The sequence below is a fragment of the Enterovirga sp. genome (genome assembly GCF_035325185.1).
Lineage (GTDB): Bacteria > Pseudomonadota > Alphaproteobacteria > Rhizobiales > Beijerinckiaceae > Enterovirga.
Genome location: NZ_DAOLAJ010000002.1, coordinates 1 through 47,858 on the forward strand (window position 1 = coordinate 1; position 47,858 = coordinate 47,858).

The 47,858-nt window shown below is 64.6% G+C and carries 40 protein-coding genes and 3 pseudogenes; 28 read left to right on the forward strand and 15 right to left on the reverse strand.

The window, feature by feature from the left end:
- Positions 1-54: 54 nt before the first annotated feature.
- The 3 genes and pseudogenes from PKD06_RS00470 to PKD06_RS00480 form a co-directional block, all read right to left on the reverse strand.
- Positions 55-228: pseudogene (locus tag PKD06_RS00470) on the reverse strand (IS481 family transposase); the annotation flags it as partial.
- A 71-nt stretch (positions 229-299) separates the two neighbouring features.
- Positions 300-1,385 carry an AraC family transcriptional regulator gene (locus tag PKD06_RS00475; RefSeq protein WP_324376647.1) on the reverse strand — a complete coding sequence of 362 codons (1,086 nt, stop codon included), beginning with the start codon at positions 1,383-1,385 and terminating at the stop codon, positions 300-302.
- A 263-nt stretch (positions 1,386-1,648) separates the two neighbouring features.
- The gene (locus PKD06_RS00480) at positions 1,649-1,945 is read right to left on the reverse strand and encodes a hypothetical protein (protein ID WP_324376649.1); all 297 of its coding nucleotides are present in this window, start codon (positions 1,943-1,945) and stop codon (positions 1,649-1,651) included.
- On the opposite strand from PKD06_RS00480, the gene PKD06_RS00485 reads away from it, so the two are divergent.
- From PKD06_RS00485 to sulP, 8 genes are all read left to right on the forward strand, one after another.
- Positions 1,944-3,044 carry an efflux RND transporter periplasmic adaptor subunit gene (locus PKD06_RS00485; RefSeq protein WP_324376651.1) on the forward strand — a complete coding sequence of 367 codons (1,101 nt, stop codon included), beginning with the start codon at positions 1,944-1,946 and terminating at the stop codon, positions 3,042-3,044. The two genes, PKD06_RS00480 and PKD06_RS00485, sit on opposite strands and share 2 nt — an antisense overlap.
- 3 nt (positions 3,045-3,047) lie before the next feature.
- Positions 3,048-6,218, forward strand: a complete 3,171-nt coding sequence (locus PKD06_RS00490) for a multidrug efflux RND transporter permease subunit (RefSeq protein WP_324376653.1) — start codon at positions 3,048-3,050, stop codon at positions 6,216-6,218.
- Positions 6,219-6,331: 113 nt separating this feature from the next.
- Entirely contained in the window at positions 6,332-6,817 is a 486-nt protein-coding gene (locus PKD06_RS00495) for a hypothetical protein (protein WP_324376655.1), read from the forward strand.
- A 28-nt stretch (positions 6,818-6,845) separates the two neighbouring features.
- Entirely contained in the window at positions 6,846-7,655 is an 810-nt protein-coding gene (ppk2, locus tag PKD06_RS00500) for a polyphosphate kinase 2 (protein ID WP_324376657.1), read from the forward strand.
- Positions 7,656-7,810: 155 nt separating this feature from the next.
- Entirely contained in the window at positions 7,811-10,039 is a 2,229-nt protein-coding gene (locus tag PKD06_RS00505; protein WP_324376659.1) for a DUF3141 domain-containing protein, read from the forward strand.
- Between the two features lie 138 nt (positions 10,040-10,177).
- Positions 10,178-10,966 carry an enoyl-ACP reductase FabI gene (gene fabI / locus PKD06_RS00510; protein ID WP_324376660.1) on the forward strand — a complete coding sequence of 263 codons (789 nt, stop codon included), beginning with the start codon at positions 10,178-10,180 and terminating at the stop codon, positions 10,964-10,966.
- Between the two features lie 22 nt (positions 10,967-10,988).
- Complete coding sequence (locus tag PKD06_RS00515; protein WP_324376662.1) at positions 10,989-11,516, forward strand: hypothetical protein; 528 nt, start codon at positions 10,989-10,991, stop codon at positions 11,514-11,516.
- Positions 11,517-11,720: 204 nt separating this feature from the next.
- Positions 11,721-13,400 carry a sulfate permease gene (sulP, locus tag PKD06_RS00520; protein WP_324376664.1) on the forward strand — a complete coding sequence of 560 codons (1,680 nt, stop codon included), beginning with the start codon at positions 11,721-11,723 and terminating at the stop codon, positions 13,398-13,400.
- 65 nt (positions 13,401-13,465) lie between these two features.
- Here sulP and PKD06_RS00525 read toward each other — a convergent pair whose 3' ends face one another.
- Positions 13,466-14,065 carry an XRE family transcriptional regulator gene (locus PKD06_RS00525; RefSeq protein WP_324376667.1) on the reverse strand — a complete coding sequence of 200 codons (600 nt, stop codon included), beginning with the start codon at positions 14,063-14,065 and terminating at the stop codon, positions 13,466-13,468.
- 141 nt (positions 14,066-14,206) lie between these two features.
- Between PKD06_RS00525 and PKD06_RS00530 the strand changes: the two genes are divergently transcribed.
- The 9 genes from PKD06_RS00530 to PKD06_RS00570 all read left to right on the forward strand — a co-directional run bounded on the left by PKD06_RS00530 (position 14,207) and on the right by PKD06_RS00570 (position 25,105).
- Complete coding sequence (locus PKD06_RS00530; RefSeq protein WP_324376669.1) at positions 14,207-16,219, forward strand: hydantoinase/oxoprolinase family protein; 2,013 nt, start codon at positions 14,207-14,209, stop codon at positions 16,217-16,219.
- 3 nt (positions 16,220-16,222) lie between these two features.
- A complete protein-coding gene (locus PKD06_RS00535) occupies positions 16,223-17,911 on the forward strand; it encodes a hydantoinase B/oxoprolinase family protein (RefSeq protein WP_324376671.1) in 1,689 nt (562 codons plus the stop codon).
- On the forward strand, positions 17,911-19,203 hold the full coding sequence (locus tag PKD06_RS00540; RefSeq protein ID WP_324376673.1) for an FAD-binding oxidoreductase: 1,293 nt from the start codon (positions 17,911-17,913) through the stop codon (positions 19,201-19,203). Before PKD06_RS00535 ends, PKD06_RS00540 begins: the two co-directional genes overlap by 1 nt.
- Positions 19,200-20,342, forward strand: coding sequence for an NADH:flavin oxidoreductase/NADH oxidase (locus PKD06_RS00545; protein ID WP_324376675.1), 1,143 nt, complete (start codon positions 19,200-19,202; stop codon positions 20,340-20,342). The genes PKD06_RS00540 and PKD06_RS00545 overlap by 4 nt, the downstream gene beginning before the upstream one ends.
- Positions 20,343-20,371: 29 nt before the next feature.
- Positions 20,372-21,583 (forward strand): ABC transporter substrate-binding protein, encoded by a 1,212-nt coding sequence (locus PKD06_RS00550; protein ID WP_324376677.1) that lies wholly within the window; start codon positions 20,372-20,374, stop codon positions 21,581-21,583.
- Positions 21,584-21,822: 239 nt separating this feature from the next.
- Positions 21,823-22,686: a branched-chain amino acid ABC transporter permease gene (locus tag PKD06_RS00555; protein WP_324376679.1), complete on the forward strand. Its 864-nt coding sequence runs from the start codon at positions 21,823-21,825 to the stop codon at positions 22,684-22,686.
- 1 nt (position 22,687) lies between these two features.
- Positions 22,688-23,653, forward strand: coding sequence for a branched-chain amino acid ABC transporter permease (locus PKD06_RS00560; RefSeq protein ID WP_324376681.1), 966 nt, complete (start codon positions 22,688-22,690; stop codon positions 23,651-23,653).
- Positions 23,646-24,398 carry an ABC transporter ATP-binding protein gene (locus tag PKD06_RS00565; RefSeq protein WP_324376683.1) on the forward strand — a complete coding sequence of 251 codons (753 nt, stop codon included), beginning with the start codon at positions 23,646-23,648 and terminating at the stop codon, positions 24,396-24,398. Before PKD06_RS00560 ends, PKD06_RS00565 begins: the two co-directional genes overlap by 8 nt.
- Positions 24,395-25,105, forward strand: coding sequence for an ABC transporter ATP-binding protein (locus PKD06_RS00570; RefSeq protein WP_324376685.1), 711 nt, complete (start codon positions 24,395-24,397; stop codon positions 25,103-25,105). The genes PKD06_RS00565 and PKD06_RS00570 overlap by 4 nt, the downstream gene beginning before the upstream one ends.
- A gap of 185 nt (positions 25,106-25,290) precedes the next feature.
- Here PKD06_RS00570 and PKD06_RS00575 read toward each other — a convergent pair whose 3' ends face one another.
- Positions 25,291-26,139 (reverse strand): IclR family transcriptional regulator, encoded by an 849-nt coding sequence (locus PKD06_RS00575; protein WP_324376687.1) that lies wholly within the window; start codon positions 26,137-26,139, stop codon positions 25,291-25,293.
- A 372-nt stretch (positions 26,140-26,511) separates the two neighbouring features.
- On the opposite strand from PKD06_RS00575, the gene PKD06_RS00580 reads away from it, so the two are divergent.
- The 10 genes from PKD06_RS00580 (at position 26,512) to dld (ending at position 37,336) form a co-directional block, all read left to right on the forward strand.
- Positions 26,512-27,240 carry a GntR family transcriptional regulator gene (locus PKD06_RS00580; protein ID WP_324376689.1) on the forward strand — a complete coding sequence of 243 codons (729 nt, stop codon included), beginning with the start codon at positions 26,512-26,514 and terminating at the stop codon, positions 27,238-27,240.
- Between the two features lie 160 nt (positions 27,241-27,400).
- Positions 27,401-28,420: a TRAP transporter substrate-binding protein gene (locus tag PKD06_RS00585; RefSeq protein WP_324376691.1), complete on the forward strand. Its 1,020-nt coding sequence runs from the start codon at positions 27,401-27,403 to the stop codon at positions 28,418-28,420.
- A gap of 5 nt (positions 28,421-28,425) precedes the next feature.
- The gene (locus tag PKD06_RS00590; RefSeq protein ID WP_324376693.1) at positions 28,426-30,309 is read left to right on the forward strand and encodes a TRAP transporter large permease subunit; all 1,884 of its coding nucleotides are present in this window, start codon (positions 28,426-28,428) and stop codon (positions 30,307-30,309) included.
- Positions 30,310-30,385: 76 nt separating this feature from the next.
- Positions 30,386-31,555, forward strand: coding sequence for an acetyl-CoA acetyltransferase (locus PKD06_RS00595; protein WP_324376695.1), 1,170 nt, complete (start codon positions 30,386-30,388; stop codon positions 31,553-31,555).
- Positions 31,552-33,186 (forward strand): acyl-CoA synthetase, encoded by a 1,635-nt coding sequence (locus tag PKD06_RS00600; protein WP_324376697.1) that lies wholly within the window; start codon positions 31,552-31,554, stop codon positions 33,184-33,186. Before PKD06_RS00595 ends, PKD06_RS00600 begins: the two co-directional genes overlap by 4 nt.
- Before the next feature lie 63 nt (positions 33,187-33,249).
- Complete coding sequence (locus PKD06_RS00605) at positions 33,250-34,023, forward strand: SDR family NAD(P)-dependent oxidoreductase (protein ID WP_324376838.1); 774 nt, start codon at positions 33,250-33,252, stop codon at positions 34,021-34,023.
- Positions 34,020-34,559 carry a gamma carbonic anhydrase family protein gene (locus tag PKD06_RS00610; RefSeq protein WP_324376699.1) on the forward strand — a complete coding sequence of 180 codons (540 nt, stop codon included), beginning with the start codon at positions 34,020-34,022 and terminating at the stop codon, positions 34,557-34,559. Before PKD06_RS00605 ends, PKD06_RS00610 begins: the two co-directional genes overlap by 4 nt.
- Before the next feature lies 1 nt (position 34,560).
- On the forward strand, positions 34,561-35,115 hold the full coding sequence (locus PKD06_RS00615) for a DUF296 domain-containing protein (protein ID WP_324376701.1): 555 nt from the start codon (positions 34,561-34,563) through the stop codon (positions 35,113-35,115).
- A gap of 25 nt (positions 35,116-35,140) precedes the next feature.
- Positions 35,141-35,497, forward strand: a complete 357-nt coding sequence (locus tag PKD06_RS00620) for a PPC domain-containing DNA-binding protein (RefSeq protein WP_324376840.1) — start codon at positions 35,141-35,143, stop codon at positions 35,495-35,497.
- A gap of 87 nt (positions 35,498-35,584) precedes the next feature.
- Positions 35,585-37,336 (forward strand): D-lactate dehydrogenase, encoded by a 1,752-nt coding sequence (gene dld, locus PKD06_RS00625; RefSeq protein WP_324376704.1) that lies wholly within the window; start codon positions 35,585-35,587, stop codon positions 37,334-37,336.
- Positions 37,337-37,487: 151 nt separating this feature from the next.
- On the opposite strand, the gene PKD06_RS00630 is transcribed toward dld, so the two are convergent.
- The 8 genes from PKD06_RS00630 to PKD06_RS00665 form a co-directional block, all read right to left on the reverse strand.
- Complete coding sequence (locus tag PKD06_RS00630; protein WP_324376706.1) at positions 37,488-38,150, reverse strand: aspartate/glutamate racemase family protein; 663 nt, start codon at positions 38,148-38,150, stop codon at positions 37,488-37,490.
- Positions 38,151-38,170: 20 nt separating this feature from the next.
- Positions 38,171-39,475, reverse strand: a complete 1,305-nt coding sequence (locus tag PKD06_RS00635) for a Zn-dependent hydrolase (RefSeq protein ID WP_324376707.1) — start codon at positions 39,473-39,475, stop codon at positions 38,171-38,173.
- A 153-nt stretch (positions 39,476-39,628) separates the two neighbouring features.
- Positions 39,629-41,044 (reverse strand): dihydropyrimidinase, encoded by a 1,416-nt coding sequence (hydA, locus tag PKD06_RS00640; protein WP_324376710.1) that lies wholly within the window; start codon positions 41,042-41,044, stop codon positions 39,629-39,631.
- 51 nt (positions 41,045-41,095) lie between these two features.
- Complete coding sequence (locus PKD06_RS00645; protein ID WP_324376712.1) at positions 41,096-42,601, reverse strand: amidohydrolase; 1,506 nt, start codon at positions 42,599-42,601, stop codon at positions 41,096-41,098.
- Between the two features lie 11 nt (positions 42,602-42,612).
- Positions 42,613-43,536, reverse strand: coding sequence for a LysR family transcriptional regulator (locus PKD06_RS00650; protein WP_324376714.1), 924 nt, complete (start codon positions 43,534-43,536; stop codon positions 42,613-42,615).
- A 171-nt stretch (positions 43,537-43,707) separates the two neighbouring features.
- Positions 43,708-44,547, reverse strand: coding sequence for an ABC transporter permease (locus tag PKD06_RS00655; RefSeq protein WP_324376716.1), 840 nt, complete (start codon positions 44,545-44,547; stop codon positions 43,708-43,710).
- Positions 44,505-45,263 carry an ABC transporter ATP-binding protein gene (locus tag PKD06_RS00660; RefSeq protein ID WP_324376717.1) on the reverse strand — a complete coding sequence of 253 codons (759 nt, stop codon included), beginning with the start codon at positions 45,261-45,263 and terminating at the stop codon, positions 44,505-44,507. Before PKD06_RS00660 ends, PKD06_RS00655 begins: the two co-directional genes overlap by 43 nt.
- Before the next feature lie 36 nt (positions 45,264-45,299).
- Positions 45,300-46,328, reverse strand: a complete 1,029-nt coding sequence (locus PKD06_RS00665) for an ABC transporter substrate-binding protein (protein WP_324376719.1) — start codon at positions 46,326-46,328, stop codon at positions 45,300-45,302.
- Between the two features lie 244 nt (positions 46,329-46,572).
- Between PKD06_RS00665 and PKD06_RS00670 the strand changes: the two genes are divergently transcribed.
- Positions 46,573-46,962, forward strand: coding sequence for a hypothetical protein (locus tag PKD06_RS00670; protein WP_324376721.1), 390 nt, complete (start codon positions 46,573-46,575; stop codon positions 46,960-46,962).
- A gap of 108 nt (positions 46,963-47,070) precedes the next feature.
- Here PKD06_RS00670 and PKD06_RS00675 read toward each other — a convergent pair.
- A pseudogene (locus PKD06_RS00675) lies at positions 47,071-47,201 on the reverse strand (IS3 family transposase); the annotation flags it as partial.
- Between the two features lie 115 nt (positions 47,202-47,316).
- A pseudogene (locus PKD06_RS00680) lies at positions 47,317-47,858 on the reverse strand (hypothetical protein); the annotation flags it as partial.

Sequence of the window (47,858 nt, forward strand, 5' to 3'; positions counted from 1 at the left end):
GGAACATCAACGTTCAACTCCATCCGCGAAAGGTGTGGTCAAGGCTCCGCTTACGATGAACCCGTGGGGCGTGAGACTTCTGAGCGTGTTCAGTCTGCGCCCGTATCTGTACGCGCTGACGAAGCTCGCGAAGTGGGTTTCGAATTGATGGTGGGTGTCGTAGTGGAAGCGCTTGACGGTGGCTTCCTCGATGGTCCGGCTCATCCGCCCGACCTGACCGCTGGTCCATCCGCGCAGAAGCTGCTCGGCGTCTCGCGCCGTCTTGCCGAGCTTGGTCAAAAGCTCCAGGAACTCGGCTGTCAACCCTCCGATACCTGGGCCGCGACATGAGCACGCCAGTTGCTGGGCGTCGTACCCGACCAGCGGCGGAATGCGCGCGTAAATGCCGCCGGCTCCGAGAAGTGGAGTGCCGCCGCGATTTCGACCAGCCGCAGGTCGGTATCTTCCAATAGCTGACACGCGATTCCGAAGCGGATTTCATCTGCGACGCTCTTGAAGGTGGTCCCTTCGGCTTTCAGGCGACGATTGAGGGTCCGCCGATGCACCGACAGGAGTTCTGCCATCTCGGAGGAGGAGCTTCTGGCATTGAGGAACTCAGCTCGCAGGAGCCGTCGCATTTCGTCCTTCAAATCCGCCGGACAGCTATGCTCCCATTCTGCAATCTGGAACTCCAATGCACGACGGATCACCGGGTCGGCGCCTTCGACGGAATGCTTCAAATATTCGGCAGGAAAGACGAGCGCTGCGACCTCCTGGTTGAACCGAACAGGCGCGCGAAAAAGCTGGCGATACGGTTCCGGATCGATCGGCGGTCTGCGCGGAAGCAGCACTTCGGTGATCTCGAGTCGGGGTCCGCCAAGCTCCCGCAAGATCTGACAAGCCGTCGCAAGCGCTCCGTCGAGGATCTGGATCGCGCCGGTGCAAGTGGGATGGTAAAGCAAGTAGCTGAGGAGAGCCACGTCACCGTCGACATCCAGCTGTGTCACCGCGGTGCGGTTCTGCACGCGCAGATGGGAATTCATGTTCCGCAACGCATCGCCGATCGTTTCGGAATGCCGCATGAGCGCTCCCACCGCCCTCAGCGATTTGAGCGTCGATCGCCGTCCGACGAGCAGGCCGAGATGCGAGCAGTGCGTCCGCTCGACGCCGAGGCGAAGCAGCTTTCCAAGGGCACTCAGTGAAACGAGACTATCCGCGTGATCGAAAAGACTTGGATCCAACTCCGCTCCTTCGATCACACGTTCCGGGTCACAGCCGAGTTCCGATAGAATCGGACAGATCTCCCTGGCAACTCCAAGATGAATGAAGCCCGAAGGAGCAGCCCGCTCGACGGTCGCGTCCCCGGCAAGTCCGGGCGAAGGCGCGGGCTGGGTGCGCACTTCCACGACATCCTCCAGCCCTACTCCCGGCCGAAGCCAATCTGCGCCTGCGTCAGGAGGGTATCAAGAGCGGATTTCGTCTCATGAACGAAGCGCAAGCGGTCGCTTTCCCAGGGCGATCGGGTGAAGCGCCTTGCCGGACGGCTTTCGATCCGTGTCGCGTTCGGTCAAGCATGGCCTGCCGCAGACGCGAGACACCCTGTTCATGCAGTCGCCTCGCGCCGAATCGCACGGCCATGATCGCTCGTCGCCAGGACGATGGTCCGTCATCACGGGAGTTGCGTGATGTCGTCGACGAAATTATTCAGGAAGCTGCGATCAGGCCCCTCGCTCGGGTGGCTCGCGCTTTGGAGGCGGTCGTGGAACGATGCAAGGCGGCGGGCCACGATCCGGGGAGCCCAATCGACATGGCGGCCGCTCGCCTGCGGAGCGCGCCCGGACTCGAATAGACTCGGGCGCAGACAATAAGCTGCAAGCATTGTTTCGAAGCTTGCTTGCCGGATTTTATGTTCAAGCAACGGGCGGGCTCGTCGTTCTCGCTGCTTGCATACGAAATGAAGACGCATGATACGCTCGTTGATCCTCGGCGCGCTCCTTCTGGGCCTGCCTTTCGCGGCCGCCGCGCAGGCCCCTGCCGGGCCTGTCCCGGTGGGAACCGTCCTGGCACGGCGGGAGGCGATCGGAAAAACCGCTGATTTCGTCGGCCGCGTGGAAGCGGTCCAGCGGGTCGACGTCCGCGCCAGGGTCAGCGGCTGGCTGGAGGCGATCCTGTTCAAGGACGGCCAGAAGGTCGCGAAGGGAACGCCGCTCTACAAGATCGAGCGCGGGCAGTTCCAGGCGGCGCTCGGCCAGGCGCAGGGCGCCCTGCTGCGCGCGAAGGCCGCGCGGGAACTGACGATCATCCAGCTGGACCGCGCGGAAGAGCTGTATCGCCGGCAGGCGGGAACGGCCGTCGCGCGCGACCAGGCCAAGGCGGCGGACGAGCAGGCCCAGGGGCAGATCCTGTCGGATCAGTCGGCCCTGCAAACGGCGCAGATCAATCTCGACTATACGACGATCTCCTCCCCGATCGACGGGCAGGTCGGCCGCACGCTCGTCACGGTCGGCAACGTCGTCGGTCCCGACAGCGGCGTGCTGACCACGATCGTCAGCATCGATCCGATGTATGTCAGCTTTCCGGTCAGCCAGCGCGATTTCCTCCAGGCCCAGCGAAGCGGCGAGGGGGACGCCTCCAAGATCAAGATCAGGCTCCGCTTCGTCGACGGAACCGAATATCCCGAACTGGGGCAGGTCGATTTCGTGAACGTCAATGTCGACCGGGCGACCGACACCATTCTCGTGCGCGGAACGGTTCCGAACAAAAAGGGCCAGCTGGTCGACGGGCAGTTCGCCCGCGTGCAATTGCTGATCGGGGAGCCTCAGCAGAAGGTCGTCATCCCGCAGAGCGCGCTGCTCGCCGACCAGGGCGGCGTCTATGTGTTCGTCGTCGAGGACGGCAAGGCGGTCGTGCGCCGCGTCAAGCCGGGCGGCGAGCACGGCACCGACGTGATCATCGACAGCGGCCTCGAAGGCGGCGAGCAGGTGATCGTCGAGGGCCTCCAGGCGCTGCGGCCGGGCGCTCCGGTCACCGCGCGGCCCGTGGCCGGCTCGCTCGAGCGGAGATAGCGCATGCTTTCCTCGCTCTTCGTCGACCGGCCGCGCCTTGCGATCGTCATCGCCGTCGTCACCTCGATCGCCGGCCTCCTGGCGCTCCTGGCCCTCCCCATCGCGCAATACCCGGACATCGTCCCGCCGCAGGTCTCGGTGACGACCTTCTATCCCGGCGCGAATTCCGGGGTCGTCGAGGCGACCGTCGCGCAGCCGATCGAGGCGCAGGTCGTCGGCGTCGACAAGATGATCTACATGAAGAGCGTGAGCGGCGACGACGGCAGCTATACGCTGACGGCCTCTTTCGAGCTGGGCACCGATCCCGATCTCAACGCCGTCAACGTGAACAACAGGGTCCAGGTGGCCCTGGCGAGCCTGCCGAACGAGGTGCAGCGCCAGGGCGTCACGGTGAAGAAGAAGTCCTCCGCGCTGCTCGGCGTCGTGGTCCTCTCCTCGCCGAAGCAGACGCACGATCCGCTGTTCCTGTCGAACTACGTCACGATCAACCTCCTCGATGCCGTCAAGAGCACGCCGGGCGTCGGCGACGCCTCGCTCTGGGGGCCGCAGGACTACGCCATCCGCGCCTGGGTCGAGACGGACCGCCTGACGGGGCTCAACCTCACGACCGGGGACGTCATTTCCGCCATCCAGGGCCAGAACGTCCAGGCGGCGGTCGGCCGGATCGGCGCGAGGCCGAGCGCCGACGACACGCAGTTGCAGCTCAACATCCAGACCAAGGGACGCCTGACCTCGCCGGAGGAGTTCGGCCAGATCATCCTGAGGACCAATACGGACGGCTCGATCCTGCGCCTGAAGGACGTCGCGCGGCTGGAGCTCGGCGCGGCCAATCTCGACCGGGTGACGCGCCTCAACGGCAGCCCGGCCGCGGCCCTCGCGATCTACCAGTCTCCCGGCGCGAACGCGATCTCGACGCTCAACGCCATCCGGGCCAAGCTCCAGGAGATCGAGAAGCGCTTCCCGGAAGACCTGACCTGGAAGATCACCTACGATCCGACCACCTTCGTCACCTCGACCATCCACGAGGTCCAGAAGACCCTCGTCGAAGCCTTCGTGCTCGTCGTGATCGTCGTCTTCCTGTTCCTGGGCAGCCTGCGCGCCAGCCTGATTCCGATGCTGGCGGTTCCCGTCAGCCTGATCGGCAGCTTCATCGCGCTCAAGGCCGTCGGCTATTCCGCCAACACGGTGTCGCTGCTCGCGCTCGTCCTGTCGATCGGCATCGTCGTCGACGACGCCATCGTCGTGGTCGAGAACGTCGAGCGGGTCATGGAGGAGAATCCCGAGATGTCGCCCGCCGAGGCGACGAAGCACGCGATGCGCGAGATCACCGCGCCCGTCATCGCGATCACGCTGGTCCTGCTCTCCGTCTTCGTGCCGATCGGCTTCATTCCGGGCATCTCGGGCGAATTGTTCCGGCAATTCGCCGTGACCGTCTCGGTCGCCATGCTGTTTTCGGCGGTCAACGCCCTCACTCTCTCTCCGGCGCTCTGCGCCATCCTCCTGCGGCGCCACGCCGGGCCCAAGCACGGCATCATGGCCCGCGTCTCGGGGGGCATCGACTGGGTCCGCGACCAGTACGGAGCGGGCGTCGCGCGCCTCGTCCGCCTCTCGATCGTCGGCCTCGTCCTGGTGGCGGCCTCAGGAGCCGGAACGGCCCTCCTGGCGCGCCAGACGCCGACCGGCTTTCTGCCGGAAGACGACCAGGGAGCGCTGTTCGTCCTCCTGAACCTGCCCGGGGGTGCCTCCGTCAACCGCACGGAGGAGCTGGTCCGCAAGGCGGAGGAGGTTCTGAGAGGCGACCCGGCGGTGGAGGATTTCACGAGCGTCGTCGGCCTGAACTTCATCGACAGCTATTCCCAGCCCAACGCCGCCTTCGTCGTCGTCACGCTGAAGCCCTTCGAGGAGCGCCGGGCCGCTCATCTGGGGGCCCGCGAGACGATGGCGCGCCTCGGCGCGCAGTTCCGCCAGATCCCCGGAGGGCAGGTGATCCCCTTCGCGCCTCCCCCGATCATCGGCCTCGGGACGGGCGGCGGCTTCACCTACGTTCTCCAGGACCTGCGCGGAGGCGACCCGAAGGTCATGGCGCAGGCCCTGCGCGGCCTCATCGTCGCGGCCAACCAGGAGCCCAGGCTCCGCAGCGTGTTCAGCACCTTCTCCGCGACCAATCCGTCGATCTATCTCGACATCGATCGCGACAAGGTGCAGATCCTCGACGTTCCGCTTTCCTCCGTCTTCCAGGCGTTGCAGGCTTCGCTCGGCGGCTATTTCGTCAACAACACGAACCTCTACGGACGCACCTGGCAGGTGCAGGTCCAGGCCGAGGCGCGCGACCGGGCCAGCATCGACGACATCTACCGCATCAACGTCCGCAACACGCGCGGCGAGATGGTGCCCATGCGCAGCCTCGCGGAAGCGCGCGTCGTCGTCGGGCCGCCCGCCCTCATCCGCTACAACAACCTGCGCGCCGTGACGGTGCAGGGCAATCCCGCGCCCGGCGTGTCGTCGGGACAGGCGCTGCAGGCCATGGAGGAGGTCGCGGCCAAGGCCCTGCCGGCCGGGTTCAAGGGAGAATGGACCGACACGGCCTTCCAGGAGAAGCGCGCGGAAGGCAAGACGGCGATCATCCTCGGCTTCGCCGTCCTCTTCGCCTATCTGTTCCTGGTCGCGCTCTACGAGAGCTGGACGATTCCGGTCCCGGTGCTGCTGTCGGTCGCGGTCGGGGTCCTGGGCGCGTTCATCGGGATGCTGCTCGGCGGGCTGACGCTCGACCTCTACGCGCAGATCGGCATGGTGGTCCTGATCGGCCTTGCGGCGAAGAACGGCATCCTGATCGTCGAGTTCGCCAAGGAGCAGCGCGAGAAGGGCGTGCCGCTTCTCGAGGCGGCGATCGAAGGCGCGCGGCTGCGCTTCCGGCCGGTCATGATGACGTCCTTCGCCTTCATCCTGGGCCTGTTTCCGCTCGTCCGGGCATCGGGGGCTTCCGAGTTGGCGCGCCGCAACGTCGGCACGCCGGTCTTCGGCGGCATGATCCTGGCATCGGTCCTCGGGATCTTTGTGATCCCGCCGCTTTACGTGACGTTCCAAGCCCTCCGGGAGCGCCTGCGGCCCTCCCTCGTCAAGGGGCCGCGGCAAATGCCGGACGAGCCCGGCCGCCACGGCGAGCAGTCGGCATGACCTTCGCCGAGGCGGTGCTCTCGTCTTATGAAATAGTATAAATCGTCTTTAGCTATCGATGCTGGCAGCTTCGGATTTCTTCCTGTAGAAACGTCCAGTGCAGGAGTGCAAACATGAGCGGAAAGACCATGACTTCGGCTGAAAGCCTCGATGACAGCTTCATGTCCGTCAGCGATCTCAAGGCTTATCTGACGGAGCGGGATGCGGCGAAAGCGAGCCAGGCGGTCGACGCGCTGTCGCGGGTGGACAAGGCGCGTCAGGAATACATCAAGCGCCTTTCGCAAAGGATCGATATCACGGACGAGCGAATTCATCGCCTGCTCCGCAACGCCAAGGCAGCGGCGGAGCGCGGGGAGCGTGAAGTCCTGATCGGGCGCTTCCCGGTCGATCTCTGCACGGATCGCGGACGGGCGATCAACAACGCCGAGCCCGACTGGCCGAAGACGCTGACAGGTCTGCCGGAGCAGGTCTACGAAGTCTGGAAGGAAAAGCTTCAACCGCTCGGCTATCGCCTCAAGGCCCTCATCGTCGAATGGCCGCAGGGTCTGCCGGGCGAGGCGGGCATGTTTCTCACCTGGCCGGACCTGCGGGATCAATAGCCTGCCGTTCCGAGCGCGCGAGGGTTTCATGGGCAAGGCACATACCGGCGATGGCGGGGCCGGCGAATGCATGAAACGCAAAGCCTACGAGCGCGAGCTCGCGAAGCTCCATTGCGAGCTCGTCAAGCTTCAGGACTGGGTTCGTCACGAAGGCAAGAAAGTCTGCATCGTCTTCGAAGGCCGCGACGGGGCGGGAAAGGGCGGTGCGATCAAGGCGATCACCGAACGGGTCAGCCCGCGGACGTTTCGCGTGATCGCCTTGCCGACGCCGAGCGATCGCGAGAAATCGCAGATGTTCCTGCAACGCTACGTGCCGCACCTTCCGGCGGCGTCGGAAGTCGTGATCTTCGATCGAAGCTGGTACAATCGAGCTGGCGTCGAGCGTGTGATGGGCTTTTGCACCGAGAGGCAGGCCGAGAACTTTCTCCTGGCGATCCCCGAGGTCGAAAAGTCGATGGTCGACTCGGGCATCATTCTCCTGAAGTACTGGCTGGAGGTGAGCCAGGAGGAGCAGACACGCCGGCTCGAAGCGCGGCTGGTCGATCCACGGAAGACGTGGAAGCTGTCGCCGATGGACCTGAAATCCTATTCCCGGTGGTATGATTACTCGCGCGCCCGCGACGAGATGTTCCAGCGAACCGACACGAGCTGGGCGCCCTGGCGCATCGTGAGGTCCGACGACAAGCGGCGGGCACGGCTCAATATCATTAGCGACCTTCTGTCGCGCATTCCATACGAGCAGGTTCCGCGCAAGGATATTCAACTGCCCAAGCGCGATAAAAAGCACGGCTACGAGGAGCCGGACTATCGCCTCAAGTACATCCCCGATATTTTCTAAGGCAATTCATGGACATGATGAATGAAACGCAATACCGCTAGAAATCTTTCATCCGAACTTGTCGTGACCGCCTAAGCGCGATAAGAAACATGGCTGCGAGGCGCCGGGCTATTGCCTTGAATGCATCCCTGAGATTTCTAGGATAACGCACGATTATGTCGAGTGAAAACACGATGCCGCTGGGCGGCCCCTTGTCCGGGCTTGTCGCGGCGGCGACCGAATACATGATCGATGCAGGGCAGCGGAGCGTGCTGTTCCTGGACGTCCTGCGCCGGCGCGGCGACCAGTACCGGGAGCATGTCGCCCAGACCGCGCCGCATGTTCTCCAATATTCCGCCGAGCTGGTGATGGACGGGCGCAAGCTGGACGAGCCGGTCAATTACGTATTGGTGCGAATTATTCCGCCCGAGGGTGTCGAAATCGACCCCGCGCGGCGTCCGTTCGTCGTGGTCGATCCGCGCGCGGGCCACGGTCCGGGCATCGGCGGCTTCAAGGCCGACAGCGAGATCGGCGTGGCGATGAATGCGGGCCATCCCTGCTATTTCGTCGGCTTTCTCCCGGAGCCCATGCCCGGGCAGACCATCGAGCGCATCGCCCGCGCCGAGGCCCGGTTCATCGAGGAGGTGATCGCCCGCCATCCGCAGGCGGACGGCAAGCCCTGCGTCATCGGAAACTGCCAGGCCGGCTGGGCGATCATGATCCTGGCCTCCCTGCGCCCGGAACTGTTCGGGCCGCTCATCATCGCCGGCGCCCCTCTCGCCTATTGGGCCGGTGTCCACGGCAAGAATCCGATGCGCTATTCCGGCGGCCTGCTGGGGGGAAGCTGGCTGACCGCCCTCGCCAGCGACCTCGGAGCCGGCAAGTTCGACGGCGCCTGGCTCGTGCAGAACTTCGAGGGCCAGAACCCGTCGAACACGCTCTGGACCAAGCAATACAATGTCTATTCGAACGTCGACACCGAGGCGAACCGCTATCTCGAATTCGAGCGCTGGTGGGGCGGCCATGTCAATTTGAACGCCGAGGAAATCCAGTTCATCGTCGACGAACTGTTCGTCGGCAACAATCTCGCCGCCGGAACGATCAAAATGTCCGACGGGCAGGCGGTCGATTTGCGCCACATCAGGTCGCCGATCGTGGTGTTCTGCTCCGAAGGAGACAACATCACGCCGCCGCAGCAGGCGCTGGATTGGATCCTCGACCTCTACGCCGATATCGACGAAATCAGGGCCTACGGACAGACGATCGTCTATACGATTCACCCGAGCGTCGGCCATCTCGGGATCTTCGTCTCGGGCGGCGTGGCCAGGAAGGAGCATGCGGAGCTTTCCAGCAATATCGACCTGATCGACGTGCTGCCGCCGGGCCTCTACGAAGCCACCTTCGAAAAGAAGGGCGGCGACACCAGAAACTCCGATCTCGTCGCCGGCCAGTGGGTGATGCGGTGCGAGGCCCGGACGCTGGACGATATCCGAGCCCTCGGCGGCAATTCGCCCGAGGACGAGCGGCGTTTCGCCACCGCCAAGCGCGTGTCGGAGAAGAACCTCGCCGCCTATCAGAGATACGTTCAGCCCTGGATCAAGGGCCTGGTTGCGCCGCAAATGGCCGCGTGGATGCATCAGATGCATCCGCTTCGCCTTCAGTACGAGGCCATCAGCAGTCAAAATCCATGGATGTCGGCAGTGAGGTCGGCCGCGGAGCAGATCAAGGAGAACCGCAAGCCGGTTTCGCAGGACAATCCCTTCCTGGCCTTCCAGGAGCAGGTTTCCAAGCAGGTCGTGCACGCGCTGGATAGCTGGCGCGACGCGCAGGAAGCGTTGAGCGAGACGGTTTTTCTCAACGTCTACGGCTCGCCGGCCCTTCAGGCCGCCGTCGGGATCGATCCGAATTCCGAGCCGTCGCGCCGGCGGGAGATGTCGGCCGAGCACCGGGCCTTGCTCGAAAAACGGATCGCCGAATTGAAGGCCAAGACGGGCGAGGGCGGTCTTCGGGAGGCGGCCCTGCGGGCCTTGCTTTACGTCGGATCGGCGAGGGGAATGGTCGACGAGCGCAGCGTCGAGGCGTTGCGCGAAGTTTACCGCAAGCTCAGCGGGCCGCGATTGACGCTGCCGGAGTTCAAGATGCTGGCGCGCGAGCAGTTCTTCATGCTCCTGCTCGACCGGGACGGGGCTTTGGCCGCCATCCCGAAGCTGTTGCCGGACGATGCCGATCAGCGCCGCGCCGCCTTCGATGCCGTGCGCCACGTGCTCTCCGCGAGCGCCGAGATCACGGGCGAGCCCGCCCGGCGTTTCCGGCGCGTGGCCGAGCTGTTCGGTGTCGATGCGCCTGACGAAGAGAGGAAGGCGGCCGACCCCGCCCGTCCTGCTCGTGGGGCGAAAGTCTCGTAGAGCCGGCTGGAGGAAGCAGCGCGATGTCGGTCGATGCCGTCGAACCTCGATCTTCGAGCAAATAGGATCGCCTGATCGCACAGCATATTCTGTCACCGATCAGGTCCGAGACATAACCTCCAGATGAACGCGGGTGCCATGATTCCTGTATTTCCGGATATTCAAACCGCCCTCAAGGGAAAGAAAGGTCTGGTTGTCGGCATCGCCAACGACCAATCCATCGCCTGGGGCTGCGCAAGGGCGTTTCGCGCGCTCGGCGCCGACCTCGCGGTCACCTACCTCAACGACCGTGCCAAAAAGCATGTCGAGCCGCTGGCGCAGGAGCTGGAGGCGCCGATCTTCATGCCGCTCGACGTCATGACGGAGGGGCAGACGGAGCAGGTCTTCGAGCGGATCGCCCAGGAATGGGGTCAGCTCGACTTCCTGCTGCACTCGATCGCCTTCTCTCCGAAGGAAGCGCTGCACGGCCGCGTGGTGGATGTCGGCCGCGAGGGTTTCCTCAAGACGATGGACGTCTCCTGCTGGTCGTTCATCCGGATGGCCCATTTGGCCGAGCCGCTGATGAAGAACGGCGGAACGATGTTCACAATGACCTATTACGGCAGCCAGATGGTGGTCGAGAACTACAACATCATGGGCGTCGCGAAAGCGGCGCTCGAATCGGCCGTCCGGTACATGGCCGCGGAACTCGGCCCGAAAGGGATCCGCGTGCATGCGATCTCGCCCGGCCCGCTGGCGACCCGGGCCGCATCCGGCATCCCCGAATTCGACGAACTGATGGACAAGGCGCAATCGAAGGCCCCGGCGCGCAGCCTCGTCAGCATCGACGACGTCGGCAAGGCCACGGCCTTCCTGGCCCTCGACGGAGCCAAGCTGATCACGGGTGGCGTCCTCTATATCGATGGCGGATACCACATCATCGACTGATGTTCTTCTTCGATCGAGATATGTGCCGACCCTCCATTTCGGTTGGGGGCACTCTCTTGGAACGATCGATTTGTTGCTCCTGCAAGGAAAAATGATGATGGGAAGGGGTTTCAAGGCCGCGATGCTGGCATTGGCGGCCGGGCTGCTCATGGGGGCTCCGGCCTCGGCGCAGACGTCGTCGCTGGGGCGGCCGAATGCGTCGATCCGCATCCAGCAGCTTCAGGTGGCCTTCATCGGGTCGGGGGCGCTGGGCGGTGGGACGGTCACCTATCGCGGCCGAACCTATCCCATCACTGTCGGCGGCCTCGGCGTCGGCGGGATGGGTGCGTCGAAGCTCACCGCGACGGGCACTGTCTACGGCCTGAGCCGGCTCGAGGATCTGGCCGGTCCCTACCTCCAGATCCGCGCGGGCTGGGCCCTGGGAGATGCCGGACGCGGCCGGCTCTGGCTGCGCAACGACAAGGGGGTGACCTTGCGTCTCGCGACGCGCCGGCAGGGCTTGCAACTCGCAACGGGTGCCGATGCCGTCGTGATCGACTTCAAGCATTGACGGCTCGGGCCGGCCCGCGCGGCCGCGAGAACTGGCGGCCAGGGTGTCCCCGGCGTGAGCAAGGCGGGGACGTCGTTCGGGAAACCGTACCCGAAGGGAATGTGAATTCGTGCGCCCGTTCGGACCTCCGTAGAAGCTGCCGGTGTCGTTGACGGCCTCTCTGAACAAGAGCATCGTCGACTGTAATCACCGAGGGGGGCGACGATGTCGTGGATCGGAGCCTTGCCGGGGCTCAATACGCTGCGCCGGTATGAAGCGGCGTGGATACGCCATGACATTGTTGCAGGACTCGTCTTGGCTACGATGCTGGTGCCGACCGGCATCGCTTACGCAGTCGCTTCGGGCCTGCCGGGTATCAACGGACTCTACGCGACAATCGTTCCGTTGCTGGTCTATGCGCTGTTCGGCCCCAGCCGCATCCTCGTCCTGGGCCCGGATTCCTCACTTGCCGCCATCATCCTTGCCGTCGTGCTTCCGTTGTCGGGCGGGGATCCGCAACGGGCGGTCAATCTGGCGGCTGCGATGGCGGTCGTCTCCGGGCTGGTCTGCATTCTGGCCGGCGCCGCGCGCCTCGGCTTCGTCACCGAGCTTCTCTCGAAGCCGATCCGCTACGGCTATATGAACGGAATAGCGCTGGCGGTTCTCATCAGCCAGTTCCCTAAGCTTTTCGGTTTTTCGATCGATGGCGACGGACTCCTGGGAAATATCTGGGACACCGGCGAGGCCATTCTGAGCGGCAGGGTGAACTGGACGACATTCGCGGTGGGCGCCTCGACCTTGGCCGTCATCCTGCTGCTCAGGCGCAGCAAGCGCGTGCCGGGCATTCTGATCGCCGTCGTCGGGGCGACCGTCATCGTCGGAGCGCTGGATTTGGCGTCGCGCGCCGGCGTGGCGGTTCTTGGCCCTCTGCCGCGCGGATTGCCGGCCTTCGCGGTTCCCTGGATCGCCACCACCGATATCGTGCAGGTCGTGCTCGGGGGCCTGGCCGTCGCCCTGGTGTCTTTCGCCGATACCAGCGTGCTGTCGCGGACTTATGCCGCCCGCACGCGCACTCATGTCGATGCGAACCAGGAGATGGTGGGGCTCGGGGCTGCCAATCTCGCGGCCGGATTGTTCCAGGGCTTCCCCGTCAGCAGCAGTTCGTCCCGCACTCCCGTGGCTGAGGCTGCAGGGGCGCAAACGCAGCTCACCGGAATCGTGGGGGCGCTGGCGCTCGTCCTGTTGCTATTGGCCGCCCCCAACCTCCTGGAGCATCTTCCGAGCAGCGCCCTGGCTGCGGTCGTCATCGCCGCAGCGATCGGATTGATCGAAGTTGCCGATCTGCTTCGAATCTACCGCATTCAGGCCTGGGAGTTCTGGCTCTCCGTCATCTGCTCGGTAGGGGTCGCCGTATTGGGGGCGATCCCGGGGATCGGCCTCGCCGTCGTGATCGCGGTCATCGAGTTCCTGTGGGATGGCTGGCGTCCGCACTCGGCGATTTTGGGCCGGGCCGAAGGCGTCGAGGGGTTCCATGACATCACGCGCTATCCCGATGCCGAGCAAATAGCGGGCCTGGTCTTGTTCCGGTGGGATGCCCCCTTGTTCTTCGCCAATGCGGAACTGTTCAAGGCGCGGGTTCTGGAGGCGGCAGCGGCTTCGCCGACGCCGGCGCGCTGGCTGGTCGTGACCGCGGAGCCCGTGACCAGTGTCGATGTCACCGCGGCAGATATGCTGGATGAATTGGACGGCGATTTGAAGAATATGGGCGTTGAGTTGTGCTTCGCCGAGATGAAGGATCCAGTGAAGGACAAGCTCAGAAGATTCGGCCTGTTTCCACAATTTGGAGAGAGTCGATTTTTTCCAACGATCGATTCAGCTGTCAGGAAATATTTAAATATATCATGATATATTTGTAAGTGCAGGTGATGCGGAGGTCGCGCCGGCTTGGCCGGGCGCCCGCGGCAAGGAGGTCAATAGACCGCCGGCGTCACGACCCAGATGAGATCGACCGGCTGTTCCCCGATACACCAGAAGCGGGCCATCTTGGTGGCCGCGAAGGCGAAGCTGTCTCCGGGCGCGAGCACATATTCCCTCCCCTCGACCTCGAGGCCGAGCGTGCCCGAGACGACGACCCCGCATTTCGAGCCGCTCTCGTTGTTGTAGGGCTGGTCGCCCGAGGAGCCACCCGGCTGGACGAGGATTCGCAGCATCTGGATGCCCGGGACCGAATCCGGCGACAGCAGCTCCTTCGTCATGCCTTTCGGCCCGATGGTCATGACGCGCCGCCCTCCGGCCCGCACGACCACATCCTCGTGATCGCCGTCCGGGACGTCGAAGAGCCAGCCCACCGGCATGTCGAGCGCCGCGCAGACCTGGCGCAGGGATTTCAGCGACGGCGTCGTGACGCCCCGCTCGATCTGGCTCAGAAGCCCGATCGAGATTTCCGCCTTGTCCGCCACCTCCTGGAGGGAGCGGCCCTTGATCGAGCGGCGGAGGCGGAGCTTGCGCCCGATCCCGTCATCCGGGCCGCTCTCGGGGAGCGACACCACGTTTTGTCCCTGACGTGCCACGCGTCCGCGTCTCCGCCTGCTGCCTTAGCGATCTTCGCCCAGCTTTATATCAGAAATGAAAATTTCAGGCACTCTTTTCAATCCTATTGCAATATGGGCGGATATCTGCTTCCGTAGTTGAAACCGCGATCGGATGGGAACATGCGCGTCGGAATCGAGGTCGGGGGAACCTTCACGGATCTGGTCGCCGTCGACGGGTCACGCGTCGAGGTGGTCAAGGTTCCGAGCACGCCGGGTAGTCCCGAGATCGGCGCCTTCAACTCGTTGCAGGCGGCCGGAATAGAGGCGGCGGGCGTCACCGACCTCGTCCACGGCTCGACGGTCGCCACCAACGCGATCCTCGAGCGCAAGGGCGCGAGCGTCGCCTTCGTTACTACGAGGGGCTTCCGCGACATCCTGTTCTTCCAGCGGCACGACCGCCGCAACATCTACGATCTGCGCTACAAGAAACCCGCTCCGCCGCTCCGCCGCAAGGACTGTCTCGAAGTCTCCGAGCGGGTGGATTCGCATGGCGACGTCGTGCTGCCGCTCGACGAGTCCGAAATCCTGCGCGACCTGATCCCCCGCCTCGCCGCGGGCGGCTATCAGGCCGTCGCCGTCTGCCTTCTCTCCGCCTATGTCGCGCCGGCCCACGAGGCGCGGGTGAAGGAGCTGATCAACGCGGCGCTGCCGAAGGTCCAGGTCGCCTGCTCCCACGAGGTCGCGAGCGAATTCCGTGAATATGAGCGCGCGACGACGACCGTCCTCTCGGCCTATGTCCAGCCCGTGATCGACGGCTATCTCGCCCGGTTCGAGGCGACGCTCGCCAAGGCCGGCTTCGCCGGCGGGTTCTCGGTCATGCAATCGAATGGCGGGCGGCTTCCGGCCGCCGCCATGCGCCGGAACTCGATCACGGCCCTGTTCAGCGGCCCGGCCGCCGGCGTCGTCGGCGCAATCCGGCAGGCCGAGCGCTCGAACGCGAAGAACCTCATCACCTTCGACATGGGCGGCACCTCGACCGACGTCTGTCTCGTCGTCGACGGCGTGCCCTCCGTCTCGCCGGAGACGGAGGTGGACGGCCTGCCCATCCGCACCCCCGTCCTCGATATCGTCACGGTCGGCGCCGGCGGCGGTTCGCTCGTCTGGATCGACGATGGCGGCATGCTGCGGGTCGGTCCCCGCAGCGCCGGCGCGACGCCCGGCCCCGCCTGCTACGGTCGCGGCGGCACGCAGCCCACCGTCACCGACGCCCATGTCGTGCGCGGCACCATCCGGGCCGACGCCTTCCTCGGCGGGACGATGACGCTCGATGTCGAGAAGGGGCACAAGTCTTTCGAGGAGGTCGCAGCCAGGCTCGGCATCTCGGTGCGCGATGCCGCCGCGGCCGCGATCCGGCTCGCCGTCGCCAATATCGTGCGCGCCGTCCAGCTCGTCTCGACCGAGCGCGGCCGCGATCCGCGCAACTACGCGCTCCTGCCCTTCGGCGGCGCCGGGCCGCTCCTCGCCGCCGAGATCGCCGAGGAGCTCGGCTGCCGCGAGATCGTGGTGCCGCCCAATCCCGGCGTGATCTCCGCCTTCGGCCTCCTCGCCGCCGATTATGTCCGCGTCGCGAGCGTGACGCGCCGCACGGCGCTCTCGGACGAGGCGCCGGCCATGCTGCGCGAGGAGTTCCAGCGCTTCCGCGAGCGGGCCGAGGCGGAGTTCCGCGCGCTCGGCCTCGACGGCGCGCTCTCCTTCGAGCTGACCGCCGAGATGCGCTTCGTCGGGCAGGCTTTCGAGATCCCGGTCGAGATCGATCCGGCGCGGCTCGCGGGCCTGCGGCCCTCCGATCTCGCCGACGAGTTCAGCGCCGCGCACCGGCGCATCTATTTCCACGGCGGCGAGCCGGGGCGGAAGGTCGAGATCGTGGGCCTGCGCTTCGGCGTGCGCCGCCGCCTCGACAGCCTGCCGGATTTCCGCGAGCGCGCCTCCCATCTCGCCCATCCCGGCGAGATCGAGGTCTGGACGCCGAAGGGCGCCGTCCCGACCGCGCTCGTCGACGCCGACACCCTGGCGCCGGGCCGCCCCGTCGAGGGCGCGGCCATGATCGAAGGCTACAGTTCCACGCTCTGGGTTCCGCCCGGCTGGCGGGCCGAGCGCGACGAACCCGGCAACATCATCATGCGGAGGGTCTGAGGCATGGCTCTCGATCCCAAATCCCTCGATCCGGTCGATTACGCCATCATCAGCCAGTCGCTGATCGCGGCGGCGCGCGAGATGGGCGCGAAGCTGATCCGCTCCGCCTATTCGACCGTCCTGCGCGAGGCGCGCGACGGCTCGGCCGCCCTCCTCGACGCGCATGGCAACACCATCGCCCAGGCCGAGCTGATCCCGATGCAGCTCGGCACGATCGGCCATGTCTTCCAGCCCTGCGCCAGGCTCTATCCGAACGAGACGCTGGTCTCGGGCGACTTCTTCGTCATCAACGATCCCTATTCGGGCGGCCAGCATCTCCAGGACGTCTTCTTCTTCCATCCGATTTTCTATGACGGGAAGGTGATCGGCTTCTCGGCCTCCGTCGCCCACCATCTCGACGTGTCGGGCGGCGATCCTGGCCTCAACATCGCGGCGCCCGACGTCTATGCGGAAGGGCTGATCATCCCGCCGCTCAAGTTCAACATGGAGCGCGACTGGCACGGCGGCCCCTTCGAGCGCCTGCTGCGCGCGAACGTGCGCGTGCCGCACCAGACGATGGGCGATTTCGACGCCCAGATCGCCGCGAACGCGATCGGCTCGCAGCGCGTGATCGAGCTTGCCGACCGCTACGGGCCCGAGAAGATCACCGCCGTCATGGCCGCCCTCCTCGACTATTCGGAAGCCCGCATGCGGGCCGCGCTCCGCGAGATCCCGGACGGGGTCTATGCGGGCGAGGACGCCGTCGACGACGACGGGCTCTCCGATACGGTCCTGCCCGTGCGGGCGACGGTGACGATCAAGGGCGACTCGGCGAAGATCGACTTTACGGGCACCGCCCCGCAAGTGCGCCGCAACCTGAACGCCCCCTTCGCGGCGACGGTCTCGGCGGCCCTGTCCTGCCTCAAGGCGGCGCTGACGAGCCCCGACATCCCGTTCAATGCGGGCGCCTTCCGGCCGATCGAGGTGACGGCGCCGAAGGGCTGCATGCTGAACCCGCATCACCCGGCCCCCGTCAGGGCCCGGATGGAGGTCTGCTCGCGCGCCTGGAACGCCATCATGAAGGCGCTGTCCCAGGCCGTGCCGGACAAGGTCATCGCCTGCGGCTTCGACACCACGACCTCCTTCGTCCTCTCGCATCTCGGCGAAGGCGGCTGGTCGGTCTATCTCGAGATCTATGGCGGCGGCTTTGGCGCGGCGAACGACACCGACGGCTGCGACGGCGTCGACAACCCGCTCTCGAACTGCTCGAACACTCCCGTCGAGGCGCTGGACCAGGATTTCCCCTTCTTCCGCGTCATCGAATACGCATTGCGCCCCGATAGCTGCGGCCGCGGCCGCCAGCGCGGCGGGCTCGGCTTCACGCGCAGCTTCGAGGCGCTGAAGGACGGCGTGCGCATCTCGCTCTACAGCGACCGCTTCAGGCGCTCGGCCGAAGGGCTGTTCGGCGGCCGCGAGGGTGCGACGGGCTTCTGCGAGGTTCGCCGTGGCGATACGGTCATCAAGCTGAAGTCGAAGGACGCCATGGACCTCCAGCGCGGCGACATCGTCACGCTCGGCACCGGCGGCGGCGGCGGGTACGGGGAGCCGGCCGAGCGTCCGGCCGGGACCATCGCCGCGGACCTTGCGGACCAGATCATCTCGCCGGACGTCGCCAAGACCTGGGCGGCAGGTCACGGCCACGCGAGTCCCTGATGGCCTCCTCCGCCGACAGCGTCAAAGGCGCGCTCTGGACGACGACGGCCCGCGAGGCGGCGCCGTCGGCCGATCCCTTCGAACCGGGCCGAAGCGTCGATGTCGCGATCGTCGGCGGCGGCTTCACGGGTGCCAGCGCCGCCCTCGCGGCGGCCTCCCATGGCGCCAGCGTCGCCCTGGTCGAGGCCCGTACGATCGGCTGGGGTGCGTCAGGCCGCAACGGCGGGCAGGTCATTCCCGGCCTCAAGCTCGACCCTTCCGAAATGCGCGCAGCCTATGGCGAGGAGCGCGGCAGCCGCCTCGCGCAGGCGGTCGGAGGCGCGGCGGACGGTGTCTTCGGCCTCATCGAGAAGCACGGCATCGATTGCGAGCCGAACCGCTCGGGCTGGATCCAGGCCGCCCCGGCCGAGAAGGCCCTGGCCCGGGTGCAGCAGCGAGGTGACGAATGGGCCGCGCTCGGCGCACCCGCCGAGCGGCTCGACCGGGCCGCCCTCGCGCGCCTCACCGGCACAAACGCCTATCTCGGCGGCTGGATCGACCGGCGGGCGGGCACGGTCCAGCCTCTCTCCTATGTCCGGGGCCTCGCCAAGGCTGCGCAGCGGGCGGGTGCGAAGCTCCACGAGGGCACGGTCGCGACCGCCCTCGTCCAGCGGAACGGCCGTTGGGAGGTGACGACGTCCAGGGGGACGATCTCGGCCCGCCGCGTCCTCGTCGGGCAGGACGGCTATGCGGACGGACTCGTCCCCGGCCTCGCGAAGACGCTGATCTGCGTCCAGAGCGCGCTCGTGGCGACCGAGCAGCTGCCGGAGGCGCTGCGGGCGCGGATCATGCCGGGCGGAATCTGCGCCTCGGAGACGCGCCGCCTCGCCTTCTATTTCCGCCAATCGCCCGACGGACGCCTCGTCTTCGGGGGCCGGGGCGCGGTGGGCGATGCCGAGAACCCGGCTTTCTTCTCCGCACTCACAGCCGCCATGCACCGGACTTTCCCGGAGGCGAAGGGCCTCGCCATTGCCCATCGCTGGTCGGGCCAGGTGGCGCTGACGCTCGACGGGCTGCCCCATATCCACGAGCCGGAGAGCGGGCTCCATATCGGCGTCGGCTATAACGGCCGCGGCATCGCCATGGCGACCCTGATGGGCCAATGGCTCGCCGCCCGTGCACTGGACGGCACCGAGCCCCCGCTTCCCGTCACGAAGCTTTCCCCGATCCTCTGGCACAGCCTCAAGACACCCGCGATCCAGCTCGGCATCACCTGGGCCTGGATCCGCGACCGGCTGGGATTTGCAGGATGAGCGACGCTCCCACCCTCTTCACCTCTCTCGCCCTGCGCGGCGTGACGGTGCCGAACCGCGTCGTCGTCTCGCCGATGCAGCAATATGTGGCGGGCGACGACGGGCTGCCGAACGACTTCCACCTCCAGCATTACGGCCGTCTCGGCATCGGCGGCGCGGGCCTCGTCTTCACCGAGGCGCTCGCGGTCACGCCCGAGGGCCGCGTCACCCATCACGATCTCGGCATCTGGTCGGAGGATCAGATCGAGGCGCTGAAGCCGATCGTCGCCGCCATCGCGGCGCGCGGCGGCGTGCCCGCGACCCAGCTCATCCATGCCGGCCGCAAGGGCAGCGTCGGCCGCCCGTGGGAAGGCTATAATCCGCTCGACGAGGCTTCGGCCGCCCGCGGCGAGGTGCCCTGGCAGACGCTCGCCGCGAGCGCTCTTCCCGCCAATCCGGGCTGGCACGTGCCGCAGGCGCTGGACGAGGCCGGCATCGCCCGGCTGATCTCGGCCTATGCGGAGGGCGCGCGCCGCGCGGCGGCGGCCGGGTTCCGCGTGCTCGATATCCATGCCGCCCACGGCTACCTCATCCATTCCTTCCTCTCGCCGCTCGGCAACAGGCGCGAGGATCGCTGGGGCGGTGATTTCGAGGGCCGCATCCGCTTCCTGCTGGCGGTTTCGGAGGCGGTGCGGGCGGCATGGCCGGCCGAGCTGCCTCTTTTCGTGCGCCTCTCCTGCGTCGACGATCAGCCGGGCGGCTGGACGCTCGACGAGTCCGTCGAGCTGTCGCGGCGGCTGAAGGAGATCGGCGTCGATGTGATCGATTGCTCGTCGGGCGGCCTCGGCGAGCGCACGACCACGAAGCTGATCCGCCGGCCCGAGGGCTATCAGGTCCCCTATGCCGAGCGCATCCGTGCGGAGGCGCAGGTTCCGACCATGGCGGTCGGCCTCATCACGACGCCCGCTTTCGCGGAGGAGGTGGTCGCCGAGGGCCGGGCCGATCTCGTCGCGATCGGCCGCGAGGCGCTGATGAACCCGCACTGGCCGTTGCAGGCCGCCCGCGCGCTCGGACACGATCCGAATTTCGGGGCCTGGCCTCCGTCATGGGGCTGGTGGCTCGAAAAGCGGGCTCGCTCGGCCTCCGCGCCGGCGCAATAATCGTCCATCGACAAGGAGAGGGTTCAGCCATGACGATCGAACGCAGGACAATCCTCAAGAGCCTCGCGGCTGCGCCGGTCCTTCTCGCCGCTCCGCCCTATCTGCGGCAGGTCTCGGCGCAGGGCGGAACGCTCGACATCGCGGCGGTCTATTCGCTGTCCGGCACCTTCGCCAATGTCGGCACGCTGCTGAACAACGGCAGCAAATGGGCGGTCGAGAAATACGATACCCTCCTCGGCCGGAAGCTGAACTACGTCCTCCTCGACGACCGCGGCGATCCGGGCGAAGCCGTCCGCAAGGTCCAGGAGGTGATGACCCAGCGGGGCATCCGGCACATCGTGGGCTGCACCACCTCGGCCATCGGCCTCGCGGTCCAGAAGGAGGTGCATGCGAGGGGCGGCATCTACGTGCAGGAAGCGGGCGCCGACGAATCCACCGGCAAGGACTGCAACAGGTCCAATTTCCGCTGGCCCGTCGCCAGCTACAGCGCCGTCAACGCCACCATGCGCCCGCTGATCGAGAAATTCCCCGACGCCAAGAAGTGGTACACGATCACCGGGCAATACGTATTCGGCGACAGCCTTCTCACCAACGTCAAGGACGTGCTGAAGGAGAAGGGCCTCCAGCATGTCGGCAACAGCTACCACTCGCTCTCGGACCGGGAATATTCCGGCTATATCGCGACCGCCCTCGCCGCCCAGCCCGACGTGCTCGCGATCTGCAATTTCGGCAACCAGACGCTCGATGTCATCCGGCAGGCGATCAGCTACGGCATGAAGCGCAACACCAAGATCCTGGCCATCTGGTCCACCGGACTCGACCAGTTCCAGGCGCTCGGCCCCGAGAATTGCGACGGCGTCTATTTCGGCTGCAACTTCTGGCACGGCGTCGACACGCCGGGCGGACGGGTCGTGGCGGAGGTCGTCAAGGCGAAGACGGGCGACGTGCCGACCTATCTCCATGCCTGCGGCTATGCCGTGTCGCAGGTCCTGCTGGAGGGTATCAAGAAGGCGGGCACGGACGACGTGCCGGCCGTGATCAAGGCGCTCGAAGGCATGACCTACGAAGGGCCGACCGGCACCGAGCGCGTCCGCCCCGAGGATCATCAGGTGATCAAGGACTATTACCTGATGCTCGGCAAGGCGAAGGGCGCCATGAAGGACAAGAACGACTTCGCCGATGTCGTCGCCGCCACCAAGGCCTTCCTGCCGCCGGAGAAGACCGGCTGCAAGATGAGCTGACGGCGGTGAGGGGCGAGCACAAACATTGCCGCCTCGCGACTCTTCCCCCGCGAAGCGGCGGGGAGGGCGAGCCGGAGCGAAGCGGAGGACCAGGGTGGGGGGGCGGCTCCGCCTGCCGCCCGGCCGGGTGCCCGCGTCGAGGCCCCCCACCCCGGCTCGCTTCTTCGGAGCGACTCGGCTCTCCCCGCCGCTCCGCGGGGGAAGGGCCGGTACGGCCCCAGGCTTAGAGTCCTCACGCCATGTCGATGCAGCTTCTCCTGTTCCAGGTCCTGAACGGCCTCGGTATCGGGATGATCTATTTCCTGCTCTCGGTCGGCCTCACGCTGATCTTCGGGCTGATGCGCTTCGTGAACTTCGCCCACGGAGCCTTCTATCTGGTCGCGGCCTATATCGCCTATGCGCTGACCCTGTGGTCCGGCAGCCTCTGGCTGTCGCTCCTGGTCGCGCCGCTGGCCGTTGCCGCGCTCGCAATGCTCGTCGAGCGCGTTCTCCTGCGCCACACCTACCGGATGCCGCACGAGGCGCAGATCCTCATCACCTTCGCGATCGCGCTTCTCATGCAGGAACTCGTCATCGTCGTCTTCGGGCCCCTCGGCCAGAACGTGCCGGTGCCCGGCGCGCTCTCGGGCATCGTCTTCCTCGGGCCCTACGTCTATCCCGCCTATCGCCTCTTCGTGGTCGCGATCGCCGCGCTCGTCGCCGTCGCGCTCTGGCTCGTCGTCGAGAAGACGAAGCTCGGCTCGGTGCTGAGGGCGGGATCGGAAAGCGCCGAGATGGTCGGCCTTCTCGGCATCAATGTCGACCGCGTCTTCATGGCGACCTTTGCTCTCGGAGGGGCCCTGGCCGGCCTCGCCGGCGTGCTCTTCGCCCCGATCCGCGGCGTCGAGCCCTTCATGAGCGCGGAGGCGCTCGGCATCGCCTTCGTCGTGATCGTGGTGGGCGGGCTCGGCACCTTGTCCGGCGCCCTCGTCGGCGGGCTCCTGATCGGGCTCGTCCAGTCGATCATGAGCACCCTCTGGCCGGAAGGTGCGCAGCTCATGATCTACGCCGCCATGGCGCTCGTCATCCTGGCCCGCCCGGCCGGGCTCCTGGGGCGGTTCTGACATGGCGGCGATCTCCTCCAAAGCCTGGCGCTTCCCCGACTCGACGACCGCGATCGTCGTCCTCGTCATGGCCGCGCTGCCCGTCCTCGTGCCGACGACGCTGGCCAGCCAGGTCGCGATCTTCGCGATCGCCACCCTCTCGGTGACGCTGCTGCTCGGCTCGGTGGGCCTCCTCTCCTTCGGCCAGGGCCTCTATCTCGGGGTGGGCGCCTATCTCGCCGGCATCCTCCTGCGCGATGTCGGGCTCGGCCTCCTGCCGACCCTCATCCTCGCAACCCTCGCCGGCACGCTCCTCGCCGGACTCCTCGGCACGCTGATCGTGCGCCGGCAGGGCGTCTATTTCGTCATGCTGACGCTCGCCTTCGCCCAGATGGGCTATTTCGCGATGCTGTCGATGAAGAACGTCACGGGCGGCGAGAACGGCCTGACGGGCCTGCCCCGGAATCTGAGCCTCGCGGGCCTGCCCGTCACCTCGCCGATCTCGTTCTACCTGCTGGCGGCCGGGGCCTTCCTCCTCGCCTTCCTCGCGGTGCAGCGGATCAACGCCTCGCCCTTCGGCAGCGTCCTGACCGCCATTCGCGAGAACGAGGGCCGTTCGGAAGCGATGGGCTACGACGTCAGGGGCTACAAGGTCGCGGCGGTCGCGGTGGCGGGCGGGATCGCGGGCCTTGCGGGCGCGCTGCATGCGGCCTTCCTCGGCTTCGTGCCGCCCAACGACATCGAGCTGGAGATCAGCCAGCGCATCCTGGTCATGGCGATCATCGGCGGCGTCGGCTCGCCGGCCGGCGCCCTCGTCGGCTCGATCTTCTACACGCTCGCCTCCGAAGCCCTGTCGGAGCTCTGGGCGCGCTGGATGGCGCTGATCTCCCTGATCCTGATCGCGATCGTGCTCTATCTGCCGGGCGGCCTCTGGAGCATTGGGCGGCGGCTCGCGGGAGTTTTCGGCGGGAGGCCGGCCGATGCCTGAACCCATCCTGAGGGTCGAGGAGATCGGCGTCCGCTTCGGCGACTTCCAGGCGCTGACCGCGATGTCGATCACGGTCGAGCCGAACACGATCCATGCCCTGATCGGCCCGAACGGGGCCGGCAAGACGACGTTCTTCAACGCCGTCTCGGGCGTCCGGCCTCCCAATTCCGGCCGCATCACCTTCGGCGGCCATGTCGTGACGAGGGCCTCGGCCCATCGCCGCGTGCATTACGGCATGGCCCGCTCCTTCCAGGTCACGAACATCTATCCGAACCTGACGGTGGCCGAGAACCTGCGCCTCGCGGTGCAGGCGCGCCATCGCCGGGAGGGCTGGGTCTTCTGGCGCTCCCCCGCCTCCCGCGCCGACATCGCCGCGGAGGTCGAGGAGATCCTCGGCCAGGTCGGGATTCTCGACCGGGCGGGCACGCGCTCGGGCGACCTGTCCCATGGCGCCCAGCGCTCGCTCGAGATCGGCATGGCGCTCGGCGGCAAGCCGAAGATGATCTGCCTCGACGAGCCGCTGGCGGGGATGGGGATCGACGACATCCACCGCACCAAGGAGCTGATCCTCGCCCTGAAGGACCGGATGGCGGTGCTCCTCATCGAGCACAACATGTCGGTCGTGCTCTCGATCTCGGATTTCGTCACCGTCATGGCGCAGGGCAGGAAGATCGCAGAGGACACGCCGGAGCGCATCCGCAACGATTCGGCCGTGCGCCAAGCCTATCTCGGGAGCCAGGCATGAGCGCGCTCCTGCTCGAGGCGAAGGGCCTCAATGGCTGGTACGGCAAGAGCCATATCCTCCAGGGCGTCGACATCACGATCCGCGACGGCGAGCTGGTCGCGCTTCTCGGCCGCAACGGCGCCGGCAAGACGACGACCATGCGGGCGCTGACGGGCCTCCTGCCGCGGATCGAAGGCAGCCTCGTCTTCGACGGACGGGACATCCTCGGCCGCCCGACCCATGAAATCGCGCGGAGCGGCCTCTCGCTCGTGCCCGAGCATCGCGGCATCTTCGGCTCGCTCACGGTCGAGGAGAACCTGAACCTCGCCGCTCGAAGCGGCGCGCGTTGGAGCGTCGCGAACGTCTTCGAGATGTTTCCGGCCCTGGCCGGCCGGCGGAAGACACCGGGCGGAAAACTCTCGGGCGGCGAGCAGCAGATGCTCTCGATCGGCCGCGCCCTCGTGACGGGACCGAAAGTCCTTCTCCTCGACGAACCCACCGAAGGCCTCGCTCCCGTCATCGTCGACCGGCTCGTGGAACTGATGGGCGAACTCAAGGCCCTCGGCTTGTCGATGCTCCTGGTCGAGCAGAGCCTGGACGTCTGCATGGCGGTCGCCGACCGGCTGCTCATCATCGACGGCGGCACGATCGTCTGGGAGGGAGACGGAGAGGCCCTGGCGGCCGCCGCCGACATTCGCGACCGCCACCTCACGCTCGAAAATGCGTGAAGGCTCCATCGGTCTCGAACCGAGAGAAGCCTCACTCCCTACGAGTTCATCTGGAGGAACTCCTTCACGACCTCTCGATCGAGAGGGAGCCGGAAGACGGGGCCATCTCAGTCTATGCCTCCATCGACGAGTGCACGCCGATCTTGGAGGGATCAGCGATGCGATGGGTCCGCAGCCTTGCAAAATCATCGAATGCCGCGATTCGATCGCCCGCTCGTCAACTGGACCAAGCGTCCCTCGAGTTCGGCCACCTCCCGCTTGAGAAGCGGCAGCAGCTCGCACTGGCGTTTGTCGTCGAGCCGACTCTGGATTGCCGCGAGGGACAGAGCGCCGACCGGACGGCCGTCCTTGTTCCGAACCGCCATGCCGATGCCCCACGAATCGGACAGCAGCATGCCGGGGTTGATGGCATAGCCCGACGCCCGGGTTTCTTGGACCAGCCGCCACAACACCGACGCCGAATGGTTGGGATATCGAGCGGCAAGGACCGCGGCATTGGCGGCGAGGATCTCGTCGATCTCCTCGTCCGGGAGCGCCGCGAGGAGCGCTAGACTTGCCGCGCCGACGCCGAGCGGATGACGGTCGCCAGCCTGAAGGGCATGAACGCGGATGGGATAGGTGCCTTCCTCGCGATGCAGGCAGATCGAATAGAGGTCGCGCGCGACGGACAGGAAGGCAGTGTCGCCGGTCTCCTGACTGAGACGAACCAGCGAGCGCAGTGCCAGCGTATGGATGCCGAACCGTTCGCTGGCCAGCGAGCCCAGCACATAAAGCTCCGGCCCCAGATGATAGCGCCGCGTTTCCTCCGACTGATCGAGCAGGCCGGCGCGAACCAGCGCGACGAGCATGCGCCGCACGGTGGGTTTCGCGAGGTCTGTCTCAGCCACGAGGTCGGAAAGCCGCGCGCCGAGCGACCCCGCTCGCCCCACGAGAAGCAAAAGGGTGGCGGCGCGGTCGATGCTCTGCGCGCCGGCTGCCGCGTCGGCGGTCGTCTGCAAGGCCTTGCGGGCCGAAGCTGTTCGATAGTGTTCCATAGTTTGGACCCTCGTTCTCCGAATGAAGCGGAGTCGCCTGGGAAAATCCATTTTAGTTGACAATAGCTCTATGGTTTCTCACGAACCCGCGAATGTCCGAGGGAGAGCGGATCATGGTAGGTACGTAGGTCTATAATATGGACCTGCGCGTCAAGCCAAAAAATCTCTCTAGCCGCCACCCGGAGGGAGGAGTCCCATGAGGCTGCCGCGTCGTTTGCCCAATCACGCCCAAGGAGCGAGCCGCAGCGGGAGCGACAGCGCTTGGCGCCACCTGTTGGCGATGGCCGCCGGCTCGCGGGGCGCGCCGTGAGCGCCCGCGATATACCGCCCTCCGCCCGCCGCTCCGGCACTGACCGGTCGGGAGGGGCCGTCGTGCACGAGGCCGGCTCCCCGGGACTGATGGATGGGCACGGCTGTGAGCATGTTGATTTCAAGCCTGTGTCGCGCGGCCTGCTGTCGGATGACGTCGTCAGTGAAATCCGCCGCCTTTTGGTGGCGGAGCGGCTGCGGCCCGGTGACAAATTGCCGTCGGAACGCGACCTCGCGCAGGCCTTGAAGGTCAGCCGCAGCGTTGTTCGGGATGCGGTGCAAAGGCTGACTGCCCTCGGTGTTCTTGAGCTGCGCCGCGGCACAGGCACTTTCATCAGCAATTCGGTCGGCCGTCGGAGCGATCAAGCTGCGATCATCTCGCAGGCGCTCTCCAATGAGCTGCCCGACCTTCTGGAGGCCCTCGCTCACATCGAATGCGGACTTGCCGGCTTGGCGGCAGAGCGCGCCGGCGCATCCGACCGCGACGCGATCGAAAAAGCGATGCGAGGCGCCGCGCTCGACGAATGCCAGGTCTGGTCGCTTGTCGATCAGGCCGCACGCAGCTCGGTCCTCGCGGACCTGCGGGCCGGGCTCGGCGCTCAGGTCCTGTCTTTTGCAAGCGGAAGGGGTGGGCAATTCCATCCGAATGAACTCATGAGCGAACTGCATGCGATCCTGTCGGCTGTCCTCGGCGGGCGCCCCATGGCTGCTCGCGAGGCCGCCGATCACCGTGCTGCGATAAGGAAGTCTCGCTTCATTGATCGTGCCGGCAAGACGGAAGACAAAAAATAGCGGCTTGCCAAGCCAAGCTTGTCGTGTATACCCAAATAAAACCTGCCGCCAAAGAGATAACAACTTATACGAATATAAGGTCATATGGTGGTATGATGGCCAGTGGTCGGACATCATACCACTGAGGCGGCGGTCAATATGTTTGATCGGGAGGAACGATATGCTTGTATCACGACGCCATTTTCTTCAGGCGGGTTCGACTGCTGCAGCGGTTGGGCTTGTCGGGGCCCCTTATGTCGCGCGCGCCCAGCAGGCGCAGTTCACCTACAAGTATGCGAATAATCTGCCCGAGACGCATCCGATGAACATCCGCGCCAAGGAGGCGGCGGCGGCCATCAAGACCGAAACCGGCGGCCGTTTCGATCTGCAGATCTTTCCGAGCAGCCAGCTCGGCTCCGACACCGACACCCTGAGCCAGCTTCGCTCCGGCGGTGTCGAGTTCTTCACATTGTCGGGGCTTATTCTTGCGACGCTCGTGCCGGCCGCTTCGATCAACGGGATCGGCTTCGCCTTTCCCGACTATGCCACCGTCTGGAAGGCCATGGACGGCGATCTCGGCGCCTATGTGCGAAAGCAGATCGCGAAAGCGAACCTTTATGCGATGGATGCGATCTGGGACAACGGCTTTCGCCAGACGACGACCTCCACCAAGCCGATCAACGGCCCGGACGATTTCCGCGGATTCAAGATCCGCGTTCCTCCGTCTCCCCTCCTGACCTCGATGTTTAAGGCCCTCGGGGCCGGGCCGACATCGATCAATTTCAACGAGGTCTATTCATCGCTGCAGACCAAGGTCGTCGAGGGGCAGGAGAATCCGATCGCTCTCGTCGAGGTGGCAAAGCTCTACGAGGTGCAGAAATACTGCTCGCTGACGAACCATATGTGGGATGGGTTCTGGTTCCTCGCCAATCGCCGCGCCTGGGAGCGCCTGCCGGAAGATGTGCGGACCATCGTCGCGAAAAATATCAATGCCGCCGGCCTGAAGGAGCGTGAGGATACCGAGAAGCTCAACGCAACCGTGCAGAAGGAACTGACGGCGAAAGGGCTGGTCTTCAACACGCCGGATCCGGCGCCATTCCGCGATAAGCTGCGTCAAACCGATTTCTACACCCAGTGGAAAGGGAAATACGGCGACGAGGCTTGGAGCCATCTCGAGAAATATGCCGGCAAGCTGGCGTAACGCAGATGGAATTGCACGTTTCCCATTCGTTGGACGAGACCGACGCGCATGCGGTCCCGTCCGGCTCGCCCGCCGCGACGGTCGAGCGAGGGTTCGCGGCGGTCGTTGAAGCCGTGGTCGCGGCGCTCGTCGTCGCCGAAATCGTCGTGCTCTTTGCCGGCATCGTGGCGCGGTTCGTCTTCGACGCGCCCCTTATCTGGTCGGACGAGCTCGCGTCGATCATCTTCCTCTGGCTCGCGATGCTCGGGGCCGTGGTGGCGTTTCAGCGCGGCGACCATATGCGCATGACGGTGGTGGTCGGTCTGTTGCCGCCGCCGGCGCGGGTGTTTCTCGATCTCGTCGCGACGGTCGCCGCGTTCGTCTTCCTCGCGGCGATCGCCTGGCCGGCCCTCGAATACGCGCACGAGGAAATGGTCGTCACGACGCCGGCGCTCGAAATCCCCAATGTCTGGCGGGCGGCCGCCCTGCCCGTCGGCATCGCGCTCATGCTGCTCTTCGCGCTCTTGCGGCTCGCGCGAACCGGCTCGGCGAAGATGGTGGCTGGCGCAGTGGCGTCCGTCGTGGCCATCGTGGCCCTGTTCTGGCTGGGCGAGCCGATGTTCCGCACGCTCGGCAATCTCAACCTGGTGATCTTCTTCGTCGGCGTCGTCGCGGCGACGGTCTTTGCCGGCGTGCCGATCGCGTTCTCCTTCGGCCTCGCGGTGCTCGGCTATCTGACCTTGACCACGAATACGCCGCTGCTGGTGCTCGTCGGCCGGATCGATGAGGGCATGTCGCATCTCATCCTGCTGGCGGTGCCGCTCTTCGTCTTCCTCGGCCTGCTCATCGAAATGACCGGGATGGCGATGGCCATGGTCGCCTTCCTCGCCAATCTTCTGGGCCATGTTCGCGGCGGCATGCATTATGTGCTGGTCGCGGGCATGTATCTCGTGTCCGGCATTTCAGGCTCGAAAGCCGCCGACATGGCCGCGCTCGCGCCGGTGCTCTTCCCCGAGATGAAGAAGCGAGGCGCCAAGCCGGGCGATCTCGTGGCCCTGCTCTCCGCGACCGGAGCGCAGACCGAGACGATTCCGCCGAGCCTCGTGCTGATCACGATCGGCTCGGTCACGGGCGTGTCCATCGCGGCGCTCTTCACCGGCGGCCTGCTGCCCGCGGTCGTCCTGGCGGTGTTTCTCTGCTTCGTTGTCTGGTATCGCTACCGGAACGAAGACCTGAGCCACGTCAAGCGGGCCACCGCCGGGGAGATATGGAAATCCTTCTTCGTCGCCTTGCCCGCCATCGCCCTGCCGTTCCTGATCCGCGCCGCGGTCATCGAAGGCGTCGCGACGGCGACCGAGGTCTCCACGATCGGAATCGCCTATGCTACGATCGCCGGCCTCCTCATCTATCGCCGCTTCGAATGGCGCAAGCTCATGCCGATGCTGGTCTCGACGGCGTGTCTCTCCGGCGCGATCCTGCTGATCATCGGCACCGCGACCGGCATGGCCTGGGGCCTCACGCAGTCGGGCTTCTCGCGGTCGCTCGCCGCCGCGATGACGGGCCTGCCGGGCGGCGCCGCGGGCTTCATGGCGGTTTCCATCGTCGCCTTCGTGATCCTGGGGTCCGTTCTGGAGGGCATTCCCGCGATCGTGCTGTTCGGCCCGCTCCTGTTTCCGATCGCGCGCGCGGTCGGGATCCACGAGGTCCATTATGCGATGGTCGTCGTGCTCGCCATGGGCGTCGGCCTTTTCGCCCCGCCGTTCGGCGTCGGCTATTACGCGGCCTGCGCCATCGGCCGTGTCGATCCTGTCGAGGGAATGCGCCCGATCGTGGGCTACATGATCGCCTTGATCATCGGGACCATCATCGTCGCGCTCGTGCCCTGGATTTCGATCGGCTTTCTGAACTGAGGAGAAGAAGCGGGCGACGTCCTCGCCCGTGAAAAGACCAATGCCGGCACCGGCCGGATCAATCGAGGAGTTTACGATGTCGCATGCTTGCATCGTCGGATGGGCGCATTCGCCCTTCGGCAAACTTGAGGACCCGGATGTCGAGAGCCTGATGGCGCGCGTCTCCGGGGAGGCCCTGGCCCATGCCGGCGTGGGCGCCGAGGATGTCGACGGCCTCTATGTCGGAGTGATGAACAACGGCTTCTCGAAACAGGGGTTCGAATCCGCACAGGTGGCGCTCAATCAGCCCGGCCTCGTGCATGTTCCCGGGACCCGCGTCGAAAACGCCTGCGCGACTGGCTCGGCCGCCCTTTACACTGCGCTCGACTTCATCGAGAGCGGCCGCGGCCGCATCGCGCTCGTCGTCGGCGCGGAGAAGATGACCGCGAAATCCGTTCCCGAAACGAGCGACATTCTTCTCAGCGCCTCCTACCGCAAGGAGGAGGGGCATATCGATGGCGGCTTCGCCGGCGTCTTCGGCCGCATCGCGCAGAATTACTTCCAGCGCTACGGCGACCGCAGCGAGGAACTGGCGCGGATCGCCGCCAAGAACCACAAGAACGGCGTCGAAAACCCCTATGCCCAGATGCGCCGGGATTTCGGCTTCGATTTCTGCAACACCGTTTCCGAAAAGAATCCCTATGTCGCCGCGCCCCTGCGCCGGACGGATTGCTCGCTGATCTCCGACGGTGCGGCGGCCCTCGTCGTCGCCGACGAGGAAACGGCGCAGGCCATGCAGCGCGCGATCGCCTTCCGCACGCGCCAGCATGCGAACGACTTCCTGCCGCTCTCGCGCCGCGATCCCACGGCCTTTGCCGGCGGACGGCTGGCCTGGGACAAGGCCCGCGCCGCCTCCGGCCTCACGCTCGACGACCTCGATCTCGTCGAGACGCACGATTGCTTCACGATCGCCGAACTGATCGAATACGAAGCCATGGGGCTGGCGAAGCCCGGCGAGGGCTACAAGGTCGTCCGCGAGGGCATCACGCAGAAGGGCGGCAAGCTGCCCGTCAATCCCTCCGGCGGCCTCAAGTCGAAAGGACATCCGATCGGCGCGACCGGGACGTCGATGCATGTCATGGCCTGCCTGCAGTTGATGAACGAGGCCGGCGGCATGCAGATCGACGGCGCGAAGCTCGCCGGGGTCTTCAACATGGGCGGCGCCGCTGTTACCAACTACGTCTCCATTCTCGAGCGCCGCAAATGAGCACGCGTCCTGAACCCAAAGGTGGTGTCGCCCCCGTCACGAAGCGGGTGATGAACCTGTCGAATTTCCTGCGCCAGTCGGCCCGCCGATACGCCGATGAAATCGGCTTCGTCTGGGGCGACAGGACATGGTCCTGGTCCGAGTTCGACCGCCGCGTGGATGCGATGGCGGCCGCGCTGGCCGACAAGGGCGTGACCAAAGGCGACCGCGTGCTGGTGCAGTCGAAGAACTGCAACCAGCTTTTCGAATCGATGTTCGCCTGTTTCCGGCTGGGCGCCGTGTGGGTGCCGACGAATTTCCGGCAATCGCCCGGAGAGGTCGCCTATCTCGCCGCGGCGAGCGGCTCGACGGTCATGATCTGTCAAAGCGACTTCCCCGATCACGTGACGGAGGCGCGCAAGGAAGCACCCGGGATCGAGACCGTGATCGCGATCGGCGCGGCCGATTTCGGCGAGGATTACGACGCGCTCGTGCAGCGCTACGACGGGACGGCCGCGCCCGTGGCCGATGTCGAGCACGACGATCCCTGCTGGTTCTTCTTCACCTCGGGGACGACGGGACGGCCGAAGGCCGCGGTCCTGACGCATGGCCAGATGGCTTTCGTCGTGACGAACCATCTCTGCGACCTGATGCCGGGCACAACCCACCGCGACGCCTCGCTGGTCGTCGCGCCGTTGTCGCATGGCGCCGGCATCCACCAGCTCGCGCAGGTCGCGGCCGGCGCGAAGAGCGTGCTTCTGAGCAGCGACCGCTTCGATATCGACGAAGCCTGGAGCCTCATCGAGCATTGGCGGGTGAGCAATATGTTCACCGTGCCGACCATCGTGAAGATGTTGACGGAACATCCCTCCGTCGACCAGCGCGATCATTCCTCGCTGCGCTACGTCATCTATGCCGGCGCGCCGATGTACCGCGAGGATCAGAAACACGCGCTGAGGAAGCTCGGCAAGGTGCTCGTGCAATATTTCGGGCTTGGCGAGGTGACCGGAAACATCACGGTGCTTCCGCCCGCGCTCCATGATGCCGAGGACGGCCCGCACGTGAAGGTCGGCACCTGCGGCTACGCACGCACCGGCATGCAGGTCTCGATCCAAGACGATGACGGCAACGAAGTCGCCGCGGGGGTGTCGGGCGAGATCTGCGTTTGCGGGCTGGCGGTCTTCGCGGGCTATTACAACAATCCCGAGGCCAATGCGAAATCATTCCGGAATGGATGGTTCCGCACAGGCGACCTCGGCCATATCGATGAGCAGGGCTTCCTGTACATCACGGGCCGCGCGTCGGACATGTATATCTCGGGCGGCTCGAACGTCTATCCCCGCGAGACGGAAGAGAAGGTCCTGACGCATCCGGCGGTCGCGGAAGTCGCGATCCTCGGCGTGCCGGACCGGACCTGGGGCGAGGTCGGCGTGGCGGTTTGCGTCTTGCGGGAAGGAGCCGCACTCGAGGAGCGCGAATTGCTCGCATGGCTGGAAAGCAAGGTGGCGCGCTACAAGCTGCCGAAGCGCGTCTTCTTCTGGGACGAGCTGCCGAAGTCCGGCTACGGCAAGATCACGAAAAAGAACGTCCGGGGCGAGCTCGAGGCGCGCGGCTGCCTGCCGCTCGAAAAGCCGGCGCAGGCCTCAAGCTGAAAAGGGCTCGGCGCCGGCGCAGGCAAGCGCCGGCGCGTCCATACCAAAAAACACGAGGGAATGATGACGCAGGCACAGACCATCCTTGTCACGGGCGGAGCTTCGGGTATCGGCTTCGCCATCGTCGAAGCCATTCTCGCCGAGGGATGGCGCGTGATCGTTTCCGATTTCGACGAGAAGAATCTCGAACGCTCCCGGGATGCTCTGAAGGGCTTCGGCGACAGGGCCCGGTTCGAGCAGCTCAACGTCGCCGACGAGGCCGCGGTTGTCGCCTGCATCGCGCGCTGCAACACGGAGTTCGGACCGCTCACGGGCGTCGTCAACTCCGCGGGGATCGGGCGTGATCTGCCTGCCTTCGAGACGACGACGGATATCTTCCGGCGGTTTCTGGAGGTCAATCTGATCGGCACGTTCGTCGTCGCCCGCGAGGCGGCCAAGGCCATGGCGGCGAATGGCGGCGGCTCGATCGTCAATATTTCCTCGGTCTCGGGCGTGCGCGGCAACGGGGGCCGTGCGGCCTACGGCGCCTCGAAGGGCGGCGTCATTCTCCTGACGAAAGTGCTCGCGGTCGAGTGGGCGCCCGAAGGCATCCGTGTGAACGGCATCGCGCCCGGCCCGATCGAGACGCCTCTGGTGCGCGACATGCACACGCAAGCGGCGCGCGAGGAGTGGACGCGCACGGTGCCGCAAAAGCGCTATGGCACGCCCGACGAGATCGCAGGAACCGCCGTCTTCCTGCTCGATTCGAAGAAATCGAGCTTCGTCACCGGGCAGACCATCGCCGTGGACGGCGGCTTCACGATTGCCGGCATGATTCCGGCGGGGGATCGCGCATGACGAACTGCTATTCGCTCGACGGCATCACGCCGACGGGCCCGGCGGACGGGCAGTTTTGGGTGGCGCCGACCGCCGTGCTCATCGGCAATGTCCGCCTTGGCCATGAATCGAGTGTGTGGTTCGGCGTCGTCATCCGGGCCGACGATGATATCGTCACGATCGGCGACCGCTCCAACGTTCAGGACAACTCCGTCCTGCACGTCGATCCCGGTTTTCCGCTCACCATCGGCGAGGATTGCACGATCGGCCACAAGGTCATGCTGCATGGCTGCTCGATCGGAGCCAATACGCTGGTCGGCATGAACTCGGTCGTCCTCAACGGTGCGAAAATCGGCCGGAACTGCCTCATTGGCGCGAATTGCCTCATCACCGAGAACAAGGTCATTCCCGACAATTCGCTCGTGATGGGCGCGCCGGGCAAGGTCGTCCGCCAGATCGACGAGGCGGGCGTGCGCAATCTGGGAGAAGGCGCAGCGCTCTATGTCCGGCGGTGGCGCCGCTTTGTGAAATCGATGGCGCCATCCAAGGAGATGTAAGGTGAAAGGCGAAACATCCGCCCATCATTCCCGGCCGCGCACGTTGATCCATCCCGGACGGGTCAATCCCGTCCGCATCAACAGCCTCAGCGCGAAGCACGGGCGTCATGTCCGCCTGGCCTTGCAGCCAGGCCGCAGCATGTTCGACAGCATCGTCCAGCCTCTGGCGGAAATGGGCATTACCAATGCGTCCATGACCGTTCTCGGCGGCTTTTGCGAGACGTTCCGATATTGCGTGGCGCCGCGCGATCCGTCGGGCAAGGCCGTGATCGCCTACGGCCCGCCGATCGATGCGGGACGCTCCTACCTGATCTTTGGCAACGCGACGCTCGGCACCAGCATGAAGGGCAAGCCGCTTGTCCATTGTCACGCCGCGATACGGCGCGAGGACGGTCAGGTGAAGGGTGGCCACGTGCTCACGGAAGCCTGCATCGTCGGCCCGTCGCCGATTCCGGTCCTGGTCCTTTCGCTCGACGAATTCGACTTGCGGCAGACGGTGGACCCGGAAACGAACGTGCCTCTCTTGCAACCAGTGGGGGATAATGCCCGTGAATGAGATGATCGTTGCCGAAAGCGGCGCGATGGGGCGCGTTGCTTATGCGCGCATCGCACCCAATGAAGATTTGGTTCAGGGCGTCGAGAAGCTATGTCTGGCCGAAGGATTTCGGAATGCTTTCGTTCGCGGCGCCCTCGGCAGTCTCACCGACGCATGCCTCGGCACGCTGAGCGGAGAATATCTCTCCATCAAGGGGCCGGCGGTCGAGATCGTGAGCCTTGCCGGCGAGGTGCGTTCCCGTGAGGACGGATCGCTCTCCGCCGCGCTGACCGGCGTGGTGGCCGACCCGGAGGGGAACGTCTATGGCGGGCCGTTCATCGCGGGGGCAAATCCCGTCTGCGTGACCTTCGAGGTGACGCTCGAGGAATGGTTGCCGGCTTAAACTTGGCCAGGCCATGGCCCGCTCTCGCGCCGGATCGTGCGCTTCCAAATGGCCGGGACGGGATACGCTTTCTCAAGGCGATCGAGCATGCATTCTTGCGAAGCCGTCGGCTCAACATCTGAGCATTGGCAGGTTCGGGCCGCTGATCTGCTCGGTCAATTGCAGTCGATCACCGGCACACGCTATGTGTTGACCAAGCCGGATAGGACGAGATTCTACAGAAAGGGCTATCGGTTCGGCGAGGGCAATGTCCTCGCCGTGGTGCGTCCGGGAACGCTGGTCGAATATTGGCGCGTGCTGAAGGCCAGTATTGACGCCGGCATGATCGTCATCATCCAAGCGGCCAATACGGGTCTTACCGGCGGTTCGACGCCTGACGGCAATGATTATGATCGCGGCATCGTGCTCATCAACACGATGCGTATGAAGAGGCTTCAGGTCATTTCCGGCGGGCAGCAAGTCGTTTGCTTTCCCGGCGCGACCCTGGACCAGCTCGAAAGGGCATTGAAACCTTTCGGCCGAGAGCCGCATTCGGTCATCGGATCGTCCTGTCTGGGCGCGTCGGTCTTCGGAGGGATCTGCAACAATTCCGGCGGCGCTTTGGTCCATCGCGGCCCCGCTTTTACCCAGCTGGCCCTCTACGCGCGCGTCGACGAGGATGGGCGGCTCGACCTCGTCAATCATCTCGGCCTCCGCCTGGAAGGTGCGCCTGAAGACGCGCTCGGCAGTCTCGACCGTTGGGACATCGGCGATGCGGATATCGAGACGACCGGCGAGCGCTGGGCGTCCGATCGTGGTTATGCGGCGCATGTCCGCGATATCGACGCCGATACGCCGTCACGATTCAATGCCGACCCGCGGCGTCTTTTTGAAGCGTCGGGCTGCGCGGGGCGTCTGGCCTTGTTTGCGGTTCGGCTCGATACCTTTGCGAAGAATGAGCGCTCGAAGGTCTTCTACATTGGGACGAACAGGACCGAGGAACTCACTGAGCTTCGGCGCAGACTTCTTCGGGAGCTTTCTGTCTTGCCAGTCGCAGGAGAATACCTGCATCGAACTGCGTTCAACGTAGCAGAGCGCTATGGGAAGGACACATTCCTTCTGATTCGGCATCTCGGAACCGCACGGCTTCCGTTTTTCTTCGAGATGAAGACGCGGTTTGATGCAATCGTCGATAACTGGCGATTTTTTCCAAAATATCTCAGCGATCGTCTTCTTCAGGCACTGTCGTCCTTAATCCCGACACCTGTTCCTGAGCGCATGCGTGCTTATCGGGATCAGTTTGAGCATCACCTCCTCCTTAAGGTTGCCGACGATGGAATCGAGGAGACGCGGGCCCTCCTCAGCGAGTTCTTCGCCTCTGCATCGGGTTCCTATTTCGAATGTACCGATGACGAGGGCGAGAAAGCCTTCCTTCATCGTTTCGCTGCGGCCAGCGCGGCTGTGCGCTATCGCGCAGTCCACCATCGCGAGGTCTCGGATATTTGCGCTCTCGACATCGCGCTGCGTCGGAACGACCGTGACTGGTTCGAGACGCTGCCGCAAGACCTCGAAAAGCAGGCTATCCATAAACTCTATTACGGTCATTTTCTTTGCTATGTATTCCATCAAGATTATATTGTGAAACATAGAAACGACCCTTTGGAGTTCGAGCACCGTATGTGGTCTTTGTTGGATGAGCGTGGCGCGGAATATCCTGCGGAGCATAACGTCGGTCACCTCTATAAGGCTAAGGTTGCATTGAGGCAGTTCTATCAGACGCTCGACCCGAGAAATGTGCTCAATCCTGGCATCGGTCAGACGTCGAAATGCCTGTGCTGGCGCGAAACCTTGCGCCGGTAGATACACTCGCACAAGAGCGGGTCTGTTTTCCGCGCGATCACGGCGGTCCGAGCCGACCACCCGGGCGCCGTCTGTTTTCTCGGAAGATCGGCAAAAGGGGGCGTCGGTGAGGATTGGTTCGCCTATAGAGGTCTCATCGTAATAGTTACTTTTATCCCGAACCGAGCAACACTCTCGCCATCGCCATGCCGACGGCGGCTTGAGTCGGCTCAATCACCGGAAGACCTACGGCGTCTTCGAGTCGTCGTCTGAACCGGGCCATTCCCGCACAGCCCATGACAATCGTGTCGGCATGATAATCGTCCCGAAGCCGCCTGCCGACCTGGACCAGGCGGAGAAGAGTGTTCCGATCATCGGCAAGCTCGGCAATCGTCAAACCGACGGCCAACTCGCCGGCCAGCCGACCCGATACCCCCATCGCGCCGAAGGCCCTGAGGTGCCGGGGAATCGAATTCGGCAGAATCGCGATGACGCCGAAGCGTTGACCCATGGTCAGCGCCGTCAGGACGCCGCACTCCGCAATGCCGAGCACGGGCCGGGCGCTTTGCTCGCGCAGGGCGTGAAGGCCGGGATCGGAAAAGCAGGCTATGACGAATGCCGCCGCCTCGTCCTCCAGGGTGGAAGCGAGACGCAGAAGCGGCGCCACGACACCGTCCGCGTCGCGCTGGGATTGGATGCCCGGTGGACCGTCTTCCAGCGTCAGCGCCTCGATGGCCGGACCGCCGTCGATGCGCAGCCTCTCGACGGCCTCGTCGATGCCGGCCGTCACGGCCTTGTTCGAGTTGGGATTTACGACATAGATCGAGCGGCTCATCGCCAGTCTTCCGCTGCTGCTCAGTTGAGGCAGTTGGCGAGCCACCACGTGATCAACGCGGTGCCTTCCATGAAATCGTCGAGTTCCATCGCCTCGGCCGGGTTATGGCTGCCGTTCCGGTTGCGGACGAAGATCATTCCGACCGGCACGCCCGCCGCCGCAAAAGCTGCGGCGTCATGAGAGGCGGGGCTATGAAGCGTCCTTGCCGGAATGGCGAGGGCGGCGGCTCCCCGATTGAAATCGTCGATGATGTCCGCATCCATGGGTCCGACGGGAGCGGAGGCGCGCTGCCCGAGGGAAAACCGGACGTTCCGGCCCCGCTCGATCCGCGCGATGGCACCGAGCATCTCGTCTTCGAGGCGCCCGAGGATCTCCGCATCGTAGGCCCGGACGTCCAGGCTGAACTCGAATTCTCCCGGCACGGTCGTCAGTCCGTGCGCAGCCGCGTCGGTATGGAAACGCCCGAAGGTCACCGCCATCGGAATGCCCCGATCCTCGTGCGCCGCCCAGAGACGATCGAGGAACATCGCAAGATCGCTGGCAGCCATCGCCGCATCCTGCCGGTACCGGCGCGGCGTTCCCACATGGCCGTACCGTCCATGGACCCTGGCGTTGGGATACCTGAAATTCCCGGGGATGCCGGTGCCGATCGCGATCGGCTGGCCTCTCTCGACGAGGGTCGGAGCCTGCTCGATGTGAAGCTCGACGAAGGCTCTCAGCTGCATGCGATCGAGCGCGGCCTCGCCCTTTCGAAGACGCTCCGGGTCGCCGCCGCAATCGGCGATATGATCCGACAGGCGACGGCCGGTATCGATGCGCGGGGAGTCGAGCGCCTCCGGCGGCAAGACGCCCAGGGCGGACCGGCTCCCGATATAGGATACTTGAAACCAGACGCTCTCCTCTGCCCGGACGCCCATGACGGTGATGTCGCACGGCGGCGTCACACCCAGTTTCTTCAGCGCGGCGAGGCTCGTCAGTCCGGCGACGACGCCTGCAGCCCCGTCGAAATTGCCGCCATTCGGAACGCTGTCGAGATGCGAGCCGATGATGACTCTCCGGGCCGAGCGATCGCGCCCGGGCAAGGTCATGTAGGTATTCGCGGCGGCATCGGTGGCGATCTCCAGCCCGGCCTGCCGGGCATGCTCGGCAACCACACGATGGCCGTGGCTTTCACCCGGACCGTATGTGTCCCGAAAGATCCCTTCCTTCCCTTCGAGCTTTACAACGACCTGCTCGAAAAGACTTGCAGCGACAGCTCTGCTGTCCGCGACGCTCGCACGAATCTGGTCGCTGGAGATGGCCACTTGGATCTCGCTATCTGACATGACTGTTGGGCGTACAATGCCCAACGCACAGGCAAAGCGACAATGAAATAGGCGCCAGGAATATAAGGCGGCGTTATATAACGCCGCCGAGCACGGCTTATGTAAAAGAAGTTGCCGGCAGCCGGAGAGTCTTCGCCGGGAACTTGGATCCGCTCACAAGCTGTGCGCCCGAGCGGCTCGCGTGGGGCGTACGTAACGGCCGGTTCCAGGCTCGGCAGCCAGGCTGCCGCCCTGAATGATGATCTCGCCGCGCCGAATGATCGTCTCCGGCCAGCCTCGGACCCCATGCCCGTCATACGGCGTATAGTCGGTGCGGTCGTGAAGAATGGACTTGGTGATCGTGACGCTTCGGTCCGGGTCCCACACGACCAGATCCGCATCCGCCCCGATTGCGACGGTGCCTTTGCGGGGATGGAGCCCATAGAGCTTCGCCGGCGCCGTCGAAGTCAGCTCGACGAAGCGCCGCACGTCGAAACGCCCCTTTGAAACCATGGCGTCGAACAGAAGCGGAAGCCGAACTTCAATCCCCGGCATTCCATTGCCGATCTGCTTGAATGTCGAGTGCGGTCCGCTCCGCAGCTTCCCCGTTTCGTCGAAGCGGTAGGGTGCGTGATCGGAAGTCACGAGTTGAAGGTCTCTCAGCCTCAACGCATGCCACAGCGCGTCCTGGTCCGCGGCCTCGCGCAGCGGCGGCGAGCACATCCACTTCGCACCCTCCAGTCCCGGCTTGTCGAGTTCCTCCCGCGTGAGGAGCAGGTATTGCGGACAGGTTTCCGCGCTCACCGAGACCCCTCGCGCGCGGGCATCTCTGATGACGGCAGCGCCTTCGGCCGTGGAAACATGGAAGATCACGATGGGCTGATCCACCATTTCGCCGAGCCGGATCACCCGCCCGATCGCCTCGACCTCGGCCAGCCGGGGATGGCTGTCGGCATGGTAGCGCGGATGCACTTTCCCGGCCGCCAGGAGATGCCGGGTTGCCCATGTAATCATTCCATAGTTTTCCGCGTGGAAAGACACATTGGCGCCGAACCGCCGCGCAATGGATAATGTCTCCAATATACTTGCGTCATCGACATTGAGGAGGTCGTAAGTCATAAACAATTTTATCGAGTTATGCCCCTCCGTGAGCAGCTTCGGCAAATGATCTTGCAGCGTCTCCGGCGTAGGGTCGGCGATGATGAGGTGGAACGTATAGTCGATGACGGCGCCCTTCCGGGCGAGCCGCGAATAATCGTCGACCACCTTCTCGAGATTCATCCCTTTGTGCTGAGCGGCAAACGCAATCACGGTCGTCGTCCCGCCGAAAGCGGCGGCCGTGGTGCCGCTCTCCCAGTCGTCCGCGCCGAGCAGCCCGTTCGAGGAAATCTGCTCGATATGTGCGTGCGAATCGACACCTCCGGGAAGCACGAGCTTTCCTTTCGCGTCGATCTCCAGTCTGCCGGTGCCGAGGCTTTTTCCGATCGCTGCGACCTGCCCGCCGACCACGCCGACATCCGCCTCGAAGACATCGGCATCCGTCGCGACGGTGCCGCCGCGGACGATCAGGTCGAAATCTTGTCTTGCCATAGCTGCCTCCGCCAATAGCCGCTCGAGTTCAAGTATTTTCTTGCCGAAGCTTCACTGCTCGACGGCCGTCGCGGCAAACCGATCGATGTGATAGGGCCGGCTCGCAATGCAGGGGCAGAAGCGGTTCACGATCACCGCCAGCCGTTCGCAATTGTCCGACCGTTCCGCGTTGATGTCCGCGAGGCGAGCGCGCGTGTCTTCCACGTGCCGGCGAAGCTTCGGGAGATCCAGCCGCGTGAGCCGGCCCTGCCGGACGACCCATTCTCCGTCGACCATCACATCGGAGACGGCCGTGCCGTCCTCGATGTGAACGAGCTGATTGATCGCGTTGTTCAGCGGCATCCAGTTCGGGCTCGTGAGGCGAAGCATCACGAGGTCGGCGCGGTACCCCGCCTCGATCTTGCCGATCTTCCCGTCGAGGCCCAAGGCCCTGGCGGATCCCGTCGTCGCCGCCCGGGCGGCCTCCACGGTGGTCAGCCAATGCCCGGTATTCGGGCCGCGCGCCTTGGAGGACAACGACGCCAGCCTCATGGCCTCGTACATGTTGAGGCTGTCGGAGCATTGGCTGCCATCCGTTCCCAGGCCCAGATTGACGCCGGTGTCGAGAATGGCACGGGAATTCGCGATGCCGTTGCCCAGCCGCATGTTGCTTGCGGGGTTGTGGGCGACGGAGGAGCCGTGATCGGCCAGCAGCTTCATGTCGTCGCGATCCAGCCAGACGCCATGCGCCGCGGTGAAGTCCGGCCCGAGGATTCCGAGATCCGCGAGATGAGCCGTCGCGGTCTTGCCGTACAGCTCCATGCCGATAACCGCCTGCACCTTCGATTCCGACAGATGCATGTGCAGGCCGGCGCCATGCTCCCGGGCCAATCGGGCCGCTCGGACCATGAATTCATCCGAGCAATGGTGAGGGATCGTGGGCGCGACTCCCAGGATGACGTTCCTCCTGTCGCGGGTCCATGTCTGAAGCAGCGACTTGAGAATGCCGAGCGTATCGCCGGCCGGGGCAAGCTGCTGGGAATCGACCGCGCCGAGAAGCTCCTGGGGCACCTGGTCGCGCAGGCCGGGGATCGCCTGGAAGAAACTGCGGTCGGCAACCATCGGCGCGAGGACCGCGCGCATGCCGACCGCGGCATAGGCGTCGGCAACCGCCTCCACCCCTTCCCGCGAGGGCGCGGGAAATTCCACCATCAGGTCATAGCAGGCCGTACAGCCCTTGAGCAGCATCTCGGCTGCCGAGAGGGTCGCGCTGAGCGCCTTGTCCTCGACGCTGCGGCCGCCATTCATGGCCGGCCCGCCGTTGAGAAGAAGCTCGAGCGTCCACAGATCCCCCATGCCCTTTGCCAGGCCGCCGTGGCTGTGCACGTGGGCGTTGATCAGGCCCGGATGAACGATGAACTCGCTCGCGTCGACGATCTCGGTCTCGGGCGGAGCCGCAAGGTCGCGTCCGACCGCCGCAATTCGACCCTCCTGGACGAGAATGTCGATTCTTTCAGGCCGCGGCGCATCCGGCTGAACCAGCGTTCCACCCTTGATGCAGACAGGACGGGCCACCATGCTTTCCTCTCCTATTGCGATTTCGGTTTCGAGGTCGCCCAAATGGCCGGGCTTCTCTCTTGCGCGATGGTCGTCAGGATGCCGACGAACTTCCTGGCGAGCCGCGAAAGCGGGCGCTCCCTGAGACTGACGATCGAGCCCGTCGTCTCGATCCGCGGCGCGAAGGCGCGGATCGTCATGCCCTGGCTGACGGCCGTGCCGGCGGAAAATTCGTCGATAATCGCGATGCCGGCCCCCTGGACCGCCAGCCGGCATGCCGTGACGCCTTTATGGACGACGATCTTGGGTGCGTAGTGAACGCCCGCATCACGAAACGCCGTCGCCAGCAGCCCGCCGAGCCGGGTCGTCGGCTCGAGGCCGATCATGGGAGTGCTCGCCAGATCGTTCGGCGTGACCGCCTCGGCTGCTGCGAGCGGGTGTTCCGCGGGAAGAACGCAGGCCATTCGGCCGCTGATGATCGGGGCTATTCCAAGCGCCGGCCTGAGATCAGGGGCGATCGCGATCCCGAGATCCGCGAATCCGGTTTCAACGGCTTCGATGACTCCATCCATCCCCTGGACGTCGAAATAGACCTGGATGTTGGGACGGCTGGACATCAGCTCGGAAATCGCCTCGGGCACGATCGTGTCGCCCAAAGGATTCGTCGAGATGACGCGCAGGTAGCCTTGCTGGGTATCCTTGAGCGCGACGACCCGCTGATTGATGCTCCTCGCCATCATTTGCAGGGGCTGCGCGTCGCGGTAGAGCGACAGCGCTTCGTGAGTGGGGACGAGGCGGTTGCCGATCCGGTCGAAAAGCTTGAAGCCGATCGATTCTTCGAGATGCTTGATGCCGTTGCTGACACCCGGTTGCGAGAGGCCGAGCTCGTAGGCCGCAGCGATCGTCGTGCGGCAGCGCATCACCGCGCAAAAGATCTCGATCTGCTTAAGGTTCACAGCACTGCTCCCTCAGCCCGGATGACGCGGCCCCTTGAGCATCTTCGAGCAAATCGGAGGCCGGCTCGCGTGAAGGAGACATGGCCAGGCAAAAATGTCAGGCATTCGCTCCGATCCCCTTCGGGGTTCATGGCAGCTTCCAGGGGATATGCATGGTCCGCCATTGGATGTTCAGGCGGAATCGCGCTGTTGACGGAGCGACCACGGGAAGAAGATGCGCTCGATCGCCGTGACGAGTTGGAAGAGCACAATTCCCATGAGGGCGAGAAGGGTGACCGCTCCGAAAGCGAGGGGAACCTTGAAAAACGCCGTGGCGGATTGAACGAGATTGCCCAGCCCGCGATCGGACGTCACGAACTCGCCCACCACGGCTCCGACCACCGAAAGCGTGATCGCCGATTTCAAGCCGCTGAAAATAAACGGGATGGCAAACGGAATTCGGATCTTGAAAAATTCCTGGAGACGTCCGGCACGGTAGCTTCGTCCCAACTCGATCAGCTCGGGGGGCGTCGCCATGAGCCCGGTGGCGACCGAGATCACCAGCGGAAAGAACGCTACGAGGAATGTCACGGCGATCCGCGGCAACTCGTTGGCGCCGAGCGCGATGACGAGGATCGGAGCCAGCGCGACTTTCGGAATCGCCTGCGTCAACACGAGAAGCGGATAGATCGCATTCGATGCGTATCGCGACGAGGCCAGGACGAACCCGAGGGGGATGCTCACGGCGACCGAGAGCAGGAAGCCCGCGAGGACCGTCTGCAAGGTGGCCCAGGTGTGAAACATCACCGGGCGGATCTCCTTCATCGTCTCGGCATAGATGACGGACGGCGCAGGAAGGAGATAAACCGGCACGTCGAAGGCGCGGACGCCGAGTTCCCAAGCCAGCAACATCAGCGCAAACGCCACGGTGGGCAGAATGACATCCTGGCCGTAATGCCAGAGCTTCCTCATCGACATGATAGCGAACCTCAGTGGCGGCCCATGATCAGCGATCGGATGTACTGCACACACCGGTTGAATTCCGGCAGGGCTTCAGATTCAAAGCCGCGCGGACGGGGAATGGGGACCGGAACGATCTCGGCGATGCGCCCGGGCCGGGCCGAGAGAACCACGACACGATCCGCAAGCATGACCGCTTCGGAAATCGAGTGGGTCACAAACACAATGGTTTTCGGTCGCTCGGTCCAAATGCGAAGCAACTCTATCGACATTTCCTCCCGGGTGAGCGCGTCCAGCGCTCCGAACGGCTCGTCCATCAGCAAAACGCCGGGATCGGGAGTCAGCGCCCGGCAGATCGCGGCGCGCTGCTGCATGCCGCCGGACAATTCGTCGGGATACCGATCTCTAAAGTCCCCGAGACCGGCAAGCGTCAGCAGTTCCATCGCCTTATCGACCGGCCGCTCCTTCCGGCGCATCAGCTCGAAAGGAAACAGGACGTTCTCGAGCACCGTCTTCCAGGGCAGCAAAGTGGGCTTCTGGAAGACCATGCCGGTCTCGCGGCGCGGCGCCGTGACAACCTGGCTCCCGATTTTGATGGAACCCTTCGATGATTTGAAAAGACCCGCGATCAGGCGAAGAAGAGTTGACTTGCCACACCCGGAGGGACCAACCAAAGCGACGAATTCATTCTCGGAAATGTTGAAGCTTACATTCTTGAGAGCAACAATTTCCTGCCCGTCCCAAAGCTTGTAGATTTTCGAGACGTCATCTATCGCAATGGCGGTCATCAACCATTCTCCCTGAAGCTCACTCGATCCGGCAGGTCATCGCGGCGGCAGGAAGCTCGTATCGACCGCCTGCTGCGGATCCCAATCCGGCTTCAGGTCCTGAGCTTTCGCGACGACCTGATAGGTGAACTTGAGCCGCGCCGGATCGAACTTGCCGAATGCCGACCCTTCCGAATCCTTGTTGAACACCAGGTCCATGGTTGCATTCAGCGATCCAAGGCAATCATCGAGAGCGATCGTCGGAACCTTCTCGACATGAAGCTTGCATGCTTCCTCGCGGTTATCCCGCGCCCAGAGCAACGACCTCTGCACACCGCGCAAAAAGGCTTTCACAAGCTCGGGGTTCTGTGCAATGATCTTCTCATTTGTAAGGATTACGCTGGAGTATATCTTAAATCCTGTCTCCACATACGGCAGAATCTTGATGGATTCGCCTGCCATCTTGGCCGCCTTATTATTGAAGTAGTGGTGGATTGTATAGAGGGGCGCGGCATCGATCTTCTTCTGGATCAGGAGCGTTCCCATCGCGGATCCATCGACACTCACCCATGTGATCGAATTTTCGTCTATGCCGACACGCTTCGCGACTTCAGGGAAGTAGATTCGGTGACTGTTTCCCGGCGTGATGCCGAGCCGCTTTCCAGCCAAATCCTTGATGGAATTAATACCGGAACTCTCCAGAACAAAGAAGGAGTGAGGAGAATAGGTATAGAGACTGCTGATCGCTTTCACCGGCGCTCCGGCACGCTGCCGGGCCGTCATCATGGAGCCGAGGTCGCTGATGCCGAACTCCGCCGCCCCGTTCGCCACCTTGGTCACCGTATCGCTGCTTCCGTAGCCGCGAGTCACGGTTATATCAATTCCCTCTTCCTTCCAGAAACCCTTCGCCCATCCACCGTAAAACGCAGCATACTCGCCGGATGGAAGGAAATCCATCATGAATTGAACTTGTTGTTGAGCAGAGGCATTCTTGCTTGATACAGCCGATACCCCGAAGACGAGTGCTGCCAACGCGACGGAGCGAACGAATTCCGAGAATTTTCGAGTTTTCATTGCAATCCCCATTATTTCGTTTTAGGCCGAAGCCCTCACGTTAGCGACTGGGCAATCAAGGATCGAATTAAAATTGGGGCTTGTGTATTCCGAATCGAAATACACAGGGGGCCTCTTCGTGCGGGAGCCCGTGAACGGTCCGACGGTCGGGCAAGCCCCGGCGAGCCAAGGCCGGGATGCGCGGTGGCGGATCGGCTTCGCAGGCGATACCGTCTTTCATAGTCACGAATGCGAATAATTGAACGCCGAGTTCTGAGTGGACATCAAGCCGCTGGTCCCGACAGACGATGTGCAGGCTGAACTCGTCCAACCGGCTATCGCGCTGGTGAAGGCTGAGGAAGTCGATAGCGCCAGATCGATGCTGGAGCTTGCCTTGGATACTTTGCTGGACGCCGGTGCCGCGCGCGCGATCATGGGCTGTACTGAAATTCCGGTTGCTTTGGAGCATTCTTCCAAAGCCACGGTTCTGCTTGGTGCCACCGCTGCGCTTGCCGCGGCATGCATCGCGATTTGTCAGGCCTCGCCGATCGAGGCCCTCGCGTCTCCCGAAAGAGAAGGACCTTCTGGGTCGCCCCGCATGTCGGCGGTATTCGGCACGCCGCGCACGTCCCATCCGTCTTTGCGCATCTCCAGTAGCGGATTGTAGGCGCCCGAACTCGCCTTGGCGGGATCAAACGGGGGCATGCGGCCGAAGCGTGCGCAGGCCCGCGGTCGGCTCCCCGATCTTCCCCTGTTTTGCGGACGAGGGGTTATCCGCTTTCCTGTCGACCTGCTCGGGCGTGATAGGACCGAGCAGGCCGAACGGATGCGCTGCCGATTATGGGAGCCTTCGATGTCCGCGAACTGGTCGCATCGGGCCTTCTCTTGCGTTGCCCATCTCCTCTGAACGTGCGTCTCGTCTTAGCCATCAAACACCGTCCTCGCCCGCAAGGAACGTATCGGGGGTGTCCGCAAACCGGGGGGAGGATCGGAAAACAGCGCATACTCTATACTATCAGATTCACGCCATCCGCTTTGGGGCGCGGCCCTCCTCGGCACCGTGAAGCACATAATGCAACGATGGCTCTATGCCGTTTTCAGCAACATCTGGATGTTGCTGCAAATACCATTCTCGATCTAGAATGTGGTGTTTTACGAGAAATTCTGCCTTGTCGGCCGCGGAAATCCGTTTTCCGAAAAAACTCTTCTTATCAAGAAGAGTCAGAAATATTTTTGCTATTCTCCCAATCTCATTTGAGAATGTATCCCGTACCTGGGCGAGCTGCGTCTCTGCAGCGGCTTTCCCGGCGGAAAGGGTCTGGATCTCCGCTTTGAGGGTGGTCACGATTGCCGCTTTCTGCTTCCGCGCCGTTTCCAGCTCAGCCTGATGCCCCGCTTCGGCGGATTGAATCTGCTGCTTCAGGCCATCGACCTCGGCATAATACTTCGAGGTTAGCAGAGCGATATCTTCTATTCGGGCCGCATGAGCCTCCCGCGCCTGGGCAAGTTGGGTCTCCGCCTCGGTCTTCCCGGCGGAAAGGGTCTGGATCTCCGCTTCGAGGG

What these genes read in the sequence shown, in the direction of transcription:
- PKD06_RS00575 (WP_324376687.1), bottom strand. Translation starts at nt 26,139, where the DNA reads ATGGAACACTATCGAACAGCTTCGGCCCGCAAGGCCTTGCAGACGACC.
- sulP (WP_324376664.1), top strand. Translation starts at nt 11,721, where the DNA reads ATGTCGTGGATCGGAGCCTTGCCGGGGCTCAATACGCTGCGCCGGTAT.
- PKD06_RS00635 (WP_324376707.1), bottom strand. Translation starts at nt 39,475, where the DNA reads ATGTCAGATAGCGAGATCCAAGTGGCCATCTCCAGCGACCAGATTCGT.
- PKD06_RS00535 (WP_324376671.1), top strand. Translation starts at nt 16,223, where the DNA reads ATGGCTCTCGATCCCAAATCCCTCGATCCGGTCGATTACGCCATCATC.
- PKD06_RS00645 (WP_324376712.1), bottom strand. Translation starts at nt 42,601, where the DNA reads ATGGTGGCCCGTCCTGTCTGCATCAAGGGTGGAACGCTGGTTCAGCCG.
- dld (WP_324376704.1), top strand. Translation starts at nt 35,585, where the DNA reads ATGCATTCTTGCGAAGCCGTCGGCTCAACATCTGAGCATTGGCAGGTT.
- PKD06_RS00565 (WP_324376683.1), top strand. Translation starts at nt 23,646, where the DNA reads ATGCCTGAACCCATCCTGAGGGTCGAGGAGATCGGCGTCCGCTTCGGC.
- ppk2 (WP_324376657.1), top strand. Translation starts at nt 6,846, where the DNA reads ATGGGCAAGGCACATACCGGCGATGGCGGGGCCGGCGAATGCATGAAA.
- fabI (WP_324376660.1), top strand. Translation starts at nt 10,178, where the DNA reads ATGATTCCTGTATTTCCGGATATTCAAACCGCCCTCAAGGGAAAGAAA.
- PKD06_RS00665 (WP_324376719.1), bottom strand. Translation starts at nt 46,328, where the DNA reads ATGGGGATTGCAATGAAAACTCGAAAATTCTCGGAATTCGTTCGCTCC.
- PKD06_RS00585 (WP_324376691.1), top strand. Translation starts at nt 27,401, where the DNA reads ATGCTTGTATCACGACGCCATTTTCTTCAGGCGGGTTCGACTGCTGCA.
- PKD06_RS00570 (WP_324376685.1), top strand. Translation starts at nt 24,395, where the DNA reads ATGAGCGCGCTCCTGCTCGAGGCGAAGGGCCTCAATGGCTGGTACGGC.
- PKD06_RS00495 (WP_324376655.1), top strand. Translation starts at nt 6,332, where the DNA reads ATGAGCGGAAAGACCATGACTTCGGCTGAAAGCCTCGATGACAGCTTC.
- PKD06_RS00550 (WP_324376677.1), top strand. Translation starts at nt 20,372, where the DNA reads ATGACGATCGAACGCAGGACAATCCTCAAGAGCCTCGCGGCTGCGCCG.
- PKD06_RS00595 (WP_324376695.1), top strand. Translation starts at nt 30,386, where the DNA reads ATGTCGCATGCTTGCATCGTCGGATGGGCGCATTCGCCCTTCGGCAAA.
- PKD06_RS00555 (WP_324376679.1), top strand. Translation starts at nt 21,823, where the DNA reads ATGTCGATGCAGCTTCTCCTGTTCCAGGTCCTGAACGGCCTCGGTATC.
- PKD06_RS00480 (WP_324376649.1), bottom strand. Translation starts at nt 1,945, where the DNA reads ATGCGTCTTCATTTCGTATGCAAGCAGCGAGAACGACGAGCCCGCCCG.
- PKD06_RS00620 (WP_324376840.1), top strand. Translation starts at nt 35,141, where the DNA reads ATGGGGCGCGTTGCTTATGCGCGCATCGCACCCAATGAAGATTTGGTT.
- PKD06_RS00540 (WP_324376673.1), top strand. Translation starts at nt 17,911, where the DNA reads ATGGCCTCCTCCGCCGACAGCGTCAAAGGCGCGCTCTGGACGACGACG.
- PKD06_RS00560 (WP_324376681.1), top strand. Translation starts at nt 22,688, where the DNA reads ATGGCGGCGATCTCCTCCAAAGCCTGGCGCTTCCCCGACTCGACGACC.
- PKD06_RS00545 (WP_324376675.1), top strand. Translation starts at nt 19,200, where the DNA reads ATGAGCGACGCTCCCACCCTCTTCACCTCTCTCGCCCTGCGCGGCGTG.
- PKD06_RS00630 (WP_324376706.1), bottom strand. Translation starts at nt 38,150, where the DNA reads ATGAGCCGCTCGATCTATGTCGTAAATCCCAACTCGAACAAGGCCGTG.
- PKD06_RS00530 (WP_324376669.1), top strand. Translation starts at nt 14,207, where the DNA reads ATGCGCGTCGGAATCGAGGTCGGGGGAACCTTCACGGATCTGGTCGCC.
- PKD06_RS00505 (WP_324376659.1), top strand. Translation starts at nt 7,811, where the DNA reads ATGTCGAGTGAAAACACGATGCCGCTGGGCGGCCCCTTGTCCGGGCTT.
- PKD06_RS00605 (WP_324376838.1), top strand. Translation starts at nt 33,250, where the DNA reads ATGACGCAGGCACAGACCATCCTTGTCACGGGCGGAGCTTCGGGTATC.
- PKD06_RS00490 (WP_324376653.1), top strand. Translation starts at nt 3,048, where the DNA reads ATGCTTTCCTCGCTCTTCGTCGACCGGCCGCGCCTTGCGATCGTCATC.
- hydA (WP_324376710.1), bottom strand. Translation starts at nt 41,044, where the DNA reads ATGGCAAGACAAGATTTCGACCTGATCGTCCGCGGCGGCACCGTCGCG.
- PKD06_RS00590 (WP_324376693.1), top strand. Translation starts at nt 28,426, where the DNA reads ATGGAATTGCACGTTTCCCATTCGTTGGACGAGACCGACGCGCATGCG.
- PKD06_RS00600 (WP_324376697.1), top strand. Translation starts at nt 31,552, where the DNA reads ATGAGCACGCGTCCTGAACCCAAAGGTGGTGTCGCCCCCGTCACGAAG.
- PKD06_RS00610 (WP_324376699.1), top strand. Translation starts at nt 34,020, where the DNA reads ATGACGAACTGCTATTCGCTCGACGGCATCACGCCGACGGGCCCGGCG.
- PKD06_RS00660 (WP_324376717.1), bottom strand. Translation starts at nt 45,263, where the DNA reads ATGACCGCCATTGCGATAGATGACGTCTCGAAAATCTACAAGCTTTGG.
- PKD06_RS00485 (WP_324376651.1), top strand. Translation starts at nt 1,944, where the DNA reads ATGATACGCTCGTTGATCCTCGGCGCGCTCCTTCTGGGCCTGCCTTTC.